This is a genomic window from Alkalihalobacterium sp. APHAB7, assembly GCF_048323755.1.
Taxonomy (GTDB): domain Bacteria; phylum Bacillota; class Bacilli; order Bacillales; family Bacillaceae_F; genus Alkalihalobacterium.
The window spans coordinates 346,028-403,698 of record NZ_JBLWFS010000001.1 but is presented as its reverse complement, the minus strand read 5'-3'; the positions used below and the strand labels follow the sequence as shown (position 1 = coordinate 403,698).

Here is a 57,671-nt window from a genome sequence, read left to right as displayed (position 1 = left end):
TGTTACCTATTAAATCCAACTGTCGAGATTGATAGTTTAAGGATTCCATTAACGAGCTATAGTAAGAAGGGTTTGCTGCTAAGAATTCCAAGATACTTGCTACACCAGCCTCCGTAATTTCTAACCTTGGATCGTCAGAAGAAAGCATCCCCATAATCGTTTCACTGTCTTTATCAAGAATTGCCTCACTTAAATTACTAATTAAGCGGTCTTTATCAGTAAGCGTTGAGCCGATTTGAAATACAATAAATAATAAAACAACACACGCACCTACTATAGAAGCAATTACCTTATTCTTTTTTGTCCATTGAATCGGCGGCTTCTTTGGATCCTTATTCACTGGATTGAATGGTTTGTTGGAACTACTTTCATGATGCGACTCTGGCACTTCATTTATATCATTATTTTGAGGTTGAACAACTTTCTCACCACATTCCTGGCAAAAAGTTGCATCCGAATGAAGTGAAGTACCACACTCTCTACAAAATTTCATAGCCTTCCTCCTTTTTGACTATTTTCAACAATTTTACACAACATCCATTATTATATAGGAAGATAGTCATAAGTAAAGTCGTTTTATGTCGAATTAGTGAATTTTAAAAAAAGAACAAACTATTTTAACCAATAGTTTGTTCTTTGACTTTTATCCACTTCGTTTTCTCATATTTAACGCAATTCTAATGCCCGCTAATAGTGAAATGACAGCAAGTGTCATCCCAAGCCAATTCATGTGGTGGACTTGAACCGCAAAAACCATAATCATAATCGTCACAATCAAGGAACCGATGACACTATACGTTATCCTTGTTCCCCCTACCATTAACAGAACTGGTAATCCGATGGCTAAAAAGAAATTCAACATAAATACTAGCTCCTTTCTCTATTCAGTTTTCAATAAAATTCTCGAACTCACGCCTCTTATCATGGGATAAAAAACGATTCAGCCATTTTCCATGACTGAATCGATTTCATATGTTGACGAAGAATATCTTTTCTTAAACAACTGAATTTTGTAATTCATATTCCGCTTTCAATAACAGCACACCGAGTTGATGGTGTTCGCCATCGTAAAGTGCGGTTTGTGCAAAACGAATTTCACCATCTTCGTCCTTGACTTCCAACTTACAAAAAGCAGAATTCTTTTGTAACGCATCGTAAAATTGAAGTTGATCATTTACTCTTTGACCATTCACTTTTACAATGACTTCCCCTACACGTAACTGCATTTTAGCAGCCGGCGAACGCGGAATGATCCCAAGAATCATCACACCAGACGTTTGTGGTGTAAAATGTTCGGTTTTTCTTTCATCTTGTTGTCTCATACGAATCCACAGTATTTCTTTGCCTGCCAGCGCTAGGGACGCTGCAACAAACGCGAGGTACGTATAAAAGTAAGCACCTACACTTACCAAACCAACGAATACCCCTAATAGGATAATGCGGTTACCGGTCTTTTGAATAAACGGAACAGGCATCGAACTCTTAATGAGCTGATGAAAACCTACTAGAAACGGCACGAGAATAATTGAGTAGGTGCCTTGCTCACCGATCGTTAACACCGGCCAGAAATCAACACTCGGCAATAAACCGTTTGGCAGTAAAAGAAAAACTGGAACAAACCACAACCGCTTCGATTCGTGAGCGCCAACTAACATTCCTCGTTTGCTTTTCAAATACTTCGGTGACGTATTTTTATGCCCATTCGTTCGAACAAGAACACCTTCGCCTATTAAAAGCAGGGCCATTATAATAACTGTATAAACTAGCAAACTTTCACTAAATTCAAATGAAAAATTCCCGAAAAGCGGTACTGAAATTGTCCATGGCTTAAATGCAAATAAAAGCATCCCAAACACGGCAATCGGAATGACAAAAAAAGGGGATATCCACCTTACTTGTGTAGTAGCAATAGCTAACAAATAAATTACGGTAATTGCAATTAGAAGTTCAATCGAAACAACGATACCTAGACCTATCGCTACGATTGAAATGACCAATCCAGTTATAATCCCAGGAAGCAATGAAATAACCGTTTCATCTAAAAAATCGTATACTTTCGTATGAAAATCACTTCGTTCGCGTTTGACCCGAGCCACTCCAATCAGGAGCATTGTAAAAAATCCGATATAAAACAAAGGATGTAAAAAGACGTAACCAATACCTTGAAGTAATGTAATCAACCAATCCATAATCATTTCTCTAGTTCCTTCCCCATGATGAATAAAGAAAAAGTACATGCATAGTCTATTTTACTACACATGTACTTCGACAACAGCCTATTATTTTCCTGCTTTAAATCATTCGCTTTGTTTAATAATTAATTCTATGGCCGTTTGGAGCTGACGGTCATTTTTCTCATCACGGATCACTTCTACAATCGCTTCATGTATGGCGCCAGCTGTTTTTTCATCGATAACCCCTGTAGCATTTAAATTGTTTGTATTCTGAAAAGCACTGACAGCTTGCTCCGTTTGTTTACTAAAATAACCATCTGTGCGGCCAGGCTCAAACCCTAACCCTTTTAACATATGTTGAGCGTTACGAACTTGCTCATTTAACATATCATATTCTAACTCTTCTTTAACATTCAACGGTGGCAAATAGAAAAACTCAGGCTGAGAAACTTCAACCGTCGGCTCTACCCCTTCTTCATTGATAAAGTTGCCATCTGACGTTAACCACTTAAATAGAGACAGTTTAATTTCACTGCCATCACCTAATTGAAGCGCTTGTTGAACGGTTCCTTTTCCGAACGTTGTTTCACCAACAAGATCATAGTTTCCAGCTTCTTTTAATGCACCTGCAATAATCTCAGAAGCTGAAGCACTTCCTTGGTCAATTAAACCAATAATTGGATAATCCTTTGTTTCAGACAGTGAAGAAATGTATCGTACTTTTTCACCGTCACGATTTTGAATTTGAACAATTGGCTCTCCTGGAGGAATGACAAGCTTACCAATTTCTTCAGCTACATTTAATAACCCACCCGGATTACCTCGAACATCAATAATTAAACCATCCATGCCTTGATCCTCTAGAGTGGCTAATTCTTTTTCAAAGCGTTCTGCTGTATCTTTAGCAAAAGACGTAATTTCTAAAACGCCTACTGTTTTTCCTTTATGCTCGATCGTTTTTACACGAACGGATTCAATCGGGATCTCATCTCGTTCAACGGAAATCTCTATTAATTCCGAACTCGTTGGGCGGTCAATCGTTAACAAAACTTCTGTTCCTTTTTCACCACGAATTCGTAACACAGCATCATATAAGGTAAGTCCTTCAATACTTTCACCGTCAATTTTTACAATACGGTCTTTTGGCATTAAGCCGGCTTTCTCTGCTGGTGATTCTCGCATCGGAGATACAATCGTCACTTCTCCATTTGTCATAGTCACCTCAGCACCAATACCCGAAAAATGAGAGTCGAGCTGCTCCATAAATTGAGATGCTGTTTCTTCATCCATATAAACCGAATACGGATCATCGAGTGCCTTAACCATTCCTTCAATCGCACCTTCTAGTAGCACTTTCTCATCGACTTCATGAATATAACGTTCGCTAATTAGTTCCATAGCACTTAGAAACTTTGTAACCGTATCTAGCTCTTCGTGTTTAGCATCGACAGTCTCAGCTAAAACCGGGTGCTTTTCCTCAACAACTTCAGCATCTAGGCCATTCATAAACACATACATACCACTTGCACCAATTAGTAGTGAGAGAACGACAGCAAACGCTAGTGTTTTTCCTCTAATATTGTTCATGACTTTCCACCTCTCTTGCAGAAAAGGCACTACATCCAGTAGATGCAATGCCTTAACATTCATATAGTTAGTATATGTCAGCCTGTACAATTTATGTTTCTTAACTACTATTTACTACTATACTACAATCTGACGCAAGAATAAAGTGAACCTTCTTTAACATAATCTTCTACTTTACTCGCAACTCAATAAAAATTCCTGATGGATCTTTCGTTAGATAGACCTGGCCTTCTTTACTGATGAAGGCTTCAATTTTTTGTAACTGCTCGACTACTTTGTTTCTTGCAGCTTCACTCGGAAACTGAATGGAAAATTTTTTTAATCCAGCATTCTTTTCTTTAAGCGGAGGCGCACCGACTCCTGCCCAAGTATTTAACCCAATATGGTGATGATACCCGCCGGAAGACATAAAAAGGGCTTGGTCTCCAAAGCGGCATACAACATCAAACCCCAATCCCTCTCGATAAAAATGTTCAGCTTCACCTAGGTGGGCAACATGTAAATGAATATGTCCCATTACGGTTTGGGAAGGCAGTTTCGTCCACTGTTTATCTCCTGCCTCGGCAAGAAGATCTGAAAAATCCAATGGATCAACAGTCATCTCAACTTGTCCATCTTGCCAATTCCATTCCGTATCGTTTCGATCTGAATAAATCTCAATCCCATTACCATCAGGATCTGATAAATAAAGGGCTTCACTAACTAAGTGATCCGATGAACCGAAGCGAACTCCTTTTTGTAATAGATGGTTCACTACATTGGCTAAATCCGCCCGCGTTGGTAAAAGTATAGCAAAATGATATAAGCCTGTTGTTGGATACGTCTTCGGGACAGCTCCTTCGATTTGTTCAAGCGTGACTAAGGTTTTTTGACCATCCGCACTTAGATGAGCGGTTTGACCCGTTTGCCTCAATACCTGGAACCCTAATATCTCCTTGTAAAACGATAGGGACCGTTCCAGCTGTCCCACCTTCAAATGAACATGAGCTACAAATGTAATCGGTTCTTGATGAAAATTCATATCCGTCTAGCACCCCTTTACTCGAAATAAATATATAAAACATTCTATTTTCAAAGATTGTTGCATTTGCTTTTGGATCGTAAGCTAAGCTGGTGCTTTAGCGCTTCTGGCATAGCGCGAAGCGGAATAAACGGAAGCAACAGTATACAAAAAGCTAATAAAATGCCTCTAATGCATACATCGGCTTAGTTGTATTCTACTTACTTTATGTAAGTAAGTATATTTTAATAATTAACTATGGTCAAGTAATTAGTTTACGTTTTATTCATTTCTAGTGGTTTGTGGTATCATATAGTGTATTAGGAGTGATTGAATATGAACAAATCTCAACTCTGCCCTAAATTCGAAAAAGCGATGAGTTTGTTAAGTAAACGCTGGACCGGACTAATTATCTATCAATTACTTTCGGGTCAGCAGCGTTTTTGCACAATTGAACAAGCCATTGGAATCAGTGGTAGACTTCTCTCCGAACGTTTGAAAGAGTTAGAAAGCCAAGGAATCGTCAAACGAGAAATTTATCCTGAAACACCCGTTCGAATTGAATACTCATTAACAGAAAAAGGCAAGTCACTAGAACCACTCATGAAGGAAATTGAAACATGGTCGCAAACCTGGATAGCAATCGAACATCAATCATAACAAAACGCTGATAGGGTATATCCCCATCAGCGTTTATTAATCGTTTTACTTAATAATAAAAGGCGTGTAAATCATTTTCAGATCTACACGCCTTTATTTATGCAATGACTACAACAAACCCGTTATTGAATATAGTTCATCGGGTTAACTGAGTTTGATTTTGCACCATTCCAAGGACCTCTATGCACTTCAAAGTGTAAGTGAGGACCAGTGGCCGTACCTGTCGCACCCATCGTTCCAATCGTTTGACCGCGACTGACACGCGCTCCGTTTGAAACCGAAATGGAATTTAAATGAGCGTATAGCGTCGTTAAAACTTGTCCATTCACATTATGAGAGATCATAACCGTGTTTCCATAACCATTCATATATCGAGCAGCAATCACCGTTCCGCCTTCAGCTGCATAAATAGGTGTTCCTGTACTATTTGCAATATCGATCCCGTGGTGCATTCTTCCCCCGCCATGTACCGGGTGGATACGCATTCCATAAGCAGAAGAAATTCGCCCGCTAGCCGGACGCATTAATGTCCCGCTTCCAGTCGAAGGAGCTGGTTCAACCGTAGATGGTGATGAGCTGCTGCGACTTGGTTGTTGTTGCTGTTGCTGCTGTTGTTGTTGTTGCTGCTGTTGTTGTCTTTCAAGCTCACGTTGACGCTCTAATTCACGTTGTCTTTCTAATTCTATTTGTCGTTCTCTTTCTTTCCAAGCTTCAAGCTCTTGTTTCATCGCTCTTTCTTGTTGAGCAAGGATCGCATCTGCATCTTCTAGCTCACCGAGGTAACCGTGAATTTCTTCCCCTTTTGCTATCAGCTGTTTCACAATACGATCTTTTTCTTTCTTTTGCTCTTCGAGGTGAGCCATTAATCGCTCAAGTTCTACTAAATGACTTTCTAGTTTTATAAGTTGTTCTTCTACTTCCGCTTTCGCTTCCTCTAGTAATCTATGATCCTCTAAGTGCGCTTCTAAAATATTACGGTCTTGTTGAGCAATCATCGTAAGTGCGCTTAGACGATCGAGGAAGTCACCGAAGCTTTTAGCCCCTAGAATGACTTCAAGGTAACTCACACTGCCGCCATTTTGATACATCGTACGAGCACGATCTTTTAATAATTCATCACGCTCTTCAATTCGTTTTTCAATAATGACGATTTCTTCTTTCAATAACTCAATTTCTTCACGAACTTCTTCGACTTCGGCTTGTTTTTGACTAATTTTTTTATCAGTCTCAGCAACTTCTGTATCTATTTTTTTAATGTCTGCTTCAATTTGTCTTTGTTCTGCTTCTACTCTTTTTAATTCAGCTTCTTGCTCTGCGGCTTCTTTTTGTTTTTCTTGACGTTCCTGTTCAACATCAGAAATTCGATTTTCTAATGTTGGATTGGCCAAAACAAAGTTCGGTCCAAAGCCTGCAAACACTGTACTTGCTGCCAAAGCAAATGATAATAAGACTAACGTACTTCTTCGCCTCATCCACTAGTTCCTCCTCGTATTATATGTTCCTGTTTTATTAGGCTTTTAAAAATTTTCGAACACTCATCATACTTCCCCAAACCCCGATAAACGCGCCAATTACAAGAAGAATTCCCGCCACTTGATAGATCGCAGGGAACACTGGGACAAGTTCAAAAAACATGACTTCCAGTCTAGAACGCATAAACTCAAAGAAATAAGAATATCCACTTACAAGGAGAATAATAGGGATTAACGCCCCAATAATACCAATGAACAATCCTTCGACAAAGAACGGCCAACGAATAAATCCATTAGTAGCTCCTACTAATCTCATAATTTTAATTTCTGGTTTTCTCGCAACAATTGTCATTTTAATCGTATTTGAGATTAGAAACATCGCAGTAAACATCATACCAGCGACTAGAATAAGACCGAATGTCCGCATAAAATCAGTGACCACAAACAATCTCTCGACAACGTCTTTTCCAAAATTAACACTTTCGACGTACGCTAATTCTTCAATTTCAGCTGCTACTGTTTCTGTTAACTGTGGTGTATCTGCTCGTACAACATATTTATCATTAAATGGATTTTCTGAACGCAGCCCTTCAAATACCGCAGACATTTCATCCATACTTTCTATAAACTGATCTAATCCTTCATCACGGTGAACATATTCGATACTTTCAACATGCTGTACATTTTCAATCTGGTCTCTTAATTCGTTTTGTTGTTCTTCATCAGCAGTTAATTCAATATAAACTCGAATTTCCACGTCATCTTCAACCGTCGATGCGAGATGGTTCATGTTGAGGATTAATAATAAGAAAATCCCAACTAAAAAAAGCATAATCGCAACCGCACTGATCGAAGCGAACGTCATCCAACCGTTTCGTCCAAGATTTTTAAAACCTTCTTTCCCGTGACGAGTAAGGGTTCTAAATTTCATATCCGTAGTTCCCCCTTACTTCATCGCGGACAACACGTCCACCTTCAATGGCAATTACACGCTTTTTAATCGTATTAACGATCTCTTTATTGTGCGTCGCCATAACGATAGTCGTCCCTCGATTACTGATGCTTTCTAATGTATCCATTATTTCCCAAGCTGTATCTGGATCAAGATTCCCCGTAGGCTCGTCCGCAATTAGAACACTCGGGTTATTGACGATCGCTCTAGCAATGGCAACCCGTTGCTGTTCTCCACCAGACAACTCACTTGGAAGAAAACGGGCTTTATTTTTTAACTTAACAATCTCTAATACTCGCATGACTTTCTGTTTGATCGTCGCTGGATTTTCCTCAATTACTTCTAAGGCAAACGCTACGTTTTCGTAGACTGATAACTTAGGCAGCAGTTTAAAATCTTGAAAAACCACGCCAATTTTCCGACGGACAAGTGGAACATGTCGATCTTTTACTTTTGCTAGATTTGTACCGTCTATGGAAATTTCACCTTTTGTCGGTTTTTCTTCGCGGTACATCATTTTTATAAAAGTAGATTTCCCAGCGCCACTAGGTCCTACCACATAAACAAATTCACCTTTACCTATCGTAATATCTATCCCATTTATAGCACTAACGCCATTCGGATACGTCTTCCATACATCCTTCATATCTATCAAAACAATCACTTCCTACACAAGTTGGAGTTCGCTTGACTTCATCAATTACATCGAAAATAGAAGTCTATCATCTACATGAAGACTTTACTATCAGTTATTTTTTGAGGATTGCTGTTGAACGATACTCGACAACCTCAAATTCTGTCGTTTTTTCTAATCTAATATATTATAACACCTTTAATTTTACATGGGCATTGCTTTTTATTACAATTTTATTTCAATATCAAAGCGAATGGTGTAAGAATTTAGGTCTTTTTCTGTTTTAATGGGAATAGGAAGTCGACTTTTTTGAACTATTTTCCTTGTCTAACTTTGACGAACGTCATATGTAGTGGGGGATTGAGGCTTTTTAAGGAGGGTTTGATGAGGTTTTTCAATTGAGTTTTCTAGCAAATTTTATTTGTAAAAGTTGGAACTATTTCATAAAATTAAAATGAAAAAACGAGAAGGAGCGTGGTTTATGATTGTTAAAGATCGGCACGAGTTAATAGAATTAGTGTTATTTAGAACTTCTTATTGAAGTAAAGAATTATGCAGGTGACTTTTTAATTGAAAACGACAATTGGTTTTCACTCCCCAAAAAAGAAATTAAAAATCCCTTACTCCAGTTAAAAAGAAGCGAAGATCTATTAAGGCGACTCTTCCAAGACAACGGGATGAATTTGACTGTTGAACCGCATCTGGTCTTCGTAATTCCCGGATTTCATCTGTACCAAGTCCTTTAGGCTTACCTATTATCTTTCCCTCTCAGATACAGCACTTTCTTAAAAATGTGATCATGAATACACCACCTTTAGATCATAAAACACAAAAAGTTATAGCAAAACTTCTATCCATCTCATTAAATGAATCCCCTTATGTTAGACCCCCTCCCTAAACTATCGAGAAACTCAACAAAGGCATTTCATGTGTAAAATGTAACTCTTTATCTACTCATTCTGACACCCATGATGATTTTGTGATTTGCAGCTTTTGCGGTTATAGAGAAACTGTCGAAAGTGCAATTCTTAGGATGGTTGTTGAGTTTAAACTTCTTTTCCCTACTATTAAGATTACCACTAACTTAATGTTTAACTGGTGTAAAGTAATTCATTCCAAGAAAAGGGTTCAACTTTGCCTTTCCAAGCAATTTAAACAAAATGGAATTGGGAGATCGACCTATTATGAGTGAAACGAAGTTATATGGGGAAAGGGTCCTCTTGAGGAGGGATATCCTTTTTGATGTAGTTTGGTCTGAGTCTCTAGCGTTGTTGTCTGTAATATGGATTAGACTATGGGTGAACCTTGTTTTTAATCGGAAGAGTTTCATTAGGTTTAGATATTTCCTTTTACTGTAAATATATCGTAGTAAATAACCACTTAGGTTCACATTTTCCTATTTATTGTAAAGCCTGTAACCTAAGTATCTCTTTAAATAAAAGTTACAATTTGCTCAAGTTTGCAAAAAAAATCAAAGCACCTTGTTTCAAATGGTAGTTCCGGATAATATCCATAAGAAAAAGACTTCTCACCTATAGAGAAGTCTTTTATCTTAATATTGATCTTATTGCTCTACTAACCAAGCTGCAAGGTTTTCAGCTTCTTCACCTTCAACTAAACCTGGTTGCATTGGCCCCATACCTTCAGCTAACACGTGAATGATTTCATCGTATGTGTAAGCTCCGTCAGCTAACCCTGGACCAATTCCACCTTCAAGATTTCCGCCGTGGCAGCTCATACATTTTGCTTGGTATGTAGCTTCAGCCCTTTGTGCATCGTATGTAGCTCCTGTTGTTTCTTCTGCAGCCTCTTCTCCAGCTTCTTCTGCAGGTGCCTCTTCTACTGGCTCCTCAGCTGGTGCAGCTTCATCACCGCCACCGCCACAGGCTCCTAATACTAAAATAGACGCCCCTGTTAATGCCATTAAGAACTTTTTCATGATAAGTAAAGACCTCCTCACTCTAGTATATTTGCAGGTATACCCTACAACGTAATTATAACTCAATTACTGTTTTTTAAAACCCTCACCAAGTACCTCAGTAGCGTTGGTGACAACAACAAATGCAGACGGGTCAGCACTTTTCACTATTTGTTTCAATTTTGTGACTTCCGTTTGATGAACGACACACATGAGAACAGGGCGCTTTTCGTTTGTGTAGCCACCATAACCGGACAGTTTCGTGACACCACGATCTACATCTCTTAGTATACTTTGCCTCACTTCTTCTTGTTTATTCGAAATAATTAATGCAACTTTTGCATAACCAACACCCATTTGAACTAAATCAATGGTTTTCCCCGTTACAAATAGGGCAATTAAAGCATAAAGAGCAAGTTCTATATTAAAAACAATAGCCGAAGTAGCTACGATTAGCCCATCGAGAATAAAGACACAAGCACCGAGTGATAACCCTGTGTACTTATTAATAATTTGTGCAGCCAAGTCCGTTCCACCCGTACTAGCAGCAGCACGAAACACAATCCCTAATCCTAAACCAACACCAATCCCGCCAAATAACGCAGCAAGAAGCGGGTCTGTCGTTGCTGGTTCCACATTTCTTGTTAAGAAAACGACATATGGTAAAAACAATGTCCCAATTAACGTTTTCACCCCGTATTTCATTCCGCCGAGCAGGAGAACACCTAGGATGAACAACGGGATGTTAAAGGCCCATTGCGTAAAGGCTGGCTCAATCCCAAACACATCATAAACGATCGTACTAATCCCGCTAACCCCACCCGAAGCAATTCGGTTAGGCAGTAAGAAAAGGTTAAAGGCAATGGCCACAATCGCCGATCCAAGCAAAATTTGACCATACTCTAGTACCATACTAACCTTTGGATTTAAATAATTATCTCTTCTTTTTTTTGTCATCATCATCATTATGTCTACACTCACTTCTATGAGGAGGTGTCAGGCACCTTTAGCGCACTAAAGGTGCCTGACACCCTTCCGTAATTTTAATCCGTTGGATAGTATAGCACCGGATGAAAAATGTGTAAATGACAGCCAATTAACGCTTTACAAAGGTAAAATTCTTTACTTTGTATATAGCATTTCACTACTCGACAATTTTATCCGAATGAACGAAAAAGGGGTGCCAGGCACCTTCAATGCAGTGAAGCGTTGAAGGTGCCTGGCACCCCTAAAAGAATACCGCCGCTGGGTTAGCGGTGGTTGGTGAGTTGTTCTAGGAATTGTTGGTTGTTTGCAGCGGTGATCGTTGGCAGGAGTGGTTGTAGGGCTTCGGCTCCCTGTTTCAAATAGACTTCTAAGGCTTCTTTCATTTGTTCATCTACCGTTACTTCTTTTACATATGGTGTCCAATCGACATAGGCGCGAAACTTTACAGGATGCGCTTTTGCTAACGCAACAATTTCCTCCAAATCTGTCCCAAGATACATTTCTAATGCAAATAAATGAACAACAGCCTCATTCGATCGATCATTCTGTAACGCTTTATACTGCCACTCTCTCGCCTCTTTCCACATACCGCGCTCCATTAAAGCTCTCGCGTGGAAATAATTATTATAATTCCAGGGGTAGTAATGACCCCTTATAGCGGACAAGGCCTGTTTATACTTTCCAAACCACAGGTCGTAAGCTTCCCAATCTTTTTCTCTATACGCGTTTTCCACCAGCTTAAAGTAATAATCCGGATGGTCTGTCATTTCCGCTAACCGTTCCATGTACGTATAGTACTGCTCATTCTCAATTCGATGTTCCCGTCCTCGGTCTTTGTGAGCTAGGATTTCAGTGATCATTTTTAACGAGTGAACATCATTTGGATTGGCCTCCAAATCTTTTTGATAGGCCGCTAAAGCCTCATCCAATCGTTCTTTCAAAAGCAACCGATCAGCGGCTGTTAACTCTCGAGTCTTCACTTGGAAAAACGGAATATCACCGATCGTTTCATCCTTTAACCGGTGCCCCGCACTTCTTCCAACTTCCACCCCGTTCTCATCGAGTGCCCGTACAGACCAGGAAAATTGTCCTTCTGGGTTATTAAGTCCTAATAATGTTTCAGGCTCTAAAATAACATTTCCATCCTCGTCTATAGAATACGAACCTGATGACTCTAAGTACCAAAGCTCGTGAATCGGGACTGTAATGGCCGTCTCTTGGATCCCCGCCCACGCTGTAAACGTAATCCCGCCATTTTTCATCGGAACAAAGATTAATACTTCATACGTTTCAGCATCTTCTATAGGAACCCATTCAAACGTCATCTCGTCCTCTACAATCGCGACATTGTTCACCGGCTGAACGACATCCATTAATGGGCGAAATGTAATATCATACGTTAGTTCCGTACCGTAATCGACATTTAACCAATCATACATATCCGCAGCCCATGAATAGCCGTCCACATGATGAAATTGGAGACCTAAGCCTACTTGATAGCTGTTCGGTACGACATCCTGAAAATGATAATATCCATTCTCATCCGTTTGCGTGACATAGTACTCCATTTCAGCATGGGCACTACGATGAACATTCGAAGGATCTCGCAAATAGACGTACACATCTTCAAGAGGGCTTCCGTCCGTTCTTTTAATTTGGCCTTCTACAGTTCCAAAGTCATTTTCCCCACCGCCATCGGCCAGCATTTGCTCAATCCGTTTTTTCATCCCCATAAGCGGATAATCATTTTCATCATAGTATTCGTAGTTGTCTTCGAATTCTGACCTTCGTTTCGCAAAAGCATCTTCCCATTCTTCGATAACCTCATAGGCTTCAGTTAGCCGCTTGTCACGAAGCAGAGCTTCTACATAGAGCTTCGTCCACGATTCTGAAGGTTCATACGTTAGATCATGTTCTGCTAGTCGCTCTCTCTCCTCTTTTTTGATTTGTAAAAGAAGATCAATGGCTTGTTGGGAAGCGCCTTCCTCTAAAAGAAACTGGGCACGCGTCAACATGAATTCTTCATTGAAATAGTACGAAGCATGGTTCTTCCATTCGCTTTCCTTTTCGAGTAAAAACGCAATCGCTGCCTGGGCTCCTTCTGTTTTTCGTACATAATGGGCATATTCATTTACTGCACTTCCATACTCCCAGTTGTACTGTTGACTATTTTCTATATAAAAAGCGAGGTACGGTGCGATTTCATCGAGGGTAAATCCGCTCCAATACGCTTCCGTTCCCTCCCCCATCGAAAGGCCTGGGCTAATATAGATCGGATGATCACTTCCTCTTGGCCATGAAGAGACCATATATTTATTGATGAGATCTAATTTTCTGGAGGTTGTAGTTGCGCTTTCAATAAGTTCCCTTATTTCTGTACCAGCTTGCGGTTTACTTTCTTGCAGCATTCGGTCCACCTGGCGCTCGTTGATTAGAGGTACGACTATAAAATTGATAAATAAAAATAAACCGATGAAGCCTATGCTTCCAAAAAGCAAATGCTTTCTTTTCATCCGTACCTTCCTCATTTTTCTCCCAACCTCTCCTCGATCATTTCACTCCAGTAGATGCTTCCTTTCATATCAACTAGCTCCCCCTTAATTTCGGTATCTTCCTTAAGAGAAACGAAGGGTAGCGTTATGACTAATAGTAGAGCACAGACCGTTGCTGAAACAGGTAATAACGGAATGTCGACTTCGTTATTAAGCCATCTGTTTAGTCGCTCATTCCACGTTTTCGGGTGGGTTCGTTTGAGGACAGCTTCTGTTTTTTGAAAGTTGTGTTCTTCTAATTGTTGTTGCAACTTTTGTTTTATATGTTGACGATTATCGTTCATACCGTTCACGCTCCAACCGTTCTTTTAATAGCTTTCTTCCACGAAACAGATTGCTTTTCACTGTGTTTTCTTTCATATCAAGCAATTCGCTAATCTCGGACACTGAGTAACTTGAATAATAGTAGAGCGTTAGCACTTCCCGATATTGGTAGTCGAGCGTTTGTAAGTGGCCAACTAACTCTTCATCTCCTTCGACCTGAATGACAATGTCCTCTGCTGATGTGAAATCGATGGCATCAATGTCCTCTTCGTCTCGCTTTCGCAGGAAAATATGGCGAAAGCTCCATTTTCTCAGTCGCCGGCGACAAAGATTAATCGTAATCGAAGTCATCCAACTTTTTAATTTATTGGCATCTAGCAGCGTGTCGACTTTTTCATAGGCCGTTACAAATAGATCTTGCACGACCTCTTCTGCTTCATAGCGATCTTTCAGTAACAGAAGCGCCACCCTAAAAAAGTAATCCCCATACAACCGCATGAGCTCACGCAGCCCTTCCTCCTCCTTATTCTTCAAACGCCGCACTAATTCGTCCATTTGACCTCTCCCATTTCCAGCATCGTTCCAACTACATTCTCTAAGCGTATCTATACAATAGTGCCAACTCAAGCGTAAAAGGTTGCAAAAAATAAAAAAAAAAACGGTACCAGGCACCTTCATCACAGTAAAGTGTTGAAGGTGCCTGGCACCGTAATTCGAAATCGTTAGAGCAATGCTTCTGCTTCTACCACTTCAAGGCAGAGGTTAGCTCTAGCAGACAGGTCTATTTCATATGGGGTTACTTTTTGCTGCTCTTCATCTCTAATAATTCGAACAACAGGCCGTCCAGCTGATTTAAAATCATAATTACACACAATGCCTGAGCGGCCATCATTTAAAGTAACCGTTAATCCTTGCGGGTAAATGGCAACTGCATCTTTAAACAATTTCACCTGGTGGGTATCAAACTGTGTCCCACATCCCGCATATAAGATTTCTAACGCTCGGTGTGGCAACATGGCTGGACGGTAGACGCGGTGACTCGTAAGCGCATCAAATACATCGGCAACACTCATGATTTTAGCGTACTTATGAATTTCGTCCCCCTTCAAACCTCGAGGATAGCCACGACCATCTATTCTTTCATGGTGCTGCAGTGCACAATGCGAGACAGGGATAGGAATTTCATGTACCTTCCTTAAAATATCAAAACCTAATTCACAATGCGCTTTCACTTGGTCATATTCTTCTTTTGTTAGTTTGTCAGGTTTATTAATCACCTCGAGCGGGATATACATTTTCCCTGCATCATGAAGCAACGCACCTAAACCAATCTCTTCAATGTTCTTGATTGGCATCCCATTTGCAATCGCTAACTGACAGGAATAAATGGCTACATTGACGCTGTGAGTATACAAATAATGATCGTGAACCTTTGTCGTTGCCAGTAAGTTTAAAGCCACTCGATTTTCTGATAAACAACTTAATATCTCTTTAAATACCTTTTGGAAACTCCGAAGCGCCCTGCCCGTCTTAATCATATTTTGTGTAACTGATGATTTTCCGTTACAGTCCGCCAGAGCATTTAAACCATCCGTTATGACGTGAACCGCTTCCGTACGCAGCTCTTCAGGAATGGATTCAATGACATCAATTCCTTCTGATTCGGCATCTTCTATGTATATAGTAAAAATTTTATATTTTTTTAAACTTGCTAATAAATTTGGAGTTAGTTCCGTTCCTTGACGTAACAGGATATTGCCATTTTCATGACGAATAGTCTTCCCTAATTTTACTCCCGGTTGGCATCTATTTAATGTAATTAACCGCATACTCTTCTGCCCCCTACTGCTGTTCGTCCATCAAGATTGATAGATGTGTATTTATCTATTCCCAATAATTTACTCTCTTTTAAATCAAACCTTGTTGACTCATAAGCCTATAGACTCATACACATTTTACTATTAATAACGAAGTAAATCGACAAGTTTTTTCCTATTTCTACAAGAAAACAGATAAAAAGACAAATGCACAAAAAAATGGTACCTGGCACCTTTAGCGGGCTAAAGGTGCCAGGTACCATAAATAAATGGAACCAAAAATAATCATTTACATCATCGAGCGCAGGTAAGCGTCGATGAAGCCGTCGAGTTCGCCGTCCATGACGGCGTTTGTGTTTCCAATTTCGAAATTCGTACGGTGGTCTTTCACTAAGCTGTATGGGTGGAACACGTAGGAACGAATTTGGCTACCCCAGCCAATATCCTTTTGTTCGCCACGGATTTCTGCAAGTTCAGCTTGTTGCTCTTCGATTTTTAATTGATAGAGCTTCGCCATCAGCATCTTCATTGCACGCTCACGGTTTTTAATTTGTGATCGTTCCGTTTGACATGTCACTACCGTATTCGTCGGCACGTGTGTAATACGTACGGCTGAATCGGTCGTATTAATATGCTGACCACCGGCACCACTTGCACGATACGTATCGACCTTCAACTCTTCTGGTGACACATCGATTTCTACATTATCATCCAGCTCTGGCATGATTTCACACGAAACGAATGACGTATGTCGTCTACCTGATGAATCAAATGGCGAAATACGTACAAGACGATGAACGCCTTTTTCCGCCTTTAAGTAGCCATACGCATTATGCCCTTTAATGAGAAGCGTAACACTTTTGACTCCCGCTTCGTCCCCAGGTAAGTAATCGAGCGTTTCAACTTTGAACCCTTTTTTCTCCGCCCAACGCGTGTACATACGTAGCAACATTGAAGCCCAGTCTTGAGACTCGGTTCCACCTGCCCCAGGATGTAATTCTAAAATCGCATTATTTTTATCATATGGCTCGCTTAATAATAATTGAAGTTCGTATTCATTTAACTCCTTCGCTAAACTCGTAACACCTTCATCCAACTCATCCATAAATGAGTCGTCGCCTTCTTCTTTCGCAAGCTCATACGTCACTTCAAGATCATCGTATTTTTCTTGCAACTCTTTATACGTCACAACCATTTCTTTTAATGCATTCGATTCATTGATGATTTGCTGCGCCGTATCTTGATCATTCCAAAACTCCGGCTCAGCCATGCGCTCATCCAATTCGCTCATTCGAGTCTCTTTTGCTTCTAAGTCAAAGAGACCCCCTAAAGTCCGCTAATCTCTTAGCCATTGTTGACAATTCTTGCTTCACTTCTGTTAAATCCATCGATCCTTCACCTCATTAAGTAATTGAACACCTTTTTAATATATGCCAAACGCCTGCAAAAATTGAGTGCAAAGGAGCAGATGCAACAAGCGCATCTGCTCCGAAATCACTTACAATCTACCGCAGCACTGCTTATATTTCTTTCCACTTCCACACGGGCAAGCGTCATTACGACCCACTGTATTATTATTACGAACTGGCATCTTCTTCTCTTTGCTTCCTTCACCAGCTGCCGCACTCATATGAACCGCTTTTCCTTCAGCCACTTCTTTACGCTCTAGGTTTTGCTCGACTTGTGCTTTCATGATATACATGGCGACTTCATCTTCAATCGAAGCAACCATTTGCTCAAACATTTCAAAGCCTTCAAATTTGTACTCACGCAGCGGATCATTTTGCCCGTAAGCACGTAAATGAATTCCTTGACGCAATTGATCCATTTGGTCGATGTGATGCATCCACTTGCGGTCAACCGAACGAAGCATAATTACTTTTTCAAACTCACGCATATGCTCACTCGTAAATTGCGATTCTTTTTCATCATAAGCTGCTTTTACTTTTTCTAAAATCAGCTCTTCCATTTCTTCTGGGTCAAGACCTTTCAAGTCTTTTTCTGTAACTTCGCCTTCTGGTAACAACATCATCTTAATGAAGTTTTCAACCGCTGTTAAATCCCAATCCTCAGGAACTTCCGATTCAGGTGTGTGCAACGCAACATTACGCTTCACAACGGACTCAATCATCTTCTGAACGATATCACGCAGGTTGTCAGACTCCATCACTTCCATACGCTGCTTATAAATAATTTCACGTTGCTCACGCATGACATCATCGTATTGTAAAATTTGTTTACGCGCATCGAAGTTGTTTCCCTCGACTCGCTTCTGAGCTTGTTCAACTGCACGGCTTACGAGTTTACTTTCAATCGGTTGATCCTCTTCTAAGCCTAAACGGTCCATCATCGTCTTCATGTTATCCGAACCGAAACGACGCATTAACTCATCTTCCATCGATAAGTAAAATTGAGATGTACCCGGGTCACCTTGACGACCAGAACGTCCACGCAACTGATTATCAATACGACGGGACTCATGACGCTCTGTACCGAGGACAAATAAACCACCGAGATCTTTCACGCCATCACCAAGCTTGATGTCCGTACCACGACCAGCCATGTTTGTCGCAATCGTCACTGCACCTTTTTGCCCAGCATTTTCAATGATTTCAGCTTCACTGAAGTGATTTTTCGCATTTAACACGTGGTGAGGAACTTTCTTTTTCTTTAAAAGTTTCGAGACAAGCTCAGACGTTTCAACACTTACCGTACCAACAAGGACCGGCTGACCTTTTTTATGAAGTTCTTCAATTTCATTAACAACCGCATTGAACTTCGCTGGCATCGTTTTATAAATTAAATCTGGACGATCATCTCTGGCAATCGGCTTATTCGTCGGAATGCTCATAACGTCCATACCATATACTTGCTGGAACTCTTCTTCTTCCGTTTTCGCAGTACCCGTCATCCCTGCAAGCTTTCCATAACGACGGAAATAGTTCTGGAATGTTGTTGAAGCAAGCGTCATACTTTCACGTTGGATTTCAAGACCTTCCTTCGCTTCAATCGCTTGGTGAAGCCCATCACTATAACGACGACCTTTCATTAGACGTCCCGTAAACTGGTCGACAATAACGATTTCACCTTCATCAACTACATAGTCCGTATCACGGTGCATGACGACATGCGCTTTTAACGCTTGATTAATGTGATGATTTAGCGACACATATTTTTGGTCAAATAAGTTATCAATATTAAAGCCTTTTTCCGCTTTATTGACCCCTTCTTCGGTTAAAAGAACCGTTTTTGTCTTTTCATCCACTGTATAATCATCTTCATTGCGAAGAGAGCGTACAAATGCATTGGCTTGAGTATATAGATTGGTCGATCGCTCAACCGAACCGGAAATAATGAGCGGGGTTCTCGCTTCATCAATTAAAATTGAGTCGACCTCATCAATTACAGCAAAATAAAGCGGACGCTGCACCATTTGGTTTTTATAAAGCACCATGTTATCACGAAGGTAGTCAAATCCGTACTCATTGTTCGTACCATATGTGATATCCGCAGCATACGCTTCTTGCTTTTCTTCTTTTGAAAGTCCACTTACGTTTAAGCCAACCGTTAGTCCTAAAAACTCATACAACTCTTTCATAATTTCGCAGTCACGACGAGCTAAGTATTCGTTGACAGTAACAACGTGAACGCCTTTTCCAGTAAGCGCATTTAAATAAACGGGCAGGGTTCCAACGAGTGTTTTACCTTCCCCCGTTTTCATCTCCGCAATGTTTCCATTATGTAAAACGATCGCACCTAAAAGCTGCACTCGGAACGGTCGCATTTTTAAGACACGTTCAGATGCTTCGCGAATGACCGCATACGCTTCCGGCAGTAGTTTATCTAAAGTTTCCCCATTATTGTAACGATTTTTGAATTCTTCTGTTTTCGCACGTAACCCATCATCCGAAAGTTTCTTTGTATCATCAGCTAACGCTTCAATTGCATCAACGATTTTCTCATATTTTTTCAGCTGGCGTTGACTCGGATCACCAATGACTTTTTTCAATAATCCCATCATAGAAATTCTCGTCCTCTCTTCCTCTCATTTCAACGAATGGCAAAGGATAGTTGCATCCTCTAAGACCAACTCTACACACTTAAATTCAATTTTATCAGTTTACACCTTGACTTACAAGGTAACACCTTTTTTCCACAGTTCCCACTACTTCGCTACCCGGCAAAAGAAACCCTTTAATTTTCTCTGTATGATGGCAGTTCGCGCGGTATGGCATTTATGGTAGCAGGCACCTTTACCACTCTAAAGATGTAAAGGTGCCTGCTACCTCATTCATTAAGCGGCACTCACAAGCCCTTATTTTAGAGAAAATCACTGCCTTGAAGTGATAAGGGCACTCAGATGCCCTTATTTGCTTAAAATCGACCACAAACAGGGTCAAAAACAATAAATAAAGGCCTCTGAGTGCCCTATGAGCTCAGAAGGTGCACTTTTTACAGAAATAAGGGCCCCTCGAGTCCCTAATTTCCATCTTATCTTCATTTCCATTTCCATCTTACATAACGTCCGTTGCTTTCATCCATCAAGATTATCTTGCCCAATCATAACTGCCATTACGCTATACCATCCCTACTGATCATGAAACTTCCACACAATTGATGCCTGACATTCTTCGCCCCAAAAACAAAAAGAGCACAACTGAAAATTCAGCTGCACTCTTCTCTATTTTACGATCACTCAGGCTCAATTAAGCCGTAGCGCCCGTCTTTACGACGATATACTACATTTGTTTCTCCATTTACGGAATTGTTGAAGACGAAGAAGCTGTGACCAAGCATGTCCATTTGTAGAACAGCTTCCTCAGCATCCATCGGTTTGAAAGTGAAACGCTTTGTACGAACGATATCAATATCTTCACTATCAATGTCTTCCTCAATGGAAGGCTCGATATCATTTTTGAACATATATTTAAGGGTACCGTCTTGACGGAACTTACGATTAACTTTAGTCTTGTGCTTACGGATTTGACGCTCTAGCTTTTCGACTACAAGATCAATCCCTGCATACATATCCGCATGCTTCTCTTCAGCACGCAGTAATAATTGCGGCATTGGGATCGTAACCTCAATAATATTTTCGTTATTCATTACTTGCAGTTTCACATGCACCTCAGAAAGAGGGGTTGAATCAAAGTACCTCTCAATTTTACTTACCTTTTTCTCTACATAACTTCTTAATGCTGGAGTTACCTCTAGGTTTTCGCCACGAATGTTAAAGTTCACAGTGAAACTCCTCCTTTCCTATGTATTATAATATTCTATATACCCCTTTATTAATCCTTCATAACCTTCATTTATTTTATGGCAGAATCGTGTCAAAAAATGTTGAAAAATCCTTCTCGAGTGAAGGGACAAAAACCGTATGAACACAATTCGAACCTTTGTAAAAATGATGTAAAGTTAAAAGCATATATAACATCGGAAAATCTATTCAAAGAAGATTGCACTTTACGAACTCCTATTTTAGTCACCTGGCCATTCAAAACTAAAGACATCTCTAAAAATTAAAAATGAACTGACCCATAGGCGAGGCCGAAAATTTCCATATAAAAACCTGCTCCTCACAAAAAGGAACAGGTCTGCTCATTTCGTTGTATATGATGCATAAAGCTAAAAATTCATTTCCAACCTGGGATGTGAATTACAGCTTTGTTACGTTTGCAGCTTGAGGTCCGCGAGCACCTTCAACGATTTCAAATTCTACTGCTTGACCTTCGTCAAGAGATTTAAATCCATCAGTATTGATAGCTGAGAAGTGTACGAATACGTCGTCTCCATCTTCACGCTCGATAAATCCAAAACCTTTTTCTGCATTAAACCATTTTACTTTTCCTTGCATGCTTTCACATTCCCTTCGTAAATTAAATCATTGTGAAAATATTCCACAGTTTCACTATATCAGAACTTCTATATAGGCGTCAAACCCCTTAGGCTCTAAAGTTTGCGACAAATATTGACGAAAATTTCGCCTATCAATTTCCGCCCTGAATCCAGGTAATCGACTAAATTATGTTATTAAAATGTTAAATATAGTGAACTGTGGATTTTCGTAATTTATTATCTCTGAATTTGAAATTAATATACGCATTTTGGCTAAAAATTTTGTTGATGGAAAAAGATTTCGCTTAAGAAGCATAGTACATTAAGTAATGTTAGCATCTTATTAAAAACCCAGTAAACGTTGGCTAAAACCATAACCTCTAATCACTCACCAAAACACACCCACTACTTTTTTCCTCCTAATATATTCCTACCCAAACAATCCTATTGTCGAATTAATCAACATTTAGTTCTATCTATTTCTTCATCATTATCATCAACCTGTAATAAAAGTCATAATACTTTTACAATTATTTCAAGAAAACATTATTGCTAATTGTTTTCCTAATTTGGTAATATAAAGTTACGTCAAAGTTTGACGAAATTTAATCTTTCCTGGGGTTAAATCTAACCCCTATACCCCTACACAGCCGGTCATCCTCTAGAAAGAGCTGTGATGCTTTTTACCGTCTCCTACGAGGTTCGGTGCATAAGCAAACTAACTTTGTCCCTCACCATTATGTCCCGGTCAGGTAATCAGCTCCTACCATGCGGTGTACTAGAAAAGTAAACTGCATCCTGATCTTCACACTTACATAATACCTTCTAATACACCGCTACCTTTTTAAAAATAAGTCCTCAAACGATAAATTCCATGCGAATTTTGTCTTAATATCACATATGATTACCCCTATTAAAAACAGTAAAGGTATGCTAAAGTTTTTATTTGAAATGTGTTTATAACAAGGGGGTACTTATGAGTTTTATAAAAGCTTTATTTGTTAGCTTATCTCTTATATTACTTTTAGCAGCTTGTAGCGGTGGTGAACCATCATCTAGCACTAACACAGACAACCAAGACACGACCGATGCTACAGTTCTATCAGTAGATGAAATTATTGAAAAATCGATAACCGCAATGAATAAATTAGAGAGCTATACGATGGAAATGAACAACGAGCAAGAGCTTGAAATGCCTGGTCAAGATCCATTCCAAATGAACATGACAATGGTTGCCGATATTACAGTGGAGCCAATGAGACTATATCAAAAAATGACAATGACTGGACTTGAGGAAAGTGTAGAAGTCATTGAAACCGAAAGTTATTTTACAGAAGATGGAATGTTTGTTAAAGACTCCATGCAAGGTGGATGGGTGAGGTTTCCTGAAGAATTTTCACAAGATCTTCTAGAAGTTTCACAACAGCAAATGAATGCCGAAGAGCAACTTAAAGTCTTTAAACAATTCGCTGAAGATACCCAGCTTACAGAAGAGGAAAGCCACTATATCTTAACAGTCTATGGGTCTGACGATAACTTTAAAACGATGGCACATGAAGCAATGGGCTTTATGCAAGAAGCTGGAGCTAGTGCCATGATGGATGAACTTCTAGGAATGATGGAAGTCCAAACGTTTAACTATGTGATCTATATCGATAAAGACACGTTCTACCAAACGAAAATGGACGTTGAAATGCATATGTCTATGACAATAGAAGATGAAACCATGGTGACTATCCAACGAATGACGGGCGTCATAACGAACTTTAACAACGTCGATGAAATCACTATTCCACAGGAAGTGCTAGATTCCGCCGAGGAATTCAGCTTTGAATTCCTCGAAGGCTTAGAAGATATGGAAGACTTCGACCTTGAAGAATTCGACTTCGACGTGATAGAAGAAGATGAACTTACGGATGAGGACGAAATCGAAGCAGACGAAACTGAAGAAGAAGCTTAAGCATGAAAAGCACTCCCATATTCGGGAGTGCTTTTGTTTACTTTAGCACAGTAAAGGTACGTGGCACCTTTCATACACTAAAGGTGCCGCGTACCGATTATTAACGTTTATTTCTTCTTACCCTTCACTGCCTTATCGACTTGCTCGTGCTGCTACAACTTTCCTCGTTATCCACTTTTCAATCTCAACGATTACAAAGACGGCAAACCCGATGAGGACCGGAATGATCCAGTAATCGGCGGGAATAGGTACCGTTCCTAATACCGTGTTCATGAACGGAAGATAGGTAACGCCTAACTGAATGATAATGAGAAGTCCTGCGACGATAAACGCGACTTTATTCGTAAAAAAGTCTTTCGTCAGGGCAAAGTTTCGTTCGCTTCTACAGTTGAACAAATGAAATAATTGAGCAATTACTAACGCTTGGAGTGTCACGGTGTTCACCGTCGCTTGGTCATAACCGTTGTTCATTAACTCAGCGTTCATCGCTAAAATTCCGCCGCCGATCAACAGCGATACAAAGACGATCCGGAAAATATAATAAGGACTTAACAGCTTCGTATTCGGCTCCCGCGGTGGGCGTTCCATCGTTCCTTTTTCTAACTTCTCAAAAGCAATCGCCAAGGAAATCGTCACGGCCGTAATCATGTTCACCCAAAGGATTTGTACAGGAGTTAATGGCATCATCGTCCCGAACAATATAGCCGCAAAGATCAGAAACGCCTCAGCCCCATTCGTCGGTAAAATAAACAGAATTGTCTTCTTTAAATTATCATAAACACGCCGGCCTTCCCGCACCGCATTAACAATCGTTCTAAAATTATCATCGACAAGCACCATTTGCGAAGCATCTTTGGAAACCTCGGTCCCTTTGATGCCCATCGCTACACCGATATCAGCCCGCTTTAGCGCCGGTGCATCATTGACACCATCCCCGGTCATCGCACAAATATGTCCGTGTTCTTGTAACGCTTGCACGAGTTGCAGTTTGTTTTCAGGACTCGTTCGAGCGAAGACATCATAGTCAACGGCTGCTTGCTTTAATTGTTCGGGTGTCATCTGATCGAGTTCGCGCCCTTCAATTGCCTGCGTGCCATCACCGATTCCGAGCTGGTTTCCAATCGCAATTGCCGTTTCTTTATGATCGCCCGTAATCATTTTGACGACAATGCCGGCCTTCTTACATTCCGAAACTGCCACAATCGCTTCTTCTCGAGGAGGATCGATAATTCCAGCTAATCCGAGCAACGTCAGTCCCGACTGCACGTCGACATGATCAATTGAGGTAACGTCAGAACTTACTTTTTTCATCGCCGCTCCAATGACCCGTTTCCCCATCTGCGCCTGCTTCTTCATCTTTCCTTCCCACAACGTTTTTTCACTTGAGCCTGCTTCTAGTCCCGCCATTTCAAACAGACGGTCAGGAGCTCCTTTTACATAAATCACTTTTTCTCCATTCACTTCTACTAAAGAAGCCATATATTTATAAGCGGAGTCGAATGGGATTTTTGAAAGCGACTCTAACTTCGCGACCGGTTGGTTCGCTTTTTCAGCTACTGTCACTAAGCAGCTTTCCGTCGGCTCCCCATTAATCACCCACTGCCCTTGCTCATCTTGATAAAGACTCGCTTCATTGACCGTTTTTACACACGTTAAAAAGTCTTTTAAAGCTGCATCTGTCTCCAGATCCGCTTCTTGACCTTCGTGCTCTATTCGACCGACCGGTTCATACCCTGTTCCAGTAATCGTAAACTCTTTTTCCGCTAAGATTAACGAAGTCACCGTCATTTCATTTTTCGTCAACGTACCTGTCTTGTCCGAACAAATGACAGACACCGCACCTAACGTTTCAACCGACGGCAAGTTCCGCACAATCGCATTGTTACTCGCCATCGTTTGAACACCCAAAGCTAAAATAATCGACAAGATCGCCGGCAACCCTTCAGGAATCGCCGCTACCGCAAGCCCAATGACGGCAAGCAACAGTTCTGACGCCTCATAGTCATGGAAGGTGTAACCAAATAGAAACATCGCCGCTGCCCCAAATAAAATAACGACAGAAATCATTTTCCCAAATTTCGCAGTTTGTTTTAAAAGCGGCGTTTGCAGCTCTTCCACCTGAGTCATCGATGTATTGATTTTTCCAATCTCGGTTTGCTCTCCTGTAGCGACCACAACTCCCATTCCTGAACCGGAAGCAATCGACGTTCCGGAAAACACCATATTTTTTCGATCACCTAGAACTGTATCCTCCGGCAACGTCTCGGTTCTTTTCTCTACCGACACCGACTCCCCGGTTAAAGGAGACTCTTCCACTTTTAAATTGTCCGCTCTCAACACCCGAAGATCAGCGGGGATTTTGTCTCCAGCACGTAACAACACTATGTCACCAGGAACCAATTCCTTGGAAGCAACTTCCGTCCGAAGACCGCCTCGAATGACATTCGCCTTCAAGGAAAGCATGTTCCGGATGCCATCCAGCGCTTTTTCCGCTTTATTTTCTTGAACGTAACCAATCACAGCATTAATAATCGCAACGAGTAAAATAACCGCCGTATCAATATAATGACCTAAAACAACGGTGATGAGCGCAGCCGCGAGTAACACATAAATCAAAACATCATGAAAATGCTTGAAAAACTTCTTCCATTTCGGCTCGACCTTTCCGACAGGAAGTTCATTTTTCCCGTACTGCGCCTGCCTCGCCGTTGCCTCTTCGTTCGTAAGCCCTTGTTTCTCGTCGGTTTTTATCTGTTCTAAGACGTGCCCAGCTTCTACGTTGTACCACTTTTTTTCTTCCAACTCACTACCTCCCCAGAAGTCCAACTGAACTATGATGTTTTTTCAACTATTAATTCCTTATGAAATTAGAAGACTCTAATGTAACGACTTAAAATCGTTAAAGCAGATCCTTCTATTTCATGAAATTTCGTCTAATTTGTTACCTCCATTGTATCTTTTTCCTGGTATAATTTCCTGAAGAGATTATGGAGATTTTTAGAAACTTTGTCAGATTGTTTAACCCGAAATTAGGTGGTGACATTATTGTGTACTCTATTCCAATTTTGGTAGGTATATGGTAGGGTATTCATAGTGTTAAATTCCTAGTGATGGAGATATGAGATGGTAGATTTAAAACAGTTAGAAATTCAAATAGAGCAAAAGCGGCAGCAAATGTTAGAGTATTCATTAACCTATGGAATATCATCTGCGAGAACCCTTCAGATCAGTAAGGAATTGGATGAACTATTAAATCAGTATGAAGAAGTGAAAAATCAAAAGAGTAGCAAACAACGAAATCACTTGATGAGGCAATCGATATAATGATTGTTGAAAAGAATACACTTAACAAAATGATGGCCAAACCTTTATTTAAAAGGGGTTGGCCATCATTTATTATACTTATTTATTTAATTTCGCCCCGCTGTTTTAATAACCACAACAACGGTTTTGTACTGTCATTGTTCTCAGACCTTGAAGTTGATACAGAGCTGGACAGAAAAAATTGATACTTACTAAATTTACTTTCCAATTGATTAACAAAAAACTGGTAGCCGACAGATGAAAGAAAGGCTTTGCAATCATTATTCACTCTCTCTAACTCGCTCTTAGGAGGATTGTCTAACGATTGCCCGGTTTCATTATCTATCGTACTGCTTACTTCATAAGATGATATTCTTTCTTCTAAACCAAATGCATCTACCTTATTTATTACAATTGCTAACGGAATGTTTAACTTCTTATTTTCCTTTATTCCAATATTTTTAGCAAGATGAACCATTAACTTATCAAAGGTATCATCTAAAAGCTCAGCCGATTGGTTTACTTTGGAAGGATGATCGCGAAGTTCTTCCTCTAACTCACTTGCTAAATTTGGTAAAGCAAACGGATCAATCACTAGAATTAAACCATCCAAATAGTCGTAATAACTGTGCCTCGCTAACTCTTTTGTATTACTGTACGCTTCACCAGCAGGATCATAAAAATAAAGAAGTTTATCGTTTCTCCAACTTTTATTTGTTAACTTCACATTCATGGCAAAAGGCTTCGTCTCACTTGTTTTCGCCGGAAAGTGTCCACTTTGCATTCCGTTAACTTTTTGCTCATGAAGTACCTTATCATCTTCGTTTAAAAACTCTACGTCCCAGCCTCGCTCAGGCGCTACCTTGTGTCGTAACTGTTGAATTGTAGACGTCACAAACGAAGTTTTTCCAGACAAAGGTCCACCAATTACAGATACACAAAATGGAGTTGCTTCTTTCGTATGTAACGGTTTATGACACTCTTTACAGACTGAATGCAGTTGATGGCGTTGTGTAAGATAAGCAGCCGGTATGTCTTGTCCACATTGGCACTTTCTGTTTCGAACGCCAAATAATCCTGGTCGCAAATTGGAATGAACTGTCCCACAATTAAAACATAGGTAATCTGGAAGTTCCGACTTATGATAACAGCTAGGACAAACCGTATTCACCTTTTTGGACTTCAAATGGAATTGATCTAATAAATAAAAAATAGCTAGATAAATATACGTAACAGAAGATATCAATCCTACAACGATCAAATGAAACAAAGAAAATATAGTTAAAAGTACAAAACCTAAACATACAACGGATATAGCACCTATTCGCCAGGTGACAAACGGAATCATCCCTAAACAATTTCCATATACACTCTTCAAATGATTAGATGTAAGATTAAACCTCTTCATGCTAGTCATGTTTACTTGGAGCGTATTTCGATAGGCACTTCTAATATCTTTGAAAGCTTTTCTGAACCAATAGTTTTGATAGGCCGGTTGACCATTCTTCCTAGCCTCTTCTTCTGTTTCCTTGATGACATTCATTTGAAACACATTTTTATAGTTCATCAGTGACCGGTAAAGACCCGCTGATACTCCTACCAAAACTTGAAAAGGAAACGTCGTTAGAAATACCGGGAACAACGTAACAAAGTGAAATCTTGGTTCGTCCGTACTTTGCCTGTTGACGTAATAAGGTAATACACTAGTGACATACCCTATTAACAAATAAACCCAAATATAATCACTAAAAGTAAAGGCTAAAAGATCAATATTATAAAACACATCAATAGAAAAGCTTTCACTTGAAGCAAAATAATCAGATAGACAGCGGTAAAGATACACACCTAAAAAGCTGTACATGAATCCACTTAAAAAAGTAGCTGGCGGTTTGATGATGAATAAGACAACAGCTAACGCAAAATAAAGCAAATACGACTCGTTAAAATACGAACCTGGGTAAAGGTGAAAATGAATAAGCGGGGCAAATCCCCATATAAAAGCACCATAACCAATAAACGAAAAAAGGTAGTTTCGCGTATACATTCCTAGTAGAAGAAATAACAAACTACCTGATATACCTACTAACTTACGAAAATCTAATGTGTATACGTCTGTTGACCAATAGGCAATCCCTATTAGTAAAAACAGACCACTTAAGACAAAATATGTTCTATAAACATATTCTTTCATAATAACTCACCCTTACATTAACGCCCCATTAATTTTTTCACCGATCTCATAAAAGCATTCCCACGTTCTTTTTGCGCTTCTTTATAAAAGCTTTGCCACGCCTTTTTAACCTTGGGATTACCTTTTACATTCTTAAATATCTCATCAATCTTTTTCCCTTCATTCGGGTTTTCAATGAGGTATTTTTTCATTTCTTCTTTAGCTGATCGGCTATACTCATCAGCTTCTCGATCATTAAGCAAGGAGAAGTATTCTGCAAAGAAATTCGGTGAATGTTTTAACTTTTGCGTTTCTTTTAATTTTTGTAGTGACTCGATCAAAGTTGGAGTAAATTCTACTCTATCTATTTTTTTCACTAAATCACTGAAATCTTTTCTGTCTTGATAGAAAGCCGGCATTAAATCAGGAAGGGCCCATAATAAATAATCCTTATATTCCCGTTTGTCTAGTTCTTTCATTGCTGCAGATACGAAGCTTTTAAGATAATCTGTGTCATATTTCTTCTTCTGTTTGAGATCGATTGTCTCAATAGCCAGTACTAGTTTCTTATGATCTTTATCTATCAATTCAAGGTATTTATTGTTTAGTGTAACCAGTTGTTCTCTCTTTTCTTGTAACCCCTCATGGAATGGCAGTATTAGATCGCTTTCTTTCATAAGTGATTTTAATATACCATTCTGTTCTAAAAGATGAACGAGCCCCTTATTCGAAAACAGTTTGATCAGTTCATCAAAAGGTTTGCCAATTAAAACTTCATCTTTATATTTTGAGAGGATATCTTTTGAATGCTCCCCCAAAAATTGATTAAACTTAATGATCTTTTTTAAATATAGATTCAGATAATCTGTTTTGACCTTTGCCGCCTCTATCTCTTTAGTAAATATAAGGAATAGTAATTTTCTTCCTTCTTTATCCTTTTCTAATGTACGAAATACTTCGTCTTCCCACATACTTTGGTGAGTAGCTGTGTCGATCTCTTTCTTGATGAGATCAAGAGAACGATGATTAGTCACTCGTTGACCCCAATAGATGATCATTTGTGCAAAAAAGGATCCTGTGCAGATTTGGTTATATTGAATCTCGCCCGGTAAATATCGAATGATGAAATCCTTTTGACTTGTGTGAAGGTCTCTCCACTCAGTATTCGTTTCAGTAATGAACTGAATAACCTTTTGGTGGTAAACTCTTTCTTTTTCCCTATCGTTCATCTGCTGTAGCTGTTTCCTTAACAGGTCTAATCGTTCAGGTGAAAGAAAGAAATTGTAGACATATTGCCTCTCTACAATTTCTTTATATATGTCCTCAAAAAATCGTTCGATCGATTTGATGGTTGTTTCATCTCTTGCTTCTGTCATCTTGACATCTAGTGCTTCGATCAAAAAGTCGGTTGCCTTCTCGTGATGAGCCTCTAGTTTCGTGATGTTTGCTGTTTCAAAGAGGAACAGAGCGATTTCTTTAACTGCTTCTAGATTACTTCGTGAAGGAATATCACTTAGTTGATCTACTGGTACTTTCTCCATAAACTTTGAAAATGCGTCTTCTTGAAGGTAACGTCTCGCATAACTGATCGCATCCAGCCAATTACTTTCACTTAACATTGCGGAAGGTGAATGTTGCAGAGTAAAGAGTATCAGCGCCTTATCCAGGTCACCATTTACCTGTGAATGTTTGTAGTCCTTTAGAAAGACTTCAAACTTCTTGACAAGCTCTGGCTTTCCTACCATTTGATTAGGATAACTGAAATGACTATTAATTTGACTAACACTATCTTCTTTCATATTAAACATATTCAATTGTGAATACAGTCCGCGATCTTTGAAGTTGAAACGTACACCTTCATCTAAGGTAGCATTAATAACAAAATTCTCTCTCTCAGGATCATAAGAATAGGTAGTAAAAAATAGTTGTTGCGTCAATTGTAATGGAAGCGCTAGGCGAACAGCAGCGACCCATAACGGAATTTCATTCGGTTCAGCGGTTATAAAAAGAGACCCAGGTGCCCCCTTTTCCTCTATAAGGGCATTTAACATCCCAGTAAGTACATCTTTATTCCGTTCATTGCTTATGAATTTATTCACTTTTTCTTCCGTGATTTCTGTCCCTAGTTGAATAGAAGCCAATGGAGGTAGTGGACTTGGTGCATAACTAATCTCTTGTTCTGCCAGGGTCAAACTCGTGCGAAGATCAGGCGATTTATATAACAAAATAGGATCAAACGGCCATTCACCTTCTTCGAGTATTAAAGCGTGAGAAAAATAGTTCCCATACCTTCCTGAATAATCCTTCCCGATATAGACTGACTGACAAATACCATACCTTCCACTTTTTAATTGAAAGAAGGAGAAGGCGACTGGGTATTTTGTTTTTATCTCTTCTTCCGTCGGATGTCCCGGTAAATGAGTCGGTGGAATATACACTCCATAACGTTCAATTTCCAAGATCTCCTCTTCTGTTAGACCTTCAGAAGCAGAATAGACTTGGAACCCACTTCCAGGGGAGCGTCCTCGTTGACAAGACGTATAATACAGTTGAAGTAACTTCATCGCCCTGACCTCACTTTCTCTTTGTCCCTTTTATTATTTTGTGCTTATAGAGTAACCAAAGGAACGGATCCTCTACACGGTAAGGTTTAAAATCCTTAATCTTCATATCCATATCAGGGTTATAGCCTAATGACGAAAGACCAAAGAAACCATAATTTTTATAGTTCGTCTCAAGTGAGCGTGTCATTCCCGTCTCTGTCCACTCCTTAACCAATGTCTCGATTTCAGCATGAACATTCTCAAAGTCTCTTAAATCAAACGAACCATTCGTATGATAGCTTGGAAAATTTAAAGCACTAGACGGATCTAGTATTTTTTGAACCGCATCAATCTTAGAAAAAGCGATGGCCAATGGAATTTGAATTTTTTCATTTTGCTTTAAGTTTTTTGCTTTACGTATTAAGTTGGTTAATCGGAAAAGTATTTCTAAACTATCCGAATTTACATTAGGAAGGCGAGTACTATCACTCAATGAATTTCTAACAGAATCCAATTGCAGAGGATCAAGTAACAAAATAACTCCCGCTGAATTATATATGTACTTATTAACCGTTAGCATCGTATCTTCTTGGTCCAAGTCTTCTCCTGCAGCATCAAAAAAGGCTAAAGTAATAACCTTATGAATGACTGTTTTTTGTAACATGTTTTTCTTAGTGAATTGCAAAGTATACAATAGAGGTCTACGAACTTTTTCGTCAGAACGACCAGAGCGGGTCGCGTGGATCGTTTCTCGTTTCTTAAAAACAGGCGTCCAAAAGTCATCTCGGTAACGGTTAATCGTTTCATCATCAATTGGATGTAAGTTACATTCATAACTATCCCCAATTTCTCGTTTAATTTTATCAATTAAGACAGAAATATAATGACTCTTGCCCGTTTCCTTAACCCCAATTACTGCAAAGATTAAGTCCTCATATTGTCCAATAGTAGATGGTAGTTCAGAATGACAGCTAGGACAAATTTTTACCGTTGAGTTTTCTCCACATTGATCACAATTAGCATCTTCCGGCATTCCTTTTATGAAATTTCCGAACGCTCCACTTTGATTCGACGAGCGAAAGACATGCCCCATATCTCTTGGTCGATTAAAACCCTTAAAGTTCGAAAAAACCTCATCAGGTTCAGGTATGCATTCTTCTGACTCACTCTTACAACGAAATTTCACATCATGTAACTTATGACGGTTAAAACAATATGGACAAATGTAATCTTTCTTAAGTACTTTATCTATTACCATATTTCTCGTCCCTCTTTTTTCGTCTTTTTTTATCCCTTACCAAAGTCGTAATACATCTTTTCCGCCTTTTGGCTGCAGTCGTACTTTCGGTGCTTCCTTATCATTAATAAAGAAGAGCCTTGCGTACATGTTTTTTTCAAAGTGTTCAGATGGAATATCTACTTGCATTGTTCGAATCATTTCTTCGTTTCCTGGTATACGATAAATTTCTTTTCCATCCGTTTTACTCGTTGGAGGTGATAATGCCTTTTTCACTAAAACTAAACCAGGTAATGTTACTGCTGTATCTGTCGACAGCGAAACTCTTATTTTTTTCTTGAAAAAGCTGGACGTATTAATTTCATAACTAATCTCTACTGGCTTCGTATTTAAGCATAAATACTGTTCTCCGTTCGAGTAGATAACATCGTCCCCTTCTTCATAAACGGTAAATATTGTAAAATAATAATCTTGTTCACGACTAGAAATTTTGTAGCCGTCTAACAACTCATAGCTTCCTTTTTCAATCTGTATTTTAGTTGCTTGTGGATCGTCATGCGATACAGGAAATGCATCTTTACGATAAGCAACGATTACCCGTTTGATTTTATCTGGCCATATCCACTGAACAATGAGTGAGTTTTGCTCTACTTTATGAAAGATATTGCTGACTTCAGGGTGGTCTTTTGAGACTTTCATTTCTCCGAAGACAGCTACCTCTTCATTGAATGAAACGGGTATGAAGTACAATGGCTTTCTTAAGTTAACTTTTACAAATGCGGCCTTCTTCTCAGAGAAATCAACCTTGTCTCCGAGCTGAGGCAATTTATCGATTGGGCAGGTCTCTCCTTTTTTATAAGTAAAAGGTTGATTAGCATAATAGATACGAACTTCATCATTCATTTCCGGTATCTCAACAAAAACTCCATTGCCTTCGCGTTTAATTGTGAAGTCACCGACAACTTTAGGTAGACGAATAGCTTTTGACTGTAAACTTACACCTTCCGAAAAAGTAGCTGCTTCTTCTGTTCCATAACGTACGACAATTCGAAATCCATATGTCTTGCCAAAAGTTACAGTATCGTCCTTTACACCATCCAGTGTAACGCCTTTTAACTTCGTCCCATCCTGTCTGTTTGTTGGTACAGCCCCTTCTTTCCGCCATACTTCAACAGAAGTTGCTCCTTTTGGCGTTGTCCAATTTAATTCAATGACGCTGTCATCTTGATGAATCGTCACATCTGCCACCTCTGGACGACGAAGAAACGGTCCTTGGACCATTCCTTTTTCTGAAACGGTTTGACCTCGAACGGCAAACACACCGTAGAAGTATGGAGCACCACCTTCTGCACTATTATCTACAAATGAAGATTTCACGTTTTCTTGAATGATTTCGCCATCTGTACTATGTAATACCTCGCTTCCTTTTTTACGCAGGACACGGTAATGGATCGTTCCGGGCGATTCACTTGGTTGCCATTTCAAATGAATTTCAGCAGCACGAGGGGTAACTTGCAAGCTTTTCGGTGACTCCGGTGGCCATTTTGCAATCATATCGTTTGCCTCTTTACAATCAGCGGCAATTTCCATCGCTTTCATATAATATTGAGAAGCTTGGTTTTCATCTTGTAAGTTTCGAGCACGTTTTAATAAACTTTCTGCAGACAGAATATGATCTCTGCAAACTTCTTCTATACTTTTAAGAGTAACGGATTGCTCGATCGTCCGTTTCATTCTTAACAGTTCACTCCTAGCTGCATAGAACCGCTTATTTTCGACTAAACTCATTATTCTAGCAATCTTGCTTTCTTGGTCTTGTTGTTTACGTTGCACTTCCATTAATTTTTTCTTTACTTCCACGTTATCAGTCCAGCGACTTAATACTTGATGATATAGACGTTCTGCAATTTCAACCTCATCTACCGATAGATGATAATTCGCTTCACGTATGACTTTCTTCCATTTATATAAGTCGCCGACTTCAAAGCCACAACTGCTGCAAACATGGGCTGTCGATGGCACGATGCTCTTACAAGATGAACAAGTCACTTCTAATTCGTTTGCACATCTAGAACAATACTTATCATGTTCTCCATTAACTAACCCACAATGTCCACACTGCTTCAGTTTCTTTTGTTTCTTAGTGTTATTGTTACTTCCGACCGTAATATGATTTTGAGCACAGTATCCAGTTATAAACGAAGTTACTTCTTCTTGCGTTACACCTAAGCTCATTCCTTCTTTGACAATCTGCTCAAAGACGATATCATCTAATGTCGATGAGGATGTAGCGATCTGAATCGTTTCTTTTAAACTTTCAAGTCGCAATTGAATTAATGCAAGATCGTATTCCTTTCGTTCTCGCTGAAAGATCGATTTACAATAGGATTGAAGCTTTGTTTCATACTCACTTTTTGCATCTCGTCTTTTTTTCGATAACTCTTTATACTTTTCATCTGCAGTTTCTAGCAACGTATCAAGACTTGAGGTCGGTGAAACTTGCAGAAAGTCGTATAAACTAGGCACCCCACCTGGATGAACCGAGTTCACCCCTATGTTTTCACAAAGCTCTGCAATTTTCTTTGCCTTAGATGTGTCAACTGTTATCTCTCGCCGTTGATTTTGTTTACTTGATGCAGCTTTGACAGGTAGTGAGATTCGGCTTTTCACTTGGCTTTCAGACAAATGGAAGCTTTTCACCATATCGGCTACTTCACTTTCATAAATCCACCCTCTTACAGATAAAATTTGAACCATTTTATCGACAGCAGAAAAAGCTTCTCGCTCCTTTTCAAGCGCTTCTCTTTTTTTCATCTCTCTTGCAGCTTCGGCTTCTTCTAAACGCATATCAGGGTCTAACATGACCGCTTCAATTTCACTGACGAGTTCGAGATTCGCCTTCGCTTCTGTACTTCGGCCAGGATGGTTTCTTAGTTTTGACCATTCTGCACGCTTTCTTTTAATCTTGTTTTTAATCTCATTTTCATCTTCTGGGATGTTATTAAAATCCATTTCTAGCAGTAAGAAAAAGTTTTTTCTAGACATAATACTTACTTATCCTTTCACCTAAAGATTCTTAATCCGCCCGCTTTCTTTTTGGTGGCCAAGAGATTTTGATCACTTAATACTTGGGCTATTTTTGAGAAGGATTCTACGAGCTCTGTGAGATTTGTAAACAAGGCACTTTCTTCTGACGTCGCAATTTCTGTTAAGAATTCTTTATTTGCACTACCAAATCCAACGGCTATAACTTCTATACCTTCGTCGTGACAGGCTTTTGCCTGCTTAATCGCATTTGTTTGATTAGACCACATGCCGTCCGTTAACACGATAAGGAATTTATGACCATCCTTATCTTTCAATAGTTGGACTGTATCGGTAAACGGTTCTGCTAAGTTACCAAAACCCGTATCATTTTGGTGGAAATGTAAAGAGTATCTATCAATGCTATCGTTCAATGCTTCTGGGTCAGAAATCATGTCTTGAACAATCAAAGTTCGATCGGAGAAGCCAATTAAACCTGCAGTTGTATTTGAGAAGTCGAGTTTATTGATAAACTCTCTTGCCGCTTGCTGAGCTTCAGCCAGTGGTGCACCTGCCATACTTCCAGATAAATCTAAAGCAATACATACAGATAACGGCGGTTTTACAAGAACTTCTTCTTGTTGCTTTGGTGCTTGCGACAACCAACTTAGATCACTTGGAACATCTTCTTCTTTTGCCGGTAAAAGAACGCCGCTTGATTTATCCTCCGCACTTACTTGTACAACGCCATTTGCATCATAGGAATAGGAAACTTCTAGAACAGCCAGTCCGTTTGTGTTATGAGGGATATTCTGAATTTTATATTTTCCGACAATTGTACATTCTAGTGGATTATTACTCTCTCCCTGAGTCGTATAAACTTCCAAACTATTGTTTCTAACTGGGTTCGTTTCGATTTGATATGTTTTCTTTCTTGTCGAAGGGATCGACACATTTTTCGGAAGTATAATGGAATTTAGGTAACGATCGCCGTTCTTATTAATAGCAATCATTCCTAGACTATGACTCATTACATCTTCTATTTTCTTTTGACTGCCTAACGATAGTTTAGGACGTTTCGTTTCCCCACGTGACATATCAGCTTGAATAGCCGCGCCTAATGCAACAGCTTCATCAGGGTGAACTCCATTCAAAGGTGGTGACCCCGTTTTCGCTTGAATATACTCTGAAACCATCGGCATCCGTGTAGACCCACCAACTAGCAGGACATTACTCACTTGATCCCAACGCAAATCGGCTTGGTTGAGCGCTTGATTCGTAAGACTCCACGTGCGCTCGAGCAAATCCTCCGTCAGCTCTTCAAACAATTCTCTAGAAATCGTGAATTGGTCTCTTACACCGTTACATACAATAGGAATAGAGGTAGTTGATCGAGTCGTTAACGTTTTCTTAGCTTGCTCCCCTTTAATAATTAAATCATTCATCGTTTCAAAGTTCGCAAGAGGATCAATCCCGTGTACTTCTTCAAATTGTTCCGTAACGTAGGACACAATACGGTCATCCCAATCTTTCCCGCCAAGAGAATGATCGCCAGCCGTTGCTAACACTTTTATTCGTTCAGCGGAAACTTCAACGATCGTGACATCGAACGTTCCACCACCGAGGTCATAAACGATTAACGTTTGATTTTCAGTTTGATCTATTCCATAGGCTAGTGATGCGGCTGTAGGTTCATTAATAATGGCACTAACCTTTAAACCTGCCATTTCACCTGCACGCATTGTTTCTAACCGTTGTTTATTTTCAAAATAAGCAGGAACGGTGATTACCGCTTCATTCACCGTTCCCCCTAATACTGCCTCTGCATCTTTTTTTAACTTTTTTAAGACAATAGCCGCAAGATCAGTGGCCGAGTATTCTTGATCGTTAAAAAACTCCACAAAAGAGTCATCACCCATAGAGCGCTTAAAAAAAGAAGCGACTTCAATATCACCAAATGCCTGTCTTTCTTTCGCCTCTTCTCCAACTATAGGTTCAGATTCACCAAAGTAGATGACTGAGGGGGTCGTCGTTTTCCCCTCAGCATTCTTAATAATTTTCGGTTTTCCATGCTCATCGACGTAACTAATGACTGAAAATGTCGTTCCTAAGTCAATTCCGATTCGATAACTCATGTTTTTACCCATTAGCTTACCTTAACCGCCTTGCTGCGTTCTTTCGCAGCTTCCAACTCTTCACCCGAGATAACTGACTTTGTTTCAACCGTTGTTGAGACTTGGCGGGATTCTGTGCTTTCGACTGCTGTTACTTCTAAACGGCCTTCCTCGTTTAGTTTAAAAGTCACATCTAGTTCTGAGCCTCGTGGCAGCCCAGGAGGCATATCTAATAAAGCCATACCGATTTCAGTTGCATCCTCAATGGCTAACTGTTGTTCAGATACTTCATTCTCTTTAATCGTAATCTCAACGTTTTCTTGATTATCTTCCCTGGTTGTAAACGTTTCTGTTACTTCTGTCGGAACTTGATCGTTCTTATAGATAATGTTAAACACAACTTGTTCGTCATCTTCGTTGTAAGCAACAATACCGAAGCTTTTACTTGAAACGTTAATAATGGTTTTATTTAATGCACTTTTCACTCCACCAAGTGAGAAATTAAATTTCGATGCTACTTCATTCGCTGCTTCGCCAAGAATTTCTTTATCCGCACCGCTTGTATCACTTCCAAGACTAAATGTCGGCCCTTCTACGTTTTCCGTCGCCATCGAGTTATAAATTTTAATAATTTCATCTTTAATGATTGACTGATGACCAAATAAAGCAGCACCTTTTGAAACAGCCTCGTCTGGATCGAAGGTTACTGGAAGCTTGCCAAATTCTTTCGTGATCGCTTCACTGATTTGCGGCATACGTGTAGAACCACCAACAAGAATGATGTCGTCGAACCCTTCTACACCTTTTTTTTTCGCCTCATCTAGCATTAAATTCGTTAAACTCACCGTTCGTTCCGTCAAATGAGCTGTCAGTTCTTCAAATTTCTCTTTCGTTAATTCAACTTTCACACGATCTGTACCATGAGTAAAAGCAATTCCAGTTTTCGTTCGTTGAGTAAGCGTTTTTTTCGCTTTTTCTGCTGCAAGTTGCAATTCTTGGAAAGTCTCTGGATCTAGTAAAATATCATCGTCTTTTCCTGTTTGTTCATGGTATTGCTCAACGAGATAATTAATAATGGTGTCATCCCAATCTTTACCGCCTAAGTTATGATCCCCGCCTGTTACAACAACTTCAATCTTCTCAGAAGAAACTTTGATCATTGTAATGTCAAACGTCCCTCCCCCTAGGTCATAAACTAGAATTGTCTTTTCCTCTTGGTCATCTGGGTTATCTGTAAAACCATAAGCAATCGCAGCTGCTGTTGGCTCATTAATAATTTGAATGACATTTAAACCCGCAATTTCACCCGCACGTTTCGTAGCCTCACGCTCGTTTATTCCAAAGTAAGCAGGGCAAGTGATAACGACATCTTCTATCGTTTCCCCAAGAGTCTCCTGTGCATCATTTACTAGCTTTCTTAAAATTCTTGCCGATATTTCTTCCGGGCGGTATTCTGTGTCTTCGTGGAAGAAAACAAAGTTTTCATCTCCCATTGAACGCTTAACGAAAGAAACCACTTCTTCGGGGTACATTTTTGAAATTTCCTTTGCCGCTTCACCGACGATAATGTTGTTACCGCCTTCTTCAAAATATACGACAGACGGCGTAATTCGCTCCCCTTCAGCATTAGGGACGATTACTGCTTTATTATTTTCATCTACGTAAGAAATACAAGAATATGTAGTTCCTAAATCTATACCAAATACCTTTTTTAATTGTTCAGTCATCATCTATTCTCTCCTTTGATTTGCACTATGTTTAGTCGGAATTAACTTTGGCTTTTTTATCTAACGTATAAACAGAAACAAACTCTTTTCGGATATTCTTCCCATCCCACTCATAACCTTTACGGTATCTTCTAGCAATCTTCTTTTCATTCTCTGCATCTTGAGTCACTTCAGTCGAGTGGACTTTTTGTTTTAATGGATTAAATGTATCTTCTAAGCTCTCGTATGGCTCAACGCCTTGTCGATAAAGAACTTCTTCAATATCGCCCGTGATCATTTCCATTTGCTTCAGAATTTTTTCAGGATCAACTGGCTGTTCTGAAGAACGGTGGTTTTCAGTCAATTTCTGAATGCCGTCTATTACCATAATTAAGTCGTTGATCACTGGCATCATCGTGCTTTTGACAAGGTCCTGCTTATACTCTTGAACTTCATTATGTAATCGATCAATTAAACTTTCTTTATGTTGATCATATTTTAACTTCGCCATAAAATCAGCATTTAACGATTTTTGCAGTTCTTGTAATTTAGTCATTTCTGATCGTATTTCTAAAAGAGCTTCATTGTTGTCAGGCAACGGTTCTTCTATCTGTTCTGTAACTGTTTCAGTGACTGGTTCTGTTTTCTCTGCTTTAGGTTGCTCTTTTTGTTCCAGTCTTTCCGTCAGTTCTTTTACCTTTGCTTCTAACTGTTCAATTCTCGAGGAGGATTTCTCCAGATTTTCATCGTTGTGTTCGAGTTCTTGGATATTTTCATTTTCTAAAGGAGGGTTTTCAATGTTTTGATTTTCAATGTTCGACATCGCTTTAGGTAGTAGTTCTATTTCATCGACTACCTCATCTACTTTATTAGACTCTAGTAAATGATCTTCATTTGAATGATCTTGAATAATAACTGCTTCCGCTGGGGAGCTTTCCAGGTGATTTCTTTCATGTGTTTCGATCGAGGCTTCTAATTCTATCTCATCTTTCACCGCTTCCTCTTGCCGGTCTATTGGCTCAGGAAAGGCTTCAAATGACTCCTCATTATGTTTATTTTTATTCATAAAACTATCGAAGAAGGATTTCTTTTTTTCCCTTTTCAAGAGAATTCACCTCATTATATTAAAATAGTTATTAGATAAAACTTTGTTAATAGATATAAAGTCATTATAATTTACATAAAACGGATTAACAAGGAATTTATCCAAAATACTACATCTTTCGCACCATTCTTTTTAGCATATAAAACTTATATTTAACTGTTTTATGAAAAGGCTTTTTGGCTTAAAGCTTTTTAAAATTGCCGGTAAGCTAATTTATCATTTCTTTTGCTCACACTTTTAAATATTTTTTATTGATTTGATAGTAGGCTAGGAACTTTCCTAGGTAATTGGAAACCAGCTCTTACCAAAACGTATTAATTGAATTTATTAATTTTCAAAGGGGTTAGAGATAAACTTTTTGTTGAGTATGTTAGAACAATTTACATGCAACTGTCGGCAGGTTTCTCAACTCAATTGGTGATGTATTAGTAATAGTTTTGTATGTCTTTCCTATTCAAATTTTAGTAGTCCAATAGTAGTGGTATTTATTCAAAAAAACACCCCAAAAGTTAGTTTTTCACTCTAACTTTTGGGGTGCAGTACATTTGAAGGAGTGCTTTTTTTAATAGCAAGAAATTTGTCCTGTTGTTACTTCCTCTTATCAAAGAAAAAGCCATCTATGGGTTCATGATCATATGAGTTTTCATATTTCTTTCCTGTGTCTTTTTGCTTCTTAAGTTGAGTAATATCTGTCCTTACCGTCAGTAGATGACTGTTTAAAGACTCGTTGATTTTTTTATTCCATTCGACCATTAATACGGCCATTTTTTTCTCTTCGGATGTTTGCGGTTTTCCATTAAAGTTTTCAATCAGTTGTTGACGCTCGTCGATATGTTCTTGCAACTGCTCTATATAATCGTCTCTTTCTTCTTTCTCCATTGGCTTTTCTAGATAGTCTAACAACCGCTTCGTCGAAAGAAAAAGATCTTTAACTGACGTCATTATGCTTGGCCGCCTTCACCATGACGAGCTTTTCGATCAATGATGAGTACTTCTTTCCAAGTGTCTCTAAACTCAGTAACAAATTCTTCCGCTTCTTTCAAAGCTTTTAGATCTGCGTTGACATTAGCATCCACTAATTTACTTAAAATAAAGTCATAAACTCTTAACATATTTTGCCCAACTTCACTGTCAGTTTTCAGTGTAACCATTAATTCACGAATAATATCTTGGGCCTTAATTAAATTTAAATTCTGGCCTTCAATATTCTTATTTTCAATCGCCTGTTCAGCACGTTTGATAAACTTTAAGCATCCGTTATATAACATTAATGTCAGTTCACCCGGTGATGTGGTATTCATTGCCTTTTGCTTATAAGTTGCATACGGATTTGTTGCTGCCATGATTTCATCCCTTCTAAAATCGAATTATAATATATATCTATTGCTGATTTCCGAATAACATCGAAAACATTTGCTCAGCCTGAGAGTTCATTTTTTGCATAGCTGTTTCTAGCGCTGTGAATTGATTCCAATATCTTTGTTCTAATTGTTGGAGACGTCGTTCAAAATTAGAAATACGATCATCTATTGTAATTATTTCTCTTCCTAACGTAAATTGATGATTTTGTCGTCCTTCTCTACCCGCTCTTTGGTTGATCTGTTCCATTGTGGAATCAAATGTTCTTGTTAAGCGACGAATAACTCCACTTTCGCCCATCCCTTCACCATTAGCCATAAATAATTTAAACAGATCCTCTGGGTTATTTTCAATCGCTTCTCTAAGGCGCTCTTCCCCATTTAGCCTTCTACCATCAGCGACGGTCCTTCTTTCCGGGTCAAGGATAATTTTACCTCCATCGAAATATTCTCTTGAACTCACTAAACCAATAGAAGACAACTGTTTAAAAGCCCCAATTTTATCTCCACTAATACTGCCAAACATTTGAGTACGCATTTGACTTAACCCATTGGACAGGATGGAATCATTACGGAGAAGCCCACTCATTGCCTTTTCTTCCCACTGTTCGATTTCTCGTTCACTCATCGCTTCTTTTTGTTCATCTGTTAATGGCGGAAAGTCACGGAATCGATCTTCCCTAATCTTACCATTCATCGTATCCACAAGCTCATTATAATCTTCCACAAACTTCATGATCGCATCATAGATTTTATCTGTATCTGTAGTTGTTGAAATATTAACAGGGCCCGTTGTTACTTCTTTTAACGTATATCTCATATCATTTATCGTGAATGTGTTTGAAGTTCTCTCCGTTCGAAACCCGTTAATAGAGAATTCCGCATTTGTCCCATCTGTTTTACCACTAAGTGCAGAAGAAGTCTCTTCAGTAGGTGTAGGCACATCAAAACCTAATTTATTCATTAAATTAGCCGTGTTCTCATCTAAAACTTGGATGTTGGCACCTTCACCTGTTTTTTTGTTAGATAATATGACTTGTTCACTGTGACTATCAAAAAAAGCAGTTACTCCAAGGTTTGAACCATTAATTTTAGACATTACATCTGATAACTTGTCCGATTCGTTAATTACAACCGTTGCCGCTCTTGGAGTATCAGCACCTGGTTCAGTTACACTAAAAGAAAGTGTAGCTTTACCTTCAGCATCGAAAGTTAACCCTCCCCAATCTCTGGCTTGTGTGGTTTTCACATTATCTTGAACCGCTTGATCTGAAACCCAAGTAGCACTAGTTGCGATTTGATGGACTTCTAAGCGATTAGTAACATTCGACGGAGTCCCTACAGATACCGCTGAAACGGCATTTTCATTTGTGCTCGTAATCTTTTTTTGAAAGAATGTACTTTGCAAAGCTAATCCTTTTGCCCTTAGCGACTCCCTTAAAGAACTAATTTTAAGGTTAACTTCACGATAAGCATCTCTTTGCCATTCAACCGTTTGTTTTCTTTGTTGTACTTTATTAAGCGGCATTCTTTCTGCTCGCATTAAGTCATCTATAATTTGATGGGTATCCATCCCAGAAGCAAGTCCACCGATCCGCATCCATCATTCAACTCCTTATTACTGTTAATTACTTATATTCTTTGATCGATCATTAGCCCCATAAAATCTAACATCGACGAAACCATATCTAGAAACTTCTCTGGTGGAATTTCTTTAATTACCTCATCCGTTTGGCGATCTACCACTTGTACATAGATCCGCTCTAAATCTTCATGAAAATTAAACTTCAAACCAGTATTCTTCGCTTCCATCATTTGATTCATAGATTCCAATTGAGTTTCTATATCATCAATCGTAAACTTTTTTACTTCTTTTGTTTCATGTCTTGCTTTTTCCATCAAGTCTTGATTTAACCGGCTTTCAATGACTAGTTCCTGGTTTTGTATATTCTTAGGTTGTTGAAACGAATGCATTGTTTGTGAGATATTCGATTTAACTTCCATGAAAATTTTCATCCCCTCAGGTATATTCTATTATTATTTATATCGGTAAGTTGCGACATAATATTTAATATTTTTTAGTGCAGAAAAAAACTGTATAGAAAATTCTCTACACAGTTTAAACCAAACATTTTTTAAAAGCATTTACTACTTTTAAAACCGCACATATGACATCATCTATATCTTGTTCTTTCATCTTAGGAAAGATCGGTAATGTAATCACTTCTTCATACCATTTTTCAGCAATAGGGCAGATTCCTTTTTGATAACCTAATTTTTGATAATAGGGCTGAGTATGAACGGGGATATAATGGACATGAACGCCAATATTTTCTGCTCGTAACGCTTCAAAAATATTCTTTCGATCAACTGTTAATTGATCTAACACAAACCGTAACATATATAAGTGCCAACCCGAACTAGATGATTGGAACTGATCCGGAGTAACAAGTGCCTCTTCTTTAGAGAAAGCCGCTGTATAACGAGCTGCAATTTCCCTGCGGCGTTCAATAAAAACTTCCAGTTTATCAAGTTGTGAATAGCCTAACGCTGCTTGAATATCAGTCATTCGATAGTTCATGCCAAGGTCGACCATTTCATAGTACCACGGGCCTTCATTTTCCGCTATATTGGCTTTTGTGATTCCATGAGAGCGAAAAAGACGTAACTTTTCATAGTACTCTGCGGAATTCGTAACAATGATTCCACCTTCCCCCGTCGTAATCGGCTTCACCGGATGAAAGCTAAACATCGTCATATCAGCTTGAACACCCACTCTTTTCCCTTTGAAAGATGCTCCAAATGAGTGAGCACCGTCCCCTATCAGGACTAAGTTATTTTCATCAGCTAATTTCCTAAACGCTTCATAATCTGCTGGCTGTCCCGTGAAATCGACAGGTACAATTGCTTTCGTTCTTTCAGTAATTAATTTTTCCACTTTCAATGGATCGAGGTTATATGTAGCGTTATCTATGTCAGCAAATATCGGCCTTGCCCCAAGATATAGTGCACAGTTTGAAGTTGCGACAAATGTGATTGGAGTTGTAATCACTTCATCTCCGCATCGAATCCCCGCTGCATAATAAGCCCCATGCAGGGCCGCCGTTCCATTAGAAAAAGCAACAGCATATTTAGCCCCCACATAATCTGCTACCTTTTGTTCAAATGCTTCAACCATTGGGCCTTGAGTGAGCATTGGGCTTTTTAACGTCATTAGAACGGACTCAATATCATCTTCATCAATCCATTGCTTTCCATAATCTAAATAATCTTTGCGGACGGGTTCTCCCCCATGAATCGCTAACACATTTTTACCCTCCAAGCTTAGTAACAGTCACACTATTATTTTAATAAATAACCTTCTTTAATCCAAGCCTCTGTTCTTGCAACCCCTTCTTCTAAAGAGATTTCCGGTTTCCACCCTAACAGGTCTTGTGCTTTTCCATAGTTACACAATAATTTTTGAATTTCACTCTGCGGGTGTATATGGTCAACATGTTCAATTTTTGTCGGATCCTGAACGATCAGCTGTGCTAATTCATTAACGGAAATATCGCGGCCTAATCCTGCGTTAATAATTTCCCCATTCACTTTATCCGAATAACCTGCTTCAACGACAAAACGAGCGCAGTCTTCAACATAAAGAAGGTCTCTAGTTTGTGTACCGTCCCCGTATATCTGTAAGATTTCATCATTCAACTTTTTATTAATAAAAATGGCAACGACTCCACCTTCACCACCAGTTTTTTGAAAAGGTCCATAGGTGTTAAACGGGCGAACAACGACAGTCGGTAACCCGTAAGCATAAAAGTAGGATAAAACCATGTTTTCAGCCGCCACTTTTGCCCCAGCATAAGGTGAAGCAGGTTTCGTCGGATGCTTTTCCGTAATCCCTGTTTCATCATAACAACGGTCATAAACCATACACGTACTCATAAATACAACTTTTATATTTCTCTTTTTACACTGCTCCATCACATAGAATGTACCCACTGTATCATTAAAAAAAGTTGTCCTTGGATCATCAATCGAATCTTGTACATTAATTGAAGCGCCTAAGTGATAACATATAGAAAAATCACCCTTAGCAAATAGTTCTTCTAATAGCTCTTCATTTTTGAGATCACCAATAACTACACTTTTTAAATTGTTATTTCCTTCGAATTCGACAAGGTTTTCTTTTTGACCATTGGATAAATCATCAATGACAGTTACATGGTGTCCGTCATCCAATAGACGCTTTACAACCCAACGTCCAATAAATCCTGCTCCACCAGTTACAATAACGTTCATGAACTAACTTCCCCTTTCTAGCTTATATCCTGTATCATTTTCGTTAAATTTTTAATCTAATAGAAGGTCTAATTGAAGTGGTGTTCCTTTTTTTACACTTTGTTTCACTTTTTTACCTAATAGTTGTTCTATGTATTTAGGTGGTAACCCGAGACCCGGACGGATTGCTCGTACATTTTCTTTCGTTAACACGTCACCTGGTTGTAAATCTTCAGCAATATACAAAGACCTTCTGTGCTTTAAAGAAGGAACCTCTGCTTCAGTAGGTCCATATTGAATTGTCCCAATACTTTGCCATGCTCTTTCCGTTTCAATAACTAACGATTTCATTTCAGCTGGTTCCATTGAAAAGGCAGAATCTACACCACCTTCAGCCCGTGATAACGTAAAATGCTTTTCAATAACTGTTGCACCGAAAACGACACTTGCTACAGCAACGCCAACACCCATCGTATGGTCGGATAAGCCCACCTGGCATCCAAACAATTCACGCAGATGAGGTAATGTTGCTAAGTTTGTATTTTCAGGGCTTGCGGGATAAGTGCTCGTACATTTTAATAAAATGAGTTGTGTACATCCAGCTTCTCTTGCTGCGCGAACCGCTTCATCCAATTCCGAAACAGAAGCCATCCCAGTCGACATGATCATTGGCTTTCCAGTTGCTGCTACTTTTTTGATAAGAGGAATATCAACATTTTCAAACGAAGCAATTTTATAACAAGGCACATCTAATCTTTCTAAAAAGTCGACAGCCGTCTCATCAAACGGAGAACTAAAGGCAATTAACCCTAACTCGTGGCATCGATCAAAAATCGCCTTGTGCCATTCCCAAGGTGTATACGCTTCTTTATATAAATCATAAAGAGAATTCCCTCTCCACAAACTTTTCTCATCGTCTATGAAAAATTCTCCTTCATTCACATCAAGGGTCATTGTTTCAGCAGTGTACGTTTGCAGCTTCACTGCATCAACGCCAGCTTCTGCAGCCTTTTCTACAATTTCTAACGCACGATCCAGAGATTGATTATGATTTCCAGACATTTCAGCGATAATAAATGGTTTTTGGTCTTTTCCAATTAAACGCTTGCCTATTTGTATTCCTTTCATGAAAACACCTCTATGTATTAATAAAAACCTTTAATTTCTACATATTCTTATATCGTCTTATTATCCCAAACCTTTTAATTAACTATCAATTATTTGCAAAGTCACAGGATGCTTTTCCTGATTTTCGTTACTGTTCATAAGCTCAAACGATTTTTCTCTCATTACAGCATGGGATCGATCATTCGAAAGTGCTTTTTTAATAATTCTTGTATAGGTGACGGAATTTATCTCCTCATGCCAACCCACATTGTATACGGCTCCATATTGTGATGCCGCTTCTGTAGATTGAAGCTGATTTTTAGCTACAACGGTTACATATGAAGGTACGCCGAGAAAACACCTTTCCCACATCGTTACACCTCCAGCACCTAGTGAAAAACATGCCTTGGTCATCAACTCTGCAAGATAATCGATTTGACAATAATAGTTAGCACCCATCTCATTAGCCAACTGCTTAATACGATGTCTTTTCGGATTAGCCGTCCCAACAACGACATCAATGATAAAATTATAAGTTGGAATGGATTTGAGAGCTTCTAACAGCTTTTCTGTTTCATTCGTAGGATCACTGCCACCGTAAAAAATGAGAAGCCTTTTTTCAGTTTTTTCCTGCCTCCCTTTTCGTAAAGCCACTTTAAATTCAGGGCGAAGCAGTAGGTATTGCGGCCCTAAGAACAACTTACATGCGTTCGGAACGAGACCTTCATATCTAGTTTTATAATTAGCAAAATAGTTTTGATCAAGCAGGATATCACAATCATGCAGCCGGTTGGCTAAATCATCGATAACGAGAAGCCTAGAAACATGGTTTTTTATTTCCTTTTCCCAGGCAATGTCCAGTTGATAATGATCTACGACTACCCAATCTATCTTCTTTAAGTGAGCGACTTTCAGAAAGGTTTCTTTTGCATCTAACAAAGCGTCAAGGCTCGTATTACTGTCAAGTTCAAGGACTTGAAAACCTTGTTCCCGAATATAGTCACTTAGGTGTCCATCTTCTGTACGGCAAACAAAAAAAATCTGCACGCCTGGATGATGATCGTGCAGCATACGGGCCAATGTTAAACAACGAAGTACATGGCCCGTCCCTATTTTTATTGAAGCATCAACACGGAAAACGATGTTCATTTTTATCACCACTTTATGATTTGTTTAAAGTTAAAGTACAGGCTTTTGCTCAATATGTGCATTCAGTTGAGCAACGTTTGGATGAGTTAACAAAAAGTCAATGACTGCCTGTGAGGAAACGAGCTTGTCCCCTATAAAATGTTCGGCTATCGCTTTGCACAGTTCATAGTCTTCTAGCGTGTCTAATGTAATACGTAATTCAGGGTGTCGTTTCCTTATTGGTGCTTCATAAGGTGTAAAATTGAAGTCTTCTGCATACTCATATCCATAGTATGTCACATGTTCACGATGCCGCAGTTCTTTGCCATGTTCATGGATATATTCCAATGCTGAAAAGGCAAACAGTTCAACAACGAGTCCACGAGGTAATTCACCATTTACCTTAACATAATCAGCTGGATCTTTTACCATCGTCTCAATAATTTCATTGGCCATTTCAAAATCAACAAACGGGCAATCCGACGTTACTCGGATGACATAATCGGGTTGATAAGGCTTCGCACACTCGTAGTATCTAGACAGCACATCGTCTTCCGATCCTCTGAAACAGGTGACATCGTTCTCGTCACACCATTTTTCGATGGCATCATCTTGTGGAAGTATTGATGTGGCGACAATCACATCCATCACATCTCTAACTTGTCGACAACGCGAAACGACATAATCGAGAACAACTGTATCGCCAAGCGGTTTTAGTATTTTTCCTGGTAAGCGGCTTGAGCCCATTCGTGCTTGGATGATGATGAGTGTTTTCAAGGCAATCACCTCTTATTTATCATGGATTTCAATAATTTTATCTTGTGGGTATCGAATTTGCTTTATTTCAACACTAGACCTTTCAAAGGGCAAATGATCAACGTGACCATATTTTACCTCTGTTAAAAACCAGGTGAAACTGTCTAAGCCTGCAGCAAGGCTAAGTGTAGATGCACCACCAAATCTAGGATTACACTCGATGATATGAAAATTTCTTTGCTTATCAACAATAACTTGCATAACGACATGCCCATACAATTTTAGTGCTTCAACAAAACGACTACACATTTCCTCTATCTCTGGAAAAGTTACCGTAGTGGTAATTTGAGATTCCCCGTGTACAACAAGTTCGCGTTTTCTAGCAATGACCCCTTTGACTTGTCCTTGTTTCTCTATGTATATATCAACACTGTATTCTTCACCTTCAATAAAAGGCTGGAAAATCGGGTCTTTTAAAATAGTGGCATGCTTTACTGCATCTTCCTTATTCAAATTTATGCCAACCTCTTTTGATCCTGCACCGAAACGTTCTTTAATTACAAAGGAGTCCCATTCAGTGAGTTCTTCGATTTTAGAAGCTGTTGAAATAACTGGAAAGCCTATATCATGAGAAACGATGTAAAAAGACAGTTTGTCCAAACAATGATCAATTTGTTGAACACCTGAAACCATTACAACAATCCCATGTTTCTCTAAATGAACTCTATATCTTGAAAAATACGGAAGCTCTCCGTCCCTTGTGGGAATAATAGCAGTAATTTTATTGGACATGCAATAGTCGATTAGCTCTTCGATTTCTAACTGATTGATTGGAGGCATTAGCCAAAAATAGTCAACAAAATATCTTCCAATAGCATGTTTGTCTGTATCAGCCCCAAATAAAAGGCTGTTCTCATCAACTTGTAAACATGCTCTTTTTACTTCTTTAAGTAGTGGGACCTTCTTAGAGATACTTGTTACTAACACATTCATTTAAAATCACCAAAATCTTGTAATAGTTCTAAGAGTGACGAAATATTTCGATCTGCCTCATATTCTTTTTCTAGTGAAGTCTCCATATGATCACCACACGGACGTATAATACGAACTGTCTTCATTCCTAATTGCTTTGCTGTTACGAAGTCCTTATGAGGGTTATCACCTATGTACACACAGTCATTTAATGAGACTTCTAACCTCTTGGAAACCTCTTGATAAGGAATATAACTTGGTTTCCAACAATCACTCCCCAAGTCATTGGATACGATTATGACGTCTATAAGTTCATTTAATTCTAATGCCTCAATTTTTCTCCACTGCATGATAGAATCCCCGTCAGTAATAATCCCGATAGGAATGTTCCTCTCTTTTAAAAAGGGAAGGACTTTGCCTGCATCTTCATATAACTTAATTTTTGGCTTATGTCCTCTATAGACATGTACCAATTCATTGATACTCATATCTATTCCATATTTCTGACAAACCACATTAAATATTTTGCCTCGACCGTTTAGTTCCCATTCCACAATAAAGTCATCATAAATTTTTCCTTTATTCAAATAAGGGAAGAGCGTTGATATATGTTTAGCAACAGCATCAAAGCCAGAACGAACATAATCATGTTCACAAAAGAGTGTATCATCTATATCAAAAATAGGGATTAATTGACTCATATTACATCCCCTTTCTTTATCTTCTATACTAATATCGGCACTAACATAAAAAAATAAAGAGCTTGTTATTACAAGCTCCATTCACTAACAGTTAGTTTTCTACTTTTAACTTCGCTTTATAAATATATTTTGACTTCATACATTCCCAGACTCGATACACCCAGTCTATATTCTTTCCAATGATTACGATATAAACCAAAATATCTAACCTACCTATAATTGCAAAGATAGAGATTAAGAAGTAAATCAAAAAAATGTCGAAAGCAGGGATGATCCCTTTAGATAGAAACCATTCTTTCCACTTCGAGCGTATGATTGGATATTTTTGCATGAAAGGTAAGACGTAATTGTGGACTATAGCGATATCAATATATATAGTTGCTACGAATAGAACCTTTATAAGTAAAGGTAAATCGACCACAAATGCAATTGAAACAAATAATACTAATCTTACCACTTGATCTACCCACTGATCGAGTTTGGCTCCAAATTCACTACACTGATTTGTTAATCTAGCTAAATTACCATCCGCGCCGTCCATTAAATGATGCAGTTGTAATAAAAGCGCTCCTAAAATCCACTGTTGAAAAAAGAAGCTGATACCTGCTCCTATACCTAAAATTCCAGCAATAATGGTGACTATATTAGGAGTTAGCTTTAGATCATAAACAAGCTTTGTAAAAAATGGATCGACAAGATGAGCATAGTATCGATTAACAAAATATTCGTGTTGTCTTCTTTGACGTACAATGTATTTATCCTTGAACTGCTTGTACCATTTGATAAAAGAAGTGGTCATAAAATTTCCCCTCCGCTTTACCGCTTTAAAAGCTCAGCATTGACTTTATCTAAATCTTCTTTGAAGTCGACTTCAGTACATAGTAGATCTGATATATCAACAGGAAACAATTTTAGACCCTCACCAATTGATAACTCTAGTCCTTTTTCAAAGTAATCATTATCTTTACATTGATGTAATTTGTCGATGAGTAACTCGACATCATCTCGACAAACTTTGTTAATCCCAACAGCTTCACCTAAACCATTTTTTACTTCTTTGGAAACTTGTATGATTTCTCCACTAGAATTAGTAAGATACTTTACTTCCTCTTCGGCTACTGAAGCAGTATTTACAGCCATACATGATCCTCTATGTCTGATTACCCGTTCAATAACTTCATGATCAAATACGACATCACCATTTAACCACAGTACATCATGCCCTCTTAGTTTCTGAAGTCCGTTCAGAAGACTTTTTGACGTATTTGTTGAGTCAAAATAACTATTATAAATATATATGAGATCCGGGAAAGCTTCCATAATTAGCTCTTTTTTAAATCCGACGACAACATAGATATCATGTATATCAATATAGCGAACAAGTTGCTTTATTTGGTTTTGCATAATGCTAGAACCATTAGTTAACATGGTTAAAGGCTTTGGATAGGGTTTACGAAGGCGTGACCCTAGCCCAGCTCCAAGAATAATTACTTTCAATTCTAGTTCTCCTTTACCACTTGATCATAATTGACTGTTGGAAAGATATCTAATTGGGTATTTCGTGAAGCATTTACAACTTCTACACCCTTTTCATCCAAGAAAATCTTAGCTGCTCTAAAGGCTTCATATTGTTTTTTTAACTCAGGTTTATTCCATTTCTCTCCATTTTTAAAATAGTCTACATGAAAATGATTTTTCTTTTGTTCATTTACAATAATCTTTTTATTAATTGTATCTTGTGTAAAGTCATAGTTAAAGTCTACACCTAGTAAGACCAATTTCCTAAAACCCATATAATAGGCTATTTGCATCTGAGTATAAACAACACTAAACCCTGAATAAATCCCTTGAGCTATGTCTTCAGAAAATTTGTAGACTTGCTTTTTACCTTGATACTGAAACGGGAGTCTTCTTAACCATAATACATTTTTACTATTTGTAAAGTAACTTTTCAAATCACTTGCTATAAATTTATTAACTTCTAAGCAACTTATTTCTCTTGACTTGTTTTTAGCTACCATATTGTCTATTACGGAATAATACGTTGGTCTCCAACTAGACTTTCCGAAAGCAAGGTATACTTGGTTACATCCAAAAGAAATACTATTCTTTAGTTTTTCTAAATCAGATAATTTTAAACTAGGACCATTTCCAACTATAAAAGCTACTTCATTCTTATGTTTCAAATAGAGTTTTTTTATCTCTTCTTGATTATCATTATCAAAAACATTTAAGATCTCACCTAAATCAAAGAAGTTTTTATATTCTATAAACCCTAATTTAATTAACTGCAGTTTTATTTCTTCATAGTATACACTTGCAACTAATATGCTAATAGATTCCGAATCTTCATTTAACAAATCTAATGGACTTCTTATTCTCCTACCTTGATGAAATCTTCCCCACTTTTTGTAGTTATTATCAACATAATAACTTACATTAAAGATTGCTCCTGTAACCATCTTACTGAAGGAACCTGTCCCAAAAACCACTATTTTATTATCCTTAAGCTTCTTAATTAATTTATTATTAAACAATATCCCACTCCCATTATCTTGGTATTATATTGTCTAAATTAACACAATCGAAAATGTCTAATTTTGTTTTTCTAGAAGCATTATAGATCAATCTATTATTGCTTTCATAAACTAGCTTAGCTTTTTCAAAAAACTTATATTGTTCATCCAACTTTGGAATTCTCCAAACCTGTCCCTCTTTAATATAGTTTTTATGGAAATAACCTAAGTCATTTCCATTTACATTTATAACTCCATCTAAACTGTCTTGTTTAATATTATTGATCTTATAATCAAAATCAACCCCTAACAGGTAAACCTCCTGAATTCCCATATAATAAGCAATTTGCAACTGGGTATAAATTACACTAAATCCATTGTAGTAACCTTTAGTTAAATCTTTAGAGAATGGAAGGTCTTCATTTATATACTCCTTATGTCTTAACCTTCTTAACCAACATATATCTTGAGACATTGGATAAAATCTCTTAGACTTACCACACATAAATTTTTGTGTTGCTACGTTTGAAATTTCTTGTGTATTTTGTTCTGCAACAAGTGTATCAATTACAGTGTAGTACGTTGGTCTCCACGAAGTTTCAGGAAAAGATAAGAATACTTGATTTGAGGCAAAGCTAATTTCATTCTTTATTTTTTCTAAATCCTTTATTTTTAAACTCGGACCATTTCCTATAATAAATGCTCGCTTACCTAAATGTTTATTTTCCATTGAAACTAGTTGTTCATATACAGATTTATCTTTATACGTGACTATAAATAATGCATCAAAGTAATTTTCGTTCTCTATTAGTCCGTAGTTATTTAACTGTATAGAAATTTCGCCATAATACATACTCGCCACTAATACAATTATATCTGCATAGTTCTCTGTTTTCAGAGTTTCTGGAGAAAATACATTAATATTATTATATAAAGTCCCCCACTTAGTAGTATCATTATCTACATAATAGTCTATCTCAATATTTTGATTTGCTAAGACTTTACTATATTCACCAGTTCCGAATACAACCACTTTTTTCTTTTTAATATAACAAGAGATATCTTTTAACTTCATTTTAACACTACCTGTTTACCATACTTATTTTATCTACATATGATTTAGCGAGTTGGGAAATTTCGTTGTATTTTTTTTCTAAAATTAAGTCATGTCTTATTAAAGAACTACCTAACCCGACCGTAAAAGCACCAGCATTAAAGTAATCTACTACGTCTTCTATCCCGATGCCTCCTGTAGGCATAACTTGAATATAGGATAAAGGACCCTTTAAATCTTTTATATAATTTGGACCTAATGAACCTGCCGGAAATACCTTAACAACATCAGCTCCGCATTCATAAGCATTTAGGACCTCTGAAGGCGTTAAAGCACCAGGTATTGATATCTTTCCATGCCTTTTTGTTGCTTTTATAACATCTGTATTTAATGTCGGTGAGACAACAAATTCAGCACCTGCGTTGATTGCAAGAATAGCCGAAGTCGGGTCTAATACAGTACCTGCTCCAATTAATATCTGATTATTAAATTCTTTCTTTATACTCTTTATAACATTAAAGGCGTCTGGTGTATCTAGTGTAATTTCTATATTTGTTATGCCACCCTTGAGCAGGGACTCTACCAAAAAATGCATATTGTATTCATTTTTCCCTCTTAAAACTGCAACTAAACTATTTTCTAACTTACTAATTGTCATATTAAAATCTCCTGTTTTAATGTTCTTACTGACAAAAATTTCAGTATATCTTCCCATGAATTAAACCTTGTACTATTCTCTACATTTACGGAAGTGTTATATGGTGTATCTAAAACTAACACATCAATTCCAGATCCCGCCAATGTACTAATGTGAAAAGGTGCATCTTCAATAAAATAATTTAGTTTTAACTCATGTGCTGTTTTTACCTTTGATGTCTGATTAATTATTAAATTATTTGAAAATGGTAGTTTGTTGTCAGTTAACCACTTAGAGGTTATAGCTTCCACCCCCACTAAATTAGGTCTAGCTGAAACATAAAAAACCTCCACAATATCATTTGAAGTTAAATCTTGAATACATTCTATTGAAGTATTTATTGAAGAAGCATTTGAAAAAACGTGTGGCATATCACCTTTCCATATTTTTTCAGACATATCTTGATTAAATAAGTATCTATTAGACAGGTATTGAGCTACCTTGGTAGTTTCGGGAAAATCACTTAAACTAAAATTACTGTCATACTTTTGATTATAATAATCTATTACATATTTGTACGTATCAACTAAAACACCATCTAAATCAATTCCTATTTTCATGTTCCTCTCCTAAAAAAAGATTTTATTAATTAAACCCTTTCCATTCCATATACCTTAAATATGACAACTGCCAATGATCATCAACTTCCATAAAATTATCCTGCCTGTAAGGTAGAATGTTTTTCCCTAACCAAGGAAAAGGTAAATTCCCACTATATGACACAATTGCTTCTCTTCTTATTATCCAAAAAGAACCATTAAAGAAATAAGTATTCCCTGCAGATCTACGATCATTAACATTTTTCATCTTGCTTTCTTCTTTTATATAATCCTGGGAAACAATCGTTTCTAATTTTCCATCAACTATTCTTAGGGCACGAAAAGGATTATACATATTATATTCTGAAACACTTTGAACTGAATCGCAGTTGGGGTTTTCTGTAATTAATTGTATTGCGTTTTCTAGGTCACTAGTAATAGCGCCTATACTATTTCCCAATAATACAACCAAAATATCAACCTTTTCTTTAATATCGTCCTCAATCATATTAAGACCATGAATAATTGTATCATGGTGCGATGCATCATCTCCACTAAGTTCATCTGGTCTATCAATAGTCTTATAATTATAGTACACTGCATTTTCTTTAATAAAAGGTATATCAGTACTTACGTAAACATCTTTTATCGATTTACACTTTTGGGAATTTAATACATTGTGCAAGTATAGCGGTAACCCCTTTACGTTAGTAATGTTTTTATCCTTTATGGACTTACTCCCACCCCTTGCAGTTTGTAAAGCATAAATATTCATTATAAAACTCCTTCTATTTTTGAATTTGAAATAATACAGGTCTTAATCCTATATTATAAACTTTATTAACATTGAAACTATTTTCACTATTCCAATTACTACTATCAGACCATTTAGTCGTACATATTTTACCTCTAAAAACTCTGTGCCCTTTTTTTTCTAATGATTGTGTTGCAGTCCAGGAAAACATATACTCTGTATTCCACACTATATTTTTTTCCTTAAATTGATGTGACCCTATATACATATCCCAATCGTTATATTTATCCATAATTGAAGAACCACCTGTAACTAATGAAAACTGTAGATATTCATTCACTTCAACGCTCTCATTAAAGCTGAATACATATTCGGTACTAAATTGCTTTAAACGAATCCATGAAAGTTTCGTTTGAACATTTCGATCAGCAATCAACTTCCTACCATCTTCAACATCCACCATAATAAAATAAAAATCACCATCCGGATGGGAACTGGATTCAGGTGGAATGAATCCCTTTGTTTCATCACCAATTCCACTAAATTGACCTACCGTATTATAATCCGCCTTATAATGGCACCGTATTCGTTTTCCTATATCTAATTCCTCAATACTTGTGACTTCATCCACATGTAATAGTCTACCTTGTTTATTGACTTGAACTCCATTAAAAATAAATGGGCAATCTTCCAGTAATTCTATCTCTACTTCATGCAACTTATTATTTAAGTTATGCTTCTCGAAAACCACTTGGTCAATTTTAAGAATGAAGTGCTTTGAATGCTTACTATCTCTAGTA

49 protein-coding genes (2 of these 49 running past the window's edge) are annotated in these 57,671 nt (G+C 38.3%); 4 read left to right on the top strand and 45 right to left on the bottom strand.

Translation table 11 applies throughout. The features are described 5' to 3' along the window. The 5 genes from ACNSTQ_RS01735 to ACNSTQ_RS01715 form a co-directional block, all read right to left on the bottom strand. A protein-coding gene (locus ACNSTQ_RS01735; protein ID WP_418198128.1) for a zinc ribbon domain-containing protein crosses the window boundary here: on the bottom strand, positions 1-493 show its 5' end (the start). It extends 1,022 nt beyond the left edge of the window; only the first 493 of its 1,515 coding nucleotides appear in the window; the start codon lies at positions 491-493; its stop codon lies beyond the left edge, outside the window. A 150-nt stretch (positions 494-643) separates the two neighbouring features. Next, positions 644-862, bottom strand: coding sequence for a DUF2198 family protein (locus tag ACNSTQ_RS01730; protein ID WP_418198127.1), 219 nt, complete (start codon positions 860-862; stop codon positions 644-646). Positions 863-995: 133 nt separating this feature from the next. Then, positions 996-2,189, bottom strand: coding sequence for a PDZ domain-containing protein (locus ACNSTQ_RS01725; RefSeq protein WP_418198126.1), 1,194 nt, complete (start codon positions 2,187-2,189; stop codon positions 996-998). A gap of 108 nt (positions 2,190-2,297) precedes the next feature. Then, complete coding sequence (locus ACNSTQ_RS01720; RefSeq protein ID WP_418198125.1) at positions 2,298-3,761, bottom strand: S41 family peptidase; 1,464 nt, start codon at positions 3,759-3,761, stop codon at positions 2,298-2,300. A 169-nt stretch (positions 3,762-3,930) separates the two neighbouring features. Further along, a complete protein-coding gene (locus tag ACNSTQ_RS01715) occupies positions 3,931-4,782 on the bottom strand; it encodes a VOC family protein (protein ID WP_418198124.1) in 852 nt (283 codons plus the stop codon). Between the two features lie 315 nt (positions 4,783-5,097). Between ACNSTQ_RS01715 and ACNSTQ_RS01710 the strand changes: the two genes are divergently transcribed. Then, the gene (locus ACNSTQ_RS01710) at positions 5,098-5,421 is read left to right on the top strand and encodes a winged helix-turn-helix transcriptional regulator (RefSeq protein WP_418198123.1); all 324 of its coding nucleotides are present in this window, start codon (positions 5,098-5,100) and stop codon (positions 5,419-5,421) included. A gap of 122 nt (positions 5,422-5,543) precedes the next feature. On the opposite strand, the gene ACNSTQ_RS01705 is transcribed toward ACNSTQ_RS01710, so the two are convergent. From ACNSTQ_RS01705 to ftsE, 3 genes are read right to left on the bottom strand one after another with little or no spacing between them, the layout of a single operon-like run. Then, complete coding sequence (locus tag ACNSTQ_RS01705; RefSeq protein WP_418198122.1) at positions 5,544-6,893, bottom strand: murein hydrolase activator EnvC family protein; 1,350 nt, start codon at positions 6,891-6,893, stop codon at positions 5,544-5,546. A 37-nt stretch (positions 6,894-6,930) separates the two neighbouring features. Continuing rightward, complete coding sequence (gene ftsX / locus ACNSTQ_RS01700) at positions 6,931-7,824, bottom strand: permease-like cell division protein FtsX (RefSeq protein ID WP_418198121.1); 894 nt, start codon at positions 7,822-7,824, stop codon at positions 6,931-6,933. Beyond that, positions 7,814-8,500 carry a cell division ATP-binding protein FtsE gene (ftsE, locus tag ACNSTQ_RS01695; protein ID WP_418198120.1) on the bottom strand — a complete coding sequence of 229 codons (687 nt, stop codon included), beginning with the start codon at positions 8,498-8,500 and terminating at the stop codon, positions 7,814-7,816. The genes ftsX and ftsE overlap by 11 nt, the downstream gene beginning before the upstream one ends. Before the next feature lie 515 nt (positions 8,501-9,015). On the opposite strand from ftsE, the gene ACNSTQ_RS01690 reads away from it, so the two are divergent. Continuing rightward, positions 9,016-9,225, top strand: a complete 210-nt coding sequence (locus ACNSTQ_RS01690; RefSeq protein WP_418198240.1) for a nuclease-related domain-containing protein — start codon at positions 9,016-9,018, stop codon at positions 9,223-9,225. An 818-nt stretch (positions 9,226-10,043) separates the two neighbouring features. Here the strand turns inward: ACNSTQ_RS01690 and ACNSTQ_RS01685 are convergent. The 10 genes from ACNSTQ_RS01685 to ACNSTQ_RS01640 form a co-directional block, all read right to left on the bottom strand. Further along, entirely contained in the window at positions 10,044-10,418 is a 375-nt protein-coding gene (locus ACNSTQ_RS01685; RefSeq protein ID WP_418198119.1) for a c-type cytochrome, read from the bottom strand. A gap of 66 nt (positions 10,419-10,484) precedes the next feature. Further along, positions 10,485-11,354 (bottom strand): YitT family protein, encoded by an 870-nt coding sequence (locus ACNSTQ_RS01680; RefSeq protein ID WP_418198239.1) that lies wholly within the window; start codon positions 11,352-11,354, stop codon positions 10,485-10,487. A gap of 293 nt (positions 11,355-11,647) precedes the next feature. Beyond that, complete coding sequence (locus tag ACNSTQ_RS01675) at positions 11,648-13,897, bottom strand: hypothetical protein (RefSeq protein WP_418198118.1); 2,250 nt, start codon at positions 13,895-13,897, stop codon at positions 11,648-11,650. Between the two features lie 11 nt (positions 13,898-13,908). Continuing rightward, positions 13,909-14,220, bottom strand: a complete 312-nt coding sequence (locus tag ACNSTQ_RS01670) for a hypothetical protein (RefSeq protein WP_418198117.1) — start codon at positions 14,218-14,220, stop codon at positions 13,909-13,911. Then, positions 14,210-14,755, bottom strand: a complete 546-nt coding sequence (locus tag ACNSTQ_RS01665; protein WP_418198116.1) for an RNA polymerase sigma factor — start codon at positions 14,753-14,755, stop codon at positions 14,210-14,212. Before ACNSTQ_RS01665 ends, ACNSTQ_RS01670 begins: the two co-directional genes overlap by 11 nt. Before the next feature lie 167 nt (positions 14,756-14,922). Next, positions 14,923-16,029, bottom strand: coding sequence for an HD-GYP domain-containing protein (locus tag ACNSTQ_RS01660; protein ID WP_418198115.1), 1,107 nt, complete (start codon positions 16,027-16,029; stop codon positions 14,923-14,925). A gap of 277 nt (positions 16,030-16,306) precedes the next feature. After that, positions 16,307-17,405 (bottom strand): peptide chain release factor 2 gene (gene prfB / locus ACNSTQ_RS01655; protein ID WP_418198114.1). Its coding sequence is split into 2 segments (ribosomal slippage): positions 16,307-17,332 and positions 17,334-17,405, totalling 1,098 coding nucleotides; the frame shifts between segments, so codons are not numbered across the junction. Positions 17,406-17,515: 110 nt separating this feature from the next. Next, on the bottom strand, positions 17,516-20,038 hold the full coding sequence (secA, locus tag ACNSTQ_RS01650; protein ID WP_418198113.1) for a preprotein translocase subunit SecA: 2,523 nt from the start codon (positions 20,036-20,038) through the stop codon (positions 17,516-17,518). A 671-nt stretch (positions 20,039-20,709) separates the two neighbouring features. Next, positions 20,710-21,258 carry a ribosome hibernation-promoting factor, HPF/YfiA family gene (gene hpf, locus ACNSTQ_RS01645; RefSeq protein ID WP_418198112.1) on the bottom strand — a complete coding sequence of 183 codons (549 nt, stop codon included), beginning with the start codon at positions 21,256-21,258 and terminating at the stop codon, positions 20,710-20,712. Positions 21,259-21,676: 418 nt separating this feature from the next. Beyond that, positions 21,677-21,874, bottom strand: coding sequence for a cold shock domain-containing protein (locus ACNSTQ_RS01640; protein WP_418198111.1), 198 nt, complete (start codon positions 21,872-21,874; stop codon positions 21,677-21,679). Positions 21,875-22,831: 957 nt separating this feature from the next. Between ACNSTQ_RS01640 and ACNSTQ_RS01635 the strand changes: the two genes are divergently transcribed. Continuing rightward, a complete protein-coding gene (locus ACNSTQ_RS01635) occupies positions 22,832-23,815 on the top strand; it encodes a DUF6612 family protein (protein ID WP_418198110.1) in 984 nt (327 codons plus the stop codon). A 132-nt stretch (positions 23,816-23,947) separates the two neighbouring features. Here ACNSTQ_RS01635 and ACNSTQ_RS01630 read toward each other — a convergent pair whose 3' ends face one another. Continuing rightward, positions 23,948-26,617, bottom strand: a complete 2,670-nt coding sequence (locus ACNSTQ_RS01630) for a cation-transporting P-type ATPase (protein ID WP_418198109.1) — start codon at positions 26,615-26,617, stop codon at positions 23,948-23,950. Between the two features lie 321 nt (positions 26,618-26,938). Between ACNSTQ_RS01630 and ACNSTQ_RS01625 the strand changes: the two genes are divergently transcribed. Continuing rightward, positions 26,939-27,139, top strand: a complete 201-nt coding sequence (locus ACNSTQ_RS01625) for a Spo0E family sporulation regulatory protein-aspartic acid phosphatase (RefSeq protein WP_418198108.1) — start codon at positions 26,939-26,941, stop codon at positions 27,137-27,139. 82 nt (positions 27,140-27,221) lie between these two features. Here the strand turns inward: ACNSTQ_RS01625 and ACNSTQ_RS01620 are convergent, their stop codons facing one another. The 26 genes from ACNSTQ_RS01620 to ACNSTQ_RS01495 form a co-directional block, all read right to left on the bottom strand. Next, positions 27,222-29,309 (bottom strand): TRAFAC clade GTPase domain-containing protein, encoded by a 2,088-nt coding sequence (locus tag ACNSTQ_RS01620; protein ID WP_418198107.1) that lies wholly within the window; start codon positions 29,307-29,309, stop codon positions 27,222-27,224. A gap of 17 nt (positions 29,310-29,326) precedes the next feature. Continuing rightward, positions 29,327-31,852, bottom strand: coding sequence for a hypothetical protein (locus ACNSTQ_RS01615; RefSeq protein ID WP_418198106.1), 2,526 nt, complete (start codon positions 31,850-31,852; stop codon positions 29,327-29,329). Between the two features lie 10 nt (positions 31,853-31,862). Next, positions 31,863-33,089, bottom strand: coding sequence for a TRAFAC clade GTPase domain-containing protein (locus ACNSTQ_RS01610; RefSeq protein WP_418198105.1), 1,227 nt, complete (start codon positions 33,087-33,089; stop codon positions 31,863-31,865). Between the two features lie 36 nt (positions 33,090-33,125). Further along, positions 33,126-36,113 carry a double zinc ribbon domain-containing protein gene (locus ACNSTQ_RS01605; protein ID WP_418198104.1) on the bottom strand — a complete coding sequence of 996 codons (2,988 nt, stop codon included), beginning with the start codon at positions 36,111-36,113 and terminating at the stop codon, positions 33,126-33,128. A 17-nt stretch (positions 36,114-36,130) separates the two neighbouring features. Next, entirely contained in the window at positions 36,131-38,227 is a 2,097-nt protein-coding gene (locus ACNSTQ_RS01600) for an Hsp70 family protein (RefSeq protein WP_418198103.1), read from the bottom strand. Between the two features lie 11 nt (positions 38,228-38,238). After that, positions 38,239-39,936 carry an Hsp70 family protein gene (locus tag ACNSTQ_RS01595; protein ID WP_418198102.1) on the bottom strand — a complete coding sequence of 566 codons (1,698 nt, stop codon included), beginning with the start codon at positions 39,934-39,936 and terminating at the stop codon, positions 38,239-38,241. A gap of 28 nt (positions 39,937-39,964) precedes the next feature. Next, a complete protein-coding gene (locus tag ACNSTQ_RS01590) occupies positions 39,965-41,017 on the bottom strand; it encodes a nucleotide exchange factor GrpE (RefSeq protein WP_418198101.1) in 1,053 nt (350 codons plus the stop codon). Between the two features lie 588 nt (positions 41,018-41,605). Beyond that, positions 41,606-41,959, bottom strand: a complete 354-nt coding sequence (locus tag ACNSTQ_RS01585) for a hypothetical protein (RefSeq protein WP_418198100.1) — start codon at positions 41,957-41,959, stop codon at positions 41,606-41,608. Next, positions 41,959-42,360 (bottom strand): flagellar export chaperone FliS, encoded by a 402-nt coding sequence (gene fliS, locus ACNSTQ_RS01580; protein ID WP_418198099.1) that lies wholly within the window; start codon positions 42,358-42,360, stop codon positions 41,959-41,961. Before fliS ends, ACNSTQ_RS01585 begins: the two co-directional genes overlap by 1 nt. Positions 42,361-42,397: 37 nt before the next feature. Continuing rightward, on the bottom strand, positions 42,398-43,975 hold the full coding sequence (locus ACNSTQ_RS01575) for a flagellar hook-associated protein 2 (protein ID WP_418198098.1): 1,578 nt from the start codon (positions 43,973-43,975) through the stop codon (positions 42,398-42,400). Positions 43,976-44,007: 32 nt separating this feature from the next. Then, positions 44,008-44,379, bottom strand: coding sequence for a flagellar protein FlaG (locus ACNSTQ_RS01570; RefSeq protein ID WP_418198097.1), 372 nt, complete (start codon positions 44,377-44,379; stop codon positions 44,008-44,010). A 115-nt stretch (positions 44,380-44,494) separates the two neighbouring features. Then, positions 44,495-45,682 (bottom strand): UDP-4-amino-4,6-dideoxy-N-acetyl-beta-L-altrosamine transaminase, encoded by a 1,188-nt coding sequence (gene pseC / locus ACNSTQ_RS01565; protein WP_418198096.1) that lies wholly within the window; start codon positions 45,680-45,682, stop codon positions 44,495-44,497. Between the two features lie 35 nt (positions 45,683-45,717). After that, positions 45,718-46,668, bottom strand: a complete 951-nt coding sequence (locus ACNSTQ_RS01560) for a GDP-mannose 4,6-dehydratase (protein WP_418198095.1) — start codon at positions 46,666-46,668, stop codon at positions 45,718-45,720. 51 nt (positions 46,669-46,719) lie between these two features. Further along, the gene (pseI, locus tag ACNSTQ_RS01555) at positions 46,720-47,775 is read right to left on the bottom strand and encodes a pseudaminic acid synthase (protein ID WP_418198094.1); all 1,056 of its coding nucleotides are present in this window, start codon (positions 47,773-47,775) and stop codon (positions 46,720-46,722) included. Positions 47,776-47,853: 78 nt separating this feature from the next. Then, positions 47,854-48,903, bottom strand: coding sequence for a UDP-2,4-diacetamido-2,4,6-trideoxy-beta-L-altropyranose hydrolase (gene pseG, locus ACNSTQ_RS01550; protein ID WP_418198093.1), 1,050 nt, complete (start codon positions 48,901-48,903; stop codon positions 47,854-47,856). A 30-nt stretch (positions 48,904-48,933) separates the two neighbouring features. Further along, a complete protein-coding gene (locus ACNSTQ_RS01545; RefSeq protein WP_418198092.1) occupies positions 48,934-49,659 on the bottom strand; it encodes a cytidylyltransferase domain-containing protein in 726 nt (241 codons plus the stop codon). Positions 49,660-49,671: 12 nt separating this feature from the next. Continuing rightward, complete coding sequence (locus tag ACNSTQ_RS01540; RefSeq protein ID WP_418198091.1) at positions 49,672-50,631, bottom strand: ATP-grasp domain-containing protein; 960 nt, start codon at positions 50,629-50,631, stop codon at positions 49,672-49,674. After that, positions 50,628-51,311 (bottom strand): HAD family hydrolase, encoded by a 684-nt coding sequence (locus ACNSTQ_RS01535; protein WP_418198090.1) that lies wholly within the window; start codon positions 51,309-51,311, stop codon positions 50,628-50,630. The genes ACNSTQ_RS01540 and ACNSTQ_RS01535 overlap by 4 nt, the downstream gene beginning before the upstream one ends. Positions 51,312-51,402: 91 nt before the next feature. Continuing rightward, the gene (locus ACNSTQ_RS01530) at positions 51,403-52,110 is read right to left on the bottom strand and encodes a CDP-alcohol phosphatidyltransferase family protein (protein WP_418198089.1); all 708 of its coding nucleotides are present in this window, start codon (positions 52,108-52,110) and stop codon (positions 51,403-51,405) included. 17 nt (positions 52,111-52,127) lie between these two features. Then, positions 52,128-52,808, bottom strand: a complete 681-nt coding sequence (locus ACNSTQ_RS01525; protein ID WP_418198088.1) for an NTP transferase domain-containing protein — start codon at positions 52,806-52,808, stop codon at positions 52,128-52,130. Between the two features lie 2 nt (positions 52,809-52,810). Continuing rightward, on the bottom strand, positions 52,811-53,848 hold the full coding sequence (locus ACNSTQ_RS01520; protein ID WP_418198087.1) for a 6-hydroxymethylpterin diphosphokinase MptE-like protein: 1,038 nt from the start codon (positions 53,846-53,848) through the stop codon (positions 52,811-52,813). 13 nt (positions 53,849-53,861) lie between these two features. Continuing rightward, positions 53,862-54,902: a 6-hydroxymethylpterin diphosphokinase MptE-like protein gene (locus tag ACNSTQ_RS01515; protein ID WP_418198086.1), complete on the bottom strand. Its 1,041-nt coding sequence runs from the start codon at positions 54,900-54,902 to the stop codon at positions 53,862-53,864. Between the two features lie 7 nt (positions 54,903-54,909). Then, a complete protein-coding gene (locus ACNSTQ_RS01510) occupies positions 54,910-55,539 on the bottom strand; it encodes a bifunctional 4-hydroxy-2-oxoglutarate aldolase/2-dehydro-3-deoxy-phosphogluconate aldolase (RefSeq protein WP_418198085.1) in 630 nt (209 codons plus the stop codon). Beyond that, positions 55,536-56,138 (bottom strand): 5' nucleotidase, NT5C type, encoded by a 603-nt coding sequence (locus tag ACNSTQ_RS01505; RefSeq protein ID WP_418198084.1) that lies wholly within the window; start codon positions 56,136-56,138, stop codon positions 55,536-55,538. The genes ACNSTQ_RS01510 and ACNSTQ_RS01505 overlap by 4 nt, the downstream gene beginning before the upstream one ends. Before the next feature lie 25 nt (positions 56,139-56,163). Next, positions 56,164-56,892 (bottom strand): cytidylyltransferase domain-containing protein, encoded by a 729-nt coding sequence (locus tag ACNSTQ_RS01500; protein ID WP_418198083.1) that lies wholly within the window; start codon positions 56,890-56,892, stop codon positions 56,164-56,166. 13 nt (positions 56,893-56,905) lie between these two features. After that, positions 56,906-57,671 carry the 3' portion of a motility associated factor glycosyltransferase family protein gene (locus ACNSTQ_RS01495; RefSeq protein ID WP_418198082.1) on the bottom strand. It continues 2,093 nt past the right edge of the window, so 766 of the gene's 2,859 nt are visible here — the last part of the coding sequence; its start codon lies beyond the right edge, outside the window; the stop codon is at positions 56,906-56,908.

Bases quoted from the DNA above. Each gene is read 5' to 3' on its own strand.
- ACNSTQ_RS01705 (WP_418198122.1), bottom strand. From the start codon at position 6,893: ATGAGGCGAAGAAGTACGTTAGTCTTATTATCATTTGCTTTGGCAGCA.
- ACNSTQ_RS01505 (WP_418198084.1), bottom strand. From the start codon at position 56,138: ATGAAAATAGGAATTGATTTAGATGGTGTTTTAGTTGATACGTACAAA.
- ACNSTQ_RS01730 (WP_418198127.1), bottom strand. From the start codon at position 862: ATGTTGAATTTCTTTTTAGCCATCGGATTACCAGTTCTGTTAATGGTA.
- ACNSTQ_RS01515 (WP_418198086.1), bottom strand. From the start codon at position 54,902: ATGAAGTTAAAAGATATCTCTTGTTATATTAAAAAGAAAAAAGTGGTT.
- ACNSTQ_RS01615 (WP_418198106.1), bottom strand. From the start codon at position 31,852: ATGAAGTTACTTCAACTGTATTATACGTCTTGTCAACGAGGACGCTCC.
- secA (WP_418198113.1), bottom strand. From the start codon at position 20,038: ATGATGGGATTATTGAAAAAAGTCATTGGTGATCCGAGTCAACGCCAG.
- ACNSTQ_RS01715 (WP_418198124.1), bottom strand. From the start codon at position 4,782: ATGAATTTTCATCAAGAACCGATTACATTTGTAGCTCATGTTCATTTG.
- ACNSTQ_RS01560 (WP_418198095.1), bottom strand. From the start codon at position 46,668: ATGAACGTTATTGTAACTGGTGGAGCAGGATTTATTGGACGTTGGGTT.
- pseG (WP_418198093.1), bottom strand. From the start codon at position 48,903: ATGAACATCGTTTTCCGTGTTGATGCTTCAATAAAAATAGGGACGGGC.
- ACNSTQ_RS01605 (WP_418198104.1), bottom strand. From the start codon at position 36,113: ATGTCTAGAAAAAACTTTTTCTTACTGCTAGAAATGGATTTTAATAAC.
- ACNSTQ_RS01570 (WP_418198097.1), bottom strand. From the start codon at position 44,379: ATGGAAGTTAAATCGAATATCTCACAAACAATGCATTCGTTTCAACAA.
- ACNSTQ_RS01535 (WP_418198090.1), bottom strand. From the start codon at position 51,311: ATGAGTCAATTAATCCCTATTTTTGATATAGATGATACACTCTTTTGT.
- ACNSTQ_RS01640 (WP_418198111.1), bottom strand. From the start codon at position 21,874: ATGCAAGGAAAAGTAAAATGGTTTAATGCAGAAAAAGGTTTTGGATTT.
- ACNSTQ_RS01585 (WP_418198100.1), bottom strand. From the start codon at position 41,959: ATGACGTCAGTTAAAGATCTTTTTCTTTCGACGAAGCGGTTGTTAGAC.
- ACNSTQ_RS01575 (WP_418198098.1), bottom strand. From the start codon at position 43,975: ATGCGGATCGGTGGACTTGCTTCTGGGATGGATACCCATCAAATTATA.
- ACNSTQ_RS01595 (WP_418198102.1), bottom strand. From the start codon at position 39,936: ATGATGACTGAACAATTAAAAAAGGTATTTGGTATAGATTTAGGAACT.
- ACNSTQ_RS01625 (WP_418198108.1), top strand. From the start codon at position 26,939: ATGGTAGATTTAAAACAGTTAGAAATTCAAATAGAGCAAAAGCGGCAG.
- ACNSTQ_RS01720 (WP_418198125.1), bottom strand. From the start codon at position 3,761: ATGAACAATATTAGAGGAAAAACACTAGCGTTTGCTGTCGTTCTCTCA.
- ACNSTQ_RS01620 (WP_418198107.1), bottom strand. From the start codon at position 29,309: ATGAAAGAATATGTTTATAGAACATATTTTGTCTTAAGTGGTCTGTTT.
- ACNSTQ_RS01710 (WP_418198123.1), top strand. From the start codon at position 5,098: ATGAACAAATCTCAACTCTGCCCTAAATTCGAAAAAGCGATGAGTTTG.
- ACNSTQ_RS01665 (WP_418198116.1), bottom strand. From the start codon at position 14,755: ATGGACGAATTAGTGCGGCGTTTGAAGAATAAGGAGGAGGAAGGGCTG.
- ACNSTQ_RS01680 (WP_418198239.1), bottom strand. From the start codon at position 11,354: ATGACAAAAAAAAGAAGAGATAATTATTTAAATCCAAAGGTTAGTATG.
- ACNSTQ_RS01685 (WP_418198119.1), bottom strand. From the start codon at position 10,418: ATGAAAAAGTTCTTAATGGCATTAACAGGGGCGTCTATTTTAGTATTA.
- fliS (WP_418198099.1), bottom strand. From the start codon at position 42,360: ATGGCAGCAACAAATCCGTATGCAACTTATAAGCAAAAGGCAATGAAT.
- ACNSTQ_RS01530 (WP_418198089.1), bottom strand. From the start codon at position 52,110: ATGACCACTTCTTTTATCAAATGGTACAAGCAGTTCAAGGATAAATAC.
- ACNSTQ_RS01610 (WP_418198105.1), bottom strand. From the start codon at position 33,089: ATGGTAATAGATAAAGTACTTAAGAAAGATTACATTTGTCCATATTGT.
- ACNSTQ_RS01635 (WP_418198110.1), top strand. From the start codon at position 22,832: ATGAGTTTTATAAAAGCTTTATTTGTTAGCTTATCTCTTATATTACTT.
- ACNSTQ_RS01725 (WP_418198126.1), bottom strand. From the start codon at position 2,189: ATGGATTGGTTGATTACATTACTTCAAGGTATTGGTTACGTCTTTTTA.
- ACNSTQ_RS01510 (WP_418198085.1), bottom strand. From the start codon at position 55,539: ATGACAATTAGTAAGTTAGAAAATAGTTTAGTTGCAGTTTTAAGAGGG.
- ACNSTQ_RS01660 (WP_418198115.1), bottom strand. From the start codon at position 16,029: ATGCGGTTAATTACATTAAATAGATGCCAACCGGGAGTAAAATTAGGG.
- ACNSTQ_RS01670 (WP_418198117.1), bottom strand. From the start codon at position 14,220: ATGAACGATAATCGTCAACATATAAAACAAAAGTTGCAACAACAATTA.
- ACNSTQ_RS01540 (WP_418198091.1), bottom strand. From the start codon at position 50,631: ATGAATGTGTTAGTAACAAGTATCTCTAAGAAGGTCCCACTACTTAAA.
- ACNSTQ_RS01675 (WP_418198118.1), bottom strand. From the start codon at position 13,897: ATGAAAAGAAAGCATTTGCTTTTTGGAAGCATAGGCTTCATCGGTTTA.
- ACNSTQ_RS01500 (WP_418198083.1), bottom strand. From the start codon at position 56,892: ATGAATATTTATGCTTTACAAACTGCAAGGGGTGGGAGTAAGTCCATA.
- ACNSTQ_RS01600 (WP_418198103.1), bottom strand. From the start codon at position 38,227: ATGAGTTATCGAATCGGAATTGACTTAGGAACGACATTTTCAGTCATT.
- ftsX (WP_418198121.1), bottom strand. From the start codon at position 7,824: ATGAAATTTAGAACCCTTACTCGTCACGGGAAAGAAGGTTTTAAAAAT.
- pseI (WP_418198094.1), bottom strand. From the start codon at position 47,775: ATGAAAGGAATACAAATAGGCAAGCGTTTAATTGGAAAAGACCAAAAA.